The following is a 57,035-nucleotide window of genomic DNA, read 5'->3' on the forward strand; positions in this document are numbered from 1 at the left end:
GGCAGCCTGGTGACCGGTTCGCCCATCCTTGCGCTGGACATACCGCTCATCCAGAATGGAACCTTGCAGCTGCACGATTCCGTATACCGGGGGGAGCCGGTGCGTATCGCCTCGGTCCAGCGATATCGTGCAGATACCGTCACGGGAACGGGCGGCTGGATTGGCGTCATGGTGGCGGAAACACGTGAAGCCCGCCAGGAACTTGCCGGCCAGTTGACCGTCAACGGCATGCTGCCGGCCATTGCGGTCGCGCTTCTGGCAGGTGGCCTCATCCTCGTTTCCGTTCGCTCGGCCTTTTCACCGCTGCGCCTGATCGAAAGCAATCTGCGGGCGCGGCGCCCCTCCGATCTTGGCAGGATCGACACGAACGTGCCGGCCGAGGTTTCCGCTCTGGTTTCGGCCCTCAACGAGTTCATGGATCGCCTGGGCTCCGTGCTTGACGGCGTCAAGCGGGTCACTGCGGATGCGGCGCATCAATTGCGCACACCGCTTGCCGCCATCCAGGCTCAGGCCGAAGTTGGTCTTGAAGAGGCGGAGGATGCGCAAGTGCGCCGGCGTCTTTCGCGCATTCATCACAATGCTCGCGAGGCGGGCCTGCTGGCCAATATGTTGCTTTCCGATGCGACGACGATGCATCGGTTGGAAACGCAGGACCGGGAGGTTGTCGATTTTGGCGATGCCGTGACCGGCGCACTTGAGATGCTCCGCGCGGAAAGCACCTATGCGGGCCTTATACGCTCGCTTGTTCTCGAAGTGCCCCAGAGCCCGGTTCCCGTACTGGCGGAACCTGTCGTGCTGCGGGAAATGGTGCGCAACGTTATTGAAAACGCCTTCATTCATGCGGCCGGCGCGACACATGTTCACCTTTCGACCGCGCAGGGCCGGGCGGTCCTGCAGGTCATGGATCGAGGCCCTGGCATACCGGATATCGCAAAGGCCAAGGTCTTCCAGCGTTTCGCGCGTGTTGACACCGGACATCCTGGAACCGGCCTTGGCCTGGCGATCGCCAGAGACATCGCCGTGGCCTTTGGCGGCGCGATCTCCATCGCCGACCGGGATGGCGGCGGCCTTGTTGTGGAAGTGGTCCTGCCGCTTGCGGACAAGGGTGGGCGCGCATGATGGCCAGGACCTTGCTCGCCGCCAGTGTCGCGCTCTGCCTTTCCCTGACCGGCTGGATCTTCCCGGTGGCTGTGCTGGCACAAGACCGGACGGTAAGGCTTGCGGGTGTTCTCTCCGAGACACGGATCGCGCCTCTCCTGGCCGCGCTTGCCGCGCAGCTGCCCGGAGCCGACCTCACCTATATCCGGCTTTCATCCGCGCAGATCGCCGCTGAGGCGAAGCGTGCACAGGCGCCGTTCGACATTGCCGTGTTCTCCTCCCCGGATATCGCGGTCTCCGTCGCCAATGAAGGCTATGCCGCCAAGGTTGAAGCAGGCGCCAACGCTGTCGATGCCCAGTGGCGCCATGAAGTCTTTGGTTTCTGGTCTGATCCGGCAGTCATGGTCTTGCGTCGGGCGGCCTTTGCGGATCGCCTGCCGCGGACCCGCATCGAACTCGTGCGCGCGCTCGAACAGGATAGCGAACGCTTCTCCCGCCGGGTGGGCGTCGTGAATATCGGCATCGACGATGTGAGCTACCTGCTGGCTTCGCAGGATTCCATCCGCACGTCCCTATACTGGCGCCTTATGCGAGCCTTCGGCGGAGCCAATGCCAGAATCTACGACACGACGGACGATCTTCTCGAAGCGCTGCGCGAGGGCGAACTCGACGCCTTGTACAATGTGCCGCTTTCAGCCCTGCAGGCCGGCGCGGCCATCCCAGAGGGAATGGAGATCGTGGTGCCGCAGGACTATGTGCTTGCGGTGCCGTGGACGGTGCTTGTTCCGAAGACGGCAACCAATCTTCGTGGCGCCCGTCTCATTCGTCATGCGCTGCATTCGGAAGGAATCAGGCCCGCGCTTGCGAGTGCCGGCTTCAGCTATCCCGCAGATTTCAAGGTCGCCGAAAGTCTCCAGAGGATCGAGCTCGGTCCCGAGCTTCTCGTCTTCCGCGACATGATCAAACGCAGCAAGTTTCTCGATATTTGGTTTCAGATGATCGTGAACTGACCGGGTTTTGCGACGAATGGTTCAGTATCGACCGCCGATCGAATCAGAGATGCGGCGCGCAGCAGCCACGACGGCTGGGCGAAGCTGCTTTTTCAGCTCCTCTGAAAATCGGAATTGCGGAACCGAAATACCGATGACGCCGATGACTTCGGACCGGACGCCACGGATCATGGAAACAACGCCGCCGCCGCTATTGTCATACTGCTCTTGCACGCTCTCGGCATAGCCCGTTTCGCGAACGGCAGTGACGGCCGCCCGCAATTCCCGTTCGTCGGTAATGGTCTGGCTGGCGAGCTTCTTGAGTTCCGTCCGCTGCAGGTAACCGTTCAGCTCTTCGTCAGACATACCCGCGAGCAGGGCGCGGCTTGCCGCACCGGCATAAAGAGGCTTCTCGGTGCCGAGCGTCACGACACGGCGGACGGATTGCTGACCGATGACCTGCTCGATATCGACTCTGGAATCGCCGACCCGGACGCTGAGGACTACCGTCTCGTTGAACTGGCGTGACAAATCCCGCATGGTCGGGAGCGCCGCTTCCACCAGCCCGGAATTGCCGCGGGCTATCTCCGCCAGTGTCAGCAAACGATAGCCGAGACGGTAGCGGCCACTGGCTTCGTCCTTTGCGATCAGACCGTGATGCCGCAGGTTTGTGATCAGGCGCAGGCATGTGCTGACATGCAGATTGGTCCGGAGCGCGATTTCGCTGAGGCTGAGGCTGGGGCCGCCCTGCGCGAAGGCGTCAAGGATTGCGATGGCTCGATCCAGCACATTGACTTTGTAGGGTCTGTCATCGCTGTTAGCGTCGACGAGATCGGTTTCTTCATCCATTTCAGCGACTCTTTCTTGCAGACCTCGGGATCATATACGCAATGCTCCGGGTCCAGAGCAACCGTTGCTCTAAACAAGGAGCGACGTCAGCTTTCGGATGTCGTCGGATTCTTCGACCGTCATAAGTGTATCCCAAAGTTCTGCCGCCCTGGCGCGATAGCTCTCCTGATGGGCGTACCGAATGCAGTCGTCGAATTTCGCCTTCACCTGTGCCTCTGAAAGCGGCCTTGACGGATGTCCCAGCCCCGTGACGATATGCTGCTCAAACCGGCGATTGTTTGCAAGTACAATCACGCTACCACGGGTAGTGTCGCGCAGCGGGATGTCCGGATCAAGGCGATGGCGCACCTTCGTCGCGATTGCCAGCGCACCAGGTTGGTGGATTGCCGCATCGGTAAAGGATTCCAACGTGACCCGGCCGTTCAGCAGCGCAGAGGCGAGCGTGAACGGAATGCTGAACTTGGCTGCGATCGGCGTGCGCGGGGCAACCTTCATCTCCCTTGGCTCGCACAACATCACGTTCTTTTCGTTGATGGTGATCTCGATCGCCTCGATTGCCTCGGCAGCAAAGCCAGGTTGGCAGGCAATCTCTATGCCCGCCTCGATATAGGCATGCGTGCCGCGACAGCTTGGCCAGGGTTTGAAGCTCACTTCCGTGCCGAGAAAGTGGTCTCCGAGGCCATCAAGCAACGTTTCGGTCGAATATGCGCCGCGCGCCACGGCGGCGAGGAAGCCGGCCTGTCCGCCCAGAGGATCGTCATACCCTCGCACGCCTTTGGCAGCGAGCAGCGCGCCGAGCACGCCGGCCTTGGCCGCGAAGGCATCGCGCACCGACCGGACATCAGAGTCCGGGCTGAATTTCAGCTCGCCGAAGGAGCACATCTGGCTCATGGCAAGCGACCAGGCATCCAGCATCTGCCGGTCGTCAAGCTGGAGAAGCCGGCCGGCAGCCGTCGCGGCGCCGAAAACGCCGAGCCAGGGTGTCGTGTGCCAGCCATTGCGGTCGGGAGCTATCGTGAAGCTGGCCGCGATACGGCAGACGAGATCGGCCGCCACTGCAATTGCGCCCAGCAGTTCACGGCCGCTGATGGGCCGTGGAACGGTATCGGCCATTGCCAGGGCCGCCGCAAGGGCCGCCGCGTTCGGATGCGCGATGGCATGATCATGCGTATCCTCGTAGTCGATGGCGTGAGCCAGCGCGCCATTGACCCAGGCGGCCATGGGTGCTGAACAGCGTCCGCCATAACCGATCATGGCTGCAGTGCCGCTTCCTGTCTCGACGGCAATATCCCTGAAGGCACGGCAGCCGGCGCCAAGCGTGCTGGCTGCCGCACTGACGGCAATGGCATCGATCAGCGAGGAGCGGGCGGAGGTCGAGACCTCCGCCGGCATTCCGTGCGGAAAGGCGGATACGGCGTGTTTCGCCAGCACGGCGGAAAGGGATGGGAGCCCTGCCGAAACATTCATGTCGGTCATTTCTCCGATCCCGATCGCCATCACTTCTTGCCGAAGAAGAACATGTCTTCCTGCTGCAGGTTCTTGTCGACTTCACCACGCTCTTTCATTGCCGCCATCTCGACGCTCCAATAGGTGTTGGCGCCGGCTTTGAGGTCGACGATGCTCGGATCGACAGAATCGATGGAGGCCGCGATCAATTCCGGCTCGCCGCCGAGATATTTGGTAGCGATGGCGACGATGCGCTCCTTCGGAAGCGTCTTGTAGGCCTCGCTGGCATCCCGAAGGGAAGCGGCCACCTTTTCCGCAGTCTCGGCATTGGTCTTTGCCCAGTCGGCTCTGATGATCACGCCGACATTCGGGGATTTGCCGGCTTCGCCCATCTGTCTTGGAGCGAGCGCCAGCCATCCTTCGCCGCTCGCCATCGCAATGGCGGGTGTTGGCTGCGAGTGGATGAAACCATCGATCTGGTTGGTGATGAGGGCAGGGGGCATGTCGCTGCCACCGACCTTGACGAGTTCCAGCCCGAGCGCCTCGACCGATGTGCCTTGTTCCTTGAGGAAGTGGCGGAAGGTCACCAGATGCGCGGAGCCGAGAGAGCTGACGCCCAGCTTCTTGCCCTTCAGGTCCTCTACGCTGTTGTAAGGAAGCCCTTTCTTCAGAACCAGGTTGGTGGCGCCGGGGGAGCCAAGCGCGACGATGGTGAGCGGCAGCGGCTGCTTGTTCTCCTTGGCGAGCGAATTCAGCTTCGCCACGTCGCTGACAACGCCGATATAGACATCCATCCGCCCCTGCATGACCGACTGGGGGCCAATGGCGCCGTCGCCCGAGCGAACCTCCGTGACCTCCGGCTTGATGCCGTGCTTGGCATAGAGCCCCTCTTCCATCGCGATCGGATGCAGGATGAGCGAGAGGCTGGAGCGCAGCCAGCCGATCTTCACCGGTGTGGCGTCTTCAGCATGAGCCGGTATCGCGGCGCCGATTGCCCCCGAAAGCGCCAGTACCGCAAAGGCCACGCGGATCTTGTCAATTTTCAACATCGCTCGATCTTTCCCTGTTGGGTTGGGTTTATGCGTCTGCATCAGCGTGCCGCCGCGTAGGAAGCGTCGAACATGTCTTCCTTCTTGAAGTCGGGGAGCACCTCGCCGCGTGTCTTCATGGCGGCCATCTCCGTCTTCCAGTACAGGTCGGATGCCTTTTCGAAGTCCGGCATCAGGCGCGGGTTCACATAGGGAATGGCGCCCTTGACGACGTCCTCCTCGGCGCCGATCGCCTTCTCGACAATCGCGATGAGCTTGCTTTCAGGCAGTTGCGAATATCTGTCGCTGGCCTGCATGAAGGTGGCGATGACGCGGCGCACGATGTCCGGATTGTCTGCGCCCCAGTCCCGGCGCACCATAATGGCCGAGGTCGGGGATTCGCCGGCCTCGCCCATCTGCGCGGGGGCGAGTGCGATCTTTCCAGCCCCCTTGGCAACCGCGATCGCCGGCGTCGGTTGCGAATGCAGGAAGCCGTCGATCTGTTTCGTCAGAAGCGCCGGCACCATGTCGCTGCCGCCAATCCGCACGATGTTCATCTTGAGGCCTTCCGTGGTCAGGCCCTTGTCCTCCAGAAAATGCCGGAACATGACGAGGTGGACCGATCCCGGCGAACTGACGCCGATCGTCTTGCCGCGTAAGCTTTCCGGCGAGTCGAACGTGATGTCGTTGGCGAGAACCAGATGAGTGGCACCCGGCGTGCCGAGCGCGACGGCCACCAGCGGCGGCTTTGCCTTTTGCTCAACGGCGACGGCGTTCAGTCGCGCCATCTCTGTCATCGGGCCGTAATAGACGTCGAAATCGCCGCGCATCAGCGCCTCGATGCCGGTGGCGTTGCCGCCGGACGAGACGGCGGTGATCGTTGCGTTCAGGCCATTCGCGGCATACAGGTTTTCATCTTCGGCGATAGCCTGAATGATGGTGGACAGGCTGGCCTTCAGCCAACCGACCCTGACCGGCTGAGCCTCCTGCGCGGTCGACGAAATTGCCGATAAGGCCAGCAATCCGGCCGCCGTGGCGACTGCTTTCAGAATAGACATCCGTTCCTCCCATGATGTCCGTGAAGTCTCTCGCCGGCAGCTTTCGTGCTACCGGACCTCCCATTTCTCCGTGGTCCGCTTCTCGACGAGCCGGACGATGACGTATTCGGTGAGATAGCCGATGATGCTGATGAGGATCATCGCCGCCATGAGATCGATGGCGCGGAACTGGAAGCGTGCTTCCATCAGCACGTAACCAATGCCTTGTGCGGAGGCGAGCATTTCACCGGCGACGATCATCTTCCACGCGCCGCCGAGGCTGATTCGAAGACCCGTCGTGACATAAGGCACGGTTGCCGGCAGGATGATGCGGTAGAACAGCGTCAGCCCCTTGGCGCCGAAACAGCGTCCGGCGTCTATGAGCAGTGGGTTGATCTGCCGTGCGCCTGCCTCTGCGTTAAAGAACATCGGGAAGAAGGCCGTCATGAACACGACGAAGACGACGGCCGTATCACCGAGGCCGAACCAGAGGATCGCCAAGGGAATCCAGGCAATGCCGGGAATGGGGTAGAAGCCCTTGATGACCGGCAGGACATAGTCGCGCACCACCTCGATGCGCCCAACGACCAGGCCGAGCGGTATGGCGAGCACCGCCGCGAGCCCGAAGCCCATCAGCAGGCGCCGCAGGCTTTCCATCAGGTGGACATAGATGTTCGGGCCGTAAAGCCAGCGCGTGTCGTCGAGCGTCAGCATGCCGAAGATGCGGCGGACGACGCTGAAGGGTGCCGGCAGGATCAGCTGGAGATTATAGGCCGTCGCCATGATCTGCCAAAGTATCAGAAGTGCGGCGACACCAACGGTGCCGCGCGTGATGCGCTGGATCTTGAGCTTGCGGTTCTTCGTTTTTTCATAGGCCGCAAAATCCATCGGCGGCTTCGAGACCCGGTTTGTCGCAGCGCGGTTGGCCTTGGCGTCGATGGGGGTGGCTGTGGCGTCCAGTGTCATGCCGCGTGCTCCGCTTCTTCGCTGTTTTCGTAATCGTCGCCGGCGGAACGATGCATTTCTTCGGTGATGATGCCTTTCAGTTCTGCGAAATCGGCGCCGTTGCGATCCCGCGGGCGGGGCATGTCCACCTGGAAAAAGCGCCCGATGCGCCCCGGGGACGGCCGCATCAGCAGGATTCGGTCGGCAAGGTAGACGGCCTCGTCAATATCATGGGTGATGTAGATGACCGTCCGGCGGTCTTTCAGCCAGGTATCGACCAGATAATCCTGGAGGGTCATGCGATTGATGGCGTCGATGGCGGAGAAAGGCTCGTCCATCAGGAGCAGATCGGCCGATGGCAGCGCCCAGGCCCGCGCCACAGCCACGCGATGCCGCATGCCGCCAGAAAGCTGGTAGGGATAAAGATTGCCGACATGGCCAAGGCCGACGATATCGAGAACCGTCTGCGCCCGTGCGCGGGCTTCCGCCTTCGGCACTTTCTGCATCTGCAGACCGAATTCGACATTCTCGATGACTGTGCGCCATGCAAACAGCGCCGGTTCCTGGAAGACGATGCCGCGATCTGGTCCCGGTCCCTTGATCGCCTTGCCGTTCAGCAGAACCTCACCCGAGGTCGGCTTCACCAGCCCGGTGACGATCTTCAGGAAGGTGCTCTTTCCACAGCCGCTGGGGCCAATGATGCAGAGAAATTCGTTGCGGGGAATTGAAAAATTCAGGTTCGAGAGGGCATGGTTCCATCCCCCTTGCCCCTCGTAAAAATGATCGACGGACCGTGCTTCGATAACGGGAGCAGACAGGTCGGAGCCTGAATCTCGGTATGAGGGTTCATTGTTCAAGATAGGCTCCTCCACAAGCGGCGTTAGCAATGGCTATCGCGGGGATGAGCGCAGTCGGCGGAACACGGATTGGTTTTGATGAATCGAGCCTCCACCCGAAACACCGTCCCGATCGCCAGTCGCCTCCTCCGCAGGCTGGCATTTTCACTATATGAAAATTGTATTCACACAGTGGATATTCAATACGCGATCTCCTGTCGCGTGTCAATGCGAAGCGGCTTGTTTAGAACGTTAGGAGAAGCCTTCCAGAATGATCTTTCCGATGTGGCCGCTGCCTTCCATCCGGCGGTGTGCGGCGGTGGCCTCGGCAAAGGGAAAGGTGCTGTCAATCACCGGCTTGAACCGCCCATCCTGCACCCAAGGCCACGCCTTGGTCCTCACTTCCGAGATGATCCGCGCTTTTTCCGCCACAGGCCGGCTGCGCAGGGTCGAGCCGGTGATCTGCAGGCGGTTCATCATCACGCGGGCGATGTCGAGTTGCGCCATCCGGCCGCCGGAGAAAGCGATGACGACAAGACGCCCACCATAGGCGAGCGACTTGAGATTGCCGTCGAGATAGGGCCCGCCGACGATATCGAGGATGACATCAATCCGGGTTTTTTCCGCCTTCAGAACAGAGGCGAAGTCTTCGTGACGGTAGATGATCGCCCTGTCGGCACCAAGCGAGAGAGCAGCCTTCGCCTTCTCCTCGCTACCGACGGTAACGATAACCTTGCAATGGTGAAGTTTCGCCATCTGGATTGCGGTCGTGCCAATCCCGCTCGTGCCGCCGTGGACCAGCAGGGTCTCGCCCCGCTGCAACGCTGCCGTTTCGAAGACATTCGTCCAGACGGTGGCGATGGCCTCGATCAGCCCTGCCCCTTGCGCCATCGTGATTTCGGGCGGCAGCGGCAAGACCTGACCTTCGGGAACGCAGCAATACTGCGCATAACCTCCGCCGGTCAGCAGCGCGCAGACACGATCGCCCGGCTGAAAATCCGTCACTCCGTCGCCGCAGAGATCAACGATCCCCGCGACCTCGAGACCAGGCAGGTCCGATGCGCCCTCTGGCGGCGGATAGACGCCACGCCTCTGCGCCAGATCCGCGCCGTTCAGGCCCGCCGCCTCGACCCGGATGCGGATTTCGCCCGGTCCCGGCGCGGGCACCGGGCGGCGCACCGCCTTCAGCACTTCGGGGCCGCCGGGCTCCGAAATTTCAATCGCGAACATGTCGTTCATGGCATTCATTCCTGTCGATTAGTGACGGCAGCGTTCATCGATGAACGTACCGACCTTGCGCTGCATTTCCGCATCGTCCCACAAACGGGCGTCGACCATGCTGGCGGAAAGTTCAAGAACCGGCAGGCCAGCCTTTTCCAGCGCCGTCTTGCAGGCTTGCGTTCCGTAAGAGGACAAGCGGTCGCCGAGCGGCGTCAACATGACTGCGCCATGCGCGCCAAAATCCTGCGCCTGCTTCATGATCCAGCCGGCCATCCACGGCGGCAGGTGCAGCTGCTCGTTCATGGAGATGCTGCGCGCTGCCAGCGCCCGCAGCGGGTCGCCATCGAAATACTTCCGATAGGCATCGGAAAAGAAGTTGGTATACATAGACCAGACGAAGACCGCCCCATGGCTTTCCTCGAAGGCTCGGTAGAAGCTGGTATTGAACCAGAGCCCGGTGTTCAGCCACAGCAGGCGGACCTTCTCATTGCCGCAGATGCCGTAATTGCTCTGCACCCGCTGGCGGATCTCGTCGACATAGGTTTGCAGGTGATCTATCGACCATTGCGAGCCGCGATTCCAGGTTGCGGCCATGATATTGGTCAGCTGGTCGGGCAGCGGAACAGGACAGCGCGGAGCGGAGGCGATCAGTTGCGTCGCCTCTGCCGCAAGCTCACCCGCGCGGTTGATGCGATGCATCTCCGATGCGAGTTCGTCACGGTTCAACCTGCGGCCGATGGTCTTTTCCGAAAAACCGATCAGCGCCTCGATCTGCTCCACCTGGAAATCGAGCCGGTGGCTCTCATAAAGATATTCCCAGTCCCGCTGGGCATGATCCCACCAGTTCTCGACCAGCCGGGTCTGCGACGGGCTGTCGAGGTAGAAGGCCGGGCAGCCGAAGGCCTCGGCCCATTGCGCCGTAATCCTTTGCGCATAATCTCCGCGCAGACGATCTAGGATCAGCGCCGGTTTGGGCAACCCGCCGTAAGGGGCCTTTTCCGGGTCGCCGTCCAGCGTCGTCATCATCGGCAGGCTGAGGTAACGCGGCAGGTCTTCATGATAGCCGAGCCGGTCCATCAGGTCGAAATAATGTGGCGACATGCGCTTCGCGGCAATGATCGACGAGTACCAGGTATTGGTGACCAGCGGCACGTCCATCGCATGGAAGACCTCGTGCGGCGACACCGCCGAGGCAATCACATAGGGCTCGCCTTCATCCAGCGCTCGCTGCTGGAAATCCTTGAACCATTGCTTCTGCTTGTCCCGGGCTGCAGCCGTTGCGGCCAGGCGGCCGTCATCCGCCTTCACATCGTCTTTCTTGAGACTGCTGGGGGCCTCGCTCATGGTCTGATCTCCCCGATGAACTCTCTGATGGCGGCGATGCTCTTCTCATTTAGCGACCAGTAGGTCTGCCGGGTCAGGAGAAGCGAAGGGATGGCGGCAGCCTCGAGCATGCGCTTCTGCGCTGGATAATCCCAGCCGAGCGTGTCGTCGTTCTCTTCCAGATAGAATATGACGCCATCCACCTGCGTTTCGGCCGCCTTGGCCATGAATTGCGCATCAACGCGGTCCTGCGGGAAGCGTCGCGGGCCGGGTACGTGGTTCATGTAATGATCGGTCAAAGCATCGAGCCATGGACGGCTTTCGTCCACGTCATGCGCATATATGGCCTCGCCCCAGTCATGGTCGTCGGCGACGACGGTCGCGCCCATCGTCTCGATCGCCCGATAGAGATCAACATGCTCGACGGGGCTTCCCTTGATCATCAGGCGAACGCCGTCCCGACGATCGTTTTCCCCCGGGTTGGAGCGAAGAAGGTCGTCGAAGGCCTCGACCGGAAGGGCCGGTCCGCAGGCTGCGAGCTTTAGCGCCGTCTCGCCGCTCATCCGGGGCGGCAGGCTCGAACGGAGCTTATTCAGGCTGCGGAAGGAGCTCCGGGCCTCGTTATATCGGGCAATGGAGGCGATGATGGCGGTATCCTCCAGTTCCTTGCCGGACAAGTCCTCCAGCCGGGCCTTGAGGTCGAGGATCCGGGCCCTGACATAGACCCGCGTCGGCTCGAATGGCGTCTGCAGCAGATCGAAGAGATAGGTTTGCGGCAGGCGGCGGTCGGGCTCTGTCTGCTGGACATGTTCCAGGAGATAATAGAACTGCAGGAGCCCCTCGGAACTGCGTGGAATGACCAGAAGGTCGAGAAAGTCATAGCATCCCTGCATCAGCTTCTCGAAGATCGACCGGAGAAAACCCTCCCGCACCGGCTCCATGTAAGTCGGGCTGTCAACAAGCGCGATGTAGGGGTCACCCACCAATCGGACCGGCAGCATGCCGGCTGCCGCAATCAGCTCCACCGGCACAGTCGCGCCGAGCACGCCGACCACATTTCCGCCGGCGGATTTCCATTGCCGTGCGGCAGCTTCCCGATCAGCATAGACCGCGTCTATCCCGGCACTCAAAGCACGCCTCCCGCTCTGAGCGCATCGATGTCCGCCGGCGAATAGCCGAGTTCACGCAGCACGTCGTCCGTGTGCTGGCCGAGATCCGGCGGCGGAAGCTTGCTGCCCGGCGCATCCTCATCGGTGCGGAACCCTGCGCCGACGACCTTCATCTTGCGCTCCAGCACCGGCACATCCACCTCCACGAACATGTCCCGCTCGTCGAAATAGGGATGGCGCGCAATGCCCGCCAGGTCGCGGACGACGGCCGAGGGAATGCTGTTGCGGTTGAAAAGCACTTCCCATTCTTCCGCACCCTTCTGCTTCAGCACGTCGGTGATCTCGGCGCGGAGCGTCGTCGCATGCTCCCAGCGCCCGGCCGGATCGGCATAGCGCGGGTCCTCCAGCAGATGTGGAAGGCCGATGATGCGGCACAGCTGATTGAACTGCTCATTGGTGTTGGCGCCGATCGAAATAGGCCGGTCAGCGGTCTGGAACATGTCAGCCGTGGCACTCAGGCTGAAGCCCTTATTGCCGACGCGCTTGGGCGCCTTCCCGGTGCCGAAGTATTTCAACAGAACCGAGCTCATCAGCACCATGGAGGCATCCAGCATGCTCACATCGAGATATTGCCCGCCGCCGCCGCGTTCGCGCCGGAGCAGGGCGGAGATGATGGCAAAGGCGGCCAGATGGCCCGAGAAAGTGTCGATCACCGGGAAGCCGACTTTGGTGGGCGGCGAATCCTCGTCGCCCTGCAGGGACATCAGGCCGGACATTGCCTGGGCGATATGGTCATAGGCCGGATTGTCCTTCAGCGAGGTATCCTGCCCATAGCCGGAGATCGAGCAATAGATCAGTCTGTCATTGAGCTTGCGGCAATCATCCCAGGCAAGCCCGCGGCGGGCCAGAACGCCTGGCCGGAAATTCTCGACGAGGACATCGGCCTGCACCACGAGCTTTTTGAGGATCTCAAGACCTTCCGGCTTGGCGATGTCGAGCGTGATCGACCGCTTTCCCGCATTGTAGCCGATGAAATTGGCGCTGTTTCGGCCGAACGCCTTGTCGTGGCCGTAATAGCGCATGACATCGCCTTCCCCGGGCCGTTCGACCTTGATCACCTCCGCCCCCAGCAGCACGAGCTGGCGCGTGCAGAAGGGGCCAGCCATGACGTGGCTGAGATCGAGAACACGAATTCCATCCAGTGCGCGAGCCATCTTATGATCCAGTTCGTTTCAATGTTCCTGTGAGCGGAGGCTGGCCGATTGCAGCACGGCCTCCGTATGTTCTCCGAGCGCCGGGACCGGCGCGAGGCTGCGACGGTCCTCGCCCTCAAACAGGAAGGCGCTGCGGACAATCGGGATGATGCCGCGTTCGGAGAAGGCCTCGCCGATCAATCCTCGCTGTCGCACCTGATCGCTTCCGGCGCTTTCGGAGAGCGTCCGCATCATCCCTGCGGGAATGCCGGCCGCCACGAAGAGCTGTTCCCACTCCTCGGCCGGGCGTTTCGAAAGAGCTGCCTCGATCGCCTCGACGAAGTCTTCGGCATTTCGATCCCGCATCTTGCCGTCCGCGAAACGTTCGTCCTGAAGCAGTTCGGGACGCTCGATGAGGGTGCAGAGCTTTTCCAGCCATTTCTGGCTGATGCCCGCAATGAAGATGCGGCGGTCTCCGGCGCGATACCGGGCCATGGTGGGTCGTCTGCCATGAGAAGGCGGCCCACCGAGCAGTGCCGATGTGGTGTTTGCCGATTGCAGGGCGAGCGCGGAGTCGAGCATGGAGACGTCGATGCGCTTGCCCCTGCCGGTCTTCTCTCGCGCATAGAGCGCGGCAAGGATGCCCGAGAAGGCGACATAGCCGCTGAAGGGATCGAGAATGCCGATGCCGAGATCCATGCTGTCCGTCTCCGGGCCGAGATAGCAGTCGGAGAGGCCGGAGGTCGCCTGCACGGACCATTCGATGGCCGGCATGTCGCGGAGCGGTCCCGTCTGGCCATAGCCGCTGATCGAGCAGGAAATCAGACGCGGCAATGTCGAATGCAGATCCGTCCAGTCCAGGCCGAGCTTCTCTGCGGCACCCGGTTTGAAATTCTCCACGACAATGTCGGCAGTCGCGACAAGGGCCAAAAGCGCGTCACGATCGCCGTCGGATTTCAGGTCGAGCACGACGGAGCGTTTCCCGGCATTGACGGATTCGAACCTGCCATGGGGCCGGCCCCGAAAATCATCTCCGACGGGCGGTTCGATCTTGATGACGTCCGCGCCGAGAAGGGCGAGCTGGTGGGTGCAGAATGGCCCGGCCAGCGCATGCGAGAGGTCGATGACGCGTATGCCCTCAAGAATGTTCATCGTGCGCCTCCCAGAACCGTCGAGATCCCTCCAATGTCGGGAAGGGTCTCGAGGTTCATGACCATGTCGAGGACGCGGGCAGCGGCCTTGTCGCCGATCACCGGCCCCGAAAGCCGCTCGAACTTGGCGATGACCCGATCCGCCGGGATTTCCTTGCCGGGCCCGCCAGGGCGTTGGGTATGTTGAACCGTCTTCGTCGAACCGTCGCGAAGATGTGCAACCAGCCGCGAGGCATGGCGAAGGCCAAGCCCGCCTTTGTCGATCTCGGCGTCGATCTGGAATTTCACCCGCGATGCAAGGGCAACGGTCTCGGGATCAGACAGCCGCTCTTCCGCAAACTGATCGACAAAGGCATCGCCATCCATCAGCGCTACAGCGGCCGCATAACTGCCGTTCATCTGAGCCGCGACGACATCTTTCGGCTGATAGGTCCAGCCGACATTGCTGACGGCGATGCTGCCCATATTGACCTCGAGCCGCTCGAGGTTTTGCGGCGTGACGCCCAGATTGCGTAGCTCGATCGCGCCTTCGACAACAGTCTGGGCGCTGGCGCAGGTGGAGAAGATCTTGAAGCCGACGCCTTCCAGCAGCCAGACCTCGCCCAGATGCCGCATCACCGCGTCCCGGTCGCCATCGAAGCGCATGGCGGAAAGCAGGCCGCCGAAATCGGCCTCGATCGCGGTTTCGGATCCTGTAAAACCGCGCCGTGCCAACAAGCCAGCCGTAACACCAGCCCCGGCGGCATGGCCAGCATGAAAGCGCTTCGACATTCCGCCGGTTCGGGCCGAATAGAGTCCGGCCGCCTGCGTCGCGCCGAGCGCGATTGCGGCCTGGGCCTGCATCGGATCGAGATCGAGCAATTTTGCAGCGGCTGCAGCGGCGGCAACGGCTCCAAGCGTCCCGGTCGGGTGAAAGCCGCTTAGTCCGTGCCCGCGCCCGGCTGCGATGCCGAGGCGAATGCCGATCTCATAGCCGACGCCCACCGCATTCAGCAGCGCTGCGCCGGAGGCTTGCGTCAGTTCGGAAAGCGCCCAAGCGGCGGGCAGGGTAACCGCGCCAGGATGCAATTGCCCGCTCAGATGGACGTCGTCGAGTTCGAATCCATGCACCGCCGTACCGTTGACCGTGGCCGCGGCCGTAACGCCGACGCAGCCCGCCATGCCCCAGATCTGCGATCGGCCCTGCGCACTCTCCTCCGCGACAGCCGCGGCAATTCTGCCCCAGGGCCGCTGAGACCCGTAGAGGCCGCAGCCGAGCGTGTCGAGGATGCAGAGCTTCAGATGGTCGCGGGTTTTAGCCGGCAGGGCCGTTGCGGACCGGTCGGCAATCCACCTGGCGATGTCTGCGGTGAGGCAAGGGCCTGCCGGTGAAGCGACATTGACGTTCACGTGACGACCTCCTTCATCAGGACGATCTTCTCCAGAGCCTTGTGATCCGGCTCGACACCAAGGCCCGGTCTGTCGACCGGGGCGACCGAACCGTTCTCCAGCGTGTAGACCGGCTCCGGCACCAGCGGATCAGGGCCGGAAACCCCGAGACCGAACAGGAATTCACCGGCAGGCATGACCCGCTTCGGCGGCAGGCTGGTGTGGAAATGAATGCCGGCAGCGGCCTCGAGTTGGGAGAACGCAGCCAGTCCGCCGATATTGACAAGTATATCAGCCGCTTCGGCAATGGCCGCGATCTTGCGCGCCTTGGAAATGCCGCCGACCTTGTAGAGCTTGAGGCAGAAAACATCGACGGCGCGACGGCTCGCCAGTTCATGCGCGTCGTCCAGCGTCATGATGCTTTCATCGGCCATGATCGGTACGCCCCTCGCTGCATCGCGGATCCGCGCCAGGCCATCGAAATTTCCGCGGGCGATCGGCTGTTCCAGATAGCCGAGATCGTCATCCGTCAGCCGCTCCAGAACCGCGATGGATTGCGCAACGGTCCAGCCGGTATTGGGATCGATACCGATCGTCACACCGTCGCCCAAAGCCTTCCGGACCGCCTTGAAGTTTGCGATATCCTGCTGAACACCCGCAGGATGACCGGCCTTTAGGCAAAGCGTGCGGACGCCATATTCGTCTACCGCCCGGCGGCATTCGGCGATCATGCCGTCCGGCGTTTCGGACAGGCCGACCGACCATTCCAGCGGAATGCGATCATAGTTGCGGCCACCGATCAGACTGTAGACGGGAAGACCGACCGCCTTGCCCATCGCGTCATGCAGGGCGTGGTCAAGCGCCGCGCGCGCCTGGACATTGCCGGGCAGTGCGAGATCGAAGGCTGCGACAATGGATTCGATATCCCAGATGCTGCGGCCGATCATCCGCGGCGCATAGATGTCGCGGATCGCGGCCACCATTCCGAGGCCGGTATCAGGCAGGAAGTGGCTCGGCGCGATAGGGCGTATCTGGCCGTAGCCCCTTACACCCTCCGCATGGATCGTCACGAGCACGGGCTTGCCAAGAAGTGTGCCGCGGGCTCCGGTGTCGTAGCGGCCGCTGGAAGACAGCCTTTGCAACCGGGTTGGAAGGTCGGTGACTGCGACCTCGATCCTGTCGATCTTCAAATTCGATCCTCCCATTTCACCTGTCGATTAGCACCCGTTAATCGTAATGTCCACTAGGTGAAAACAAATTTCATAAAGTGAAACTTCAGCATATGAAGAGCAGGCGCACAGGCGCCTCCTGCGTGCGGCAAAGGGGCTACCTACAACTCATCGAAAGCGGGTGTTGCTATGTCTGGCGATCCCCAGCCAGGCTGGGGATCGTGAGTGAGTGACGATTGAAAGGTCAGAGACCCATCAGTCTATACATCGCGTCCGATTCCGCCTTGGCCGCACGCGGATCTATGACCCGCACGTCCGGCATCTTGCGCGTGTTCGGCACGCCCTCGATTGGCGAGAAACCGTCCGGATTGTTCAGGGACTGCGCCTCCGGCGTCAGAAGGAAGCTGATGAACAGCTTGCCGGCATTGGGATGCGGTGCCTTGGCGACAAGGCTGATCATGTTGTCGGAGGAAATCGTCGGGCTGGGGAAGCTTTCGTCGAGCGGCGCGCCGTTCTTGACCAGTCCGACAATGACCTGATGAATGCCCGGCGCATAGACCGTCTGGGCTCCTCCGGCGACCTGCTGGATGCCGGGTACCGCGCTTTGCGAATAAGTCGCCATCTTGCCGAGCTTCTGGAGGAACTCGTCGCCGTAGAGATCCCGCAGCATCTTGTAGAACTGGTTTGATGTGACGCCGCTGCGCGGGTCGGTGAGCATGATTTTGCCGGCGAGTTTCGGATTGACGAGGTCCTCCCAGCTCTTCAGGCCTTCCGGGAACAGGGTCTTGTTCCAGACGATTGAATAGGGGTTGTAGCCAACCGTCACCATGCCCTTTTGCTTGGCCTTTTCCGGCCATTCGGCAAGACCCGGAACCTCGTCCAGCGCGGCGAACTTGCCATCGGCGGCGCGATCCTCATGGAAGCCGCGATCGGTGCTGTAGTACACATCCGCAAGCGAATTGCCGGACTGGTCCTCCGCCATGAACCGCTGCGCGAGCGCCGAGGAACCCTGCCGTTGAACCTCGATCCGGACGCCATATTTCTCCTCGAAGGCCTCCGACAGGCTTTGCATGATGCCGGGATCGATATTGGTGTAGACGGTGGCCGAGCCTTCGGCCTTGGCGGCCTCCACCAGGGCTTCGGGTGCCTGCGCCCGTGCCGGGAGAACAGCGACGGTCATGGCGATCGCGATTGCGGGTATGGCTTTCATGGAATGCCTGAGAGCTGATGACATGAGTTCCTCCTCCTCCTTTGTTGCAGTCAGTGCGTGGTCGCGTCGCGGCTTCGCCTCGTGACGAACAGCATGGCGCCGACAAGGCTTGCGCTGATCGTCGAGATGACCAGGGCCAGGGCCGCGACCTGCGGGAAATTGCCGAAATTCCAGAAATCCAGAAGCACACGGCCGATCACGGGGTTGCGCGGACCGGACAGGAATGCCGATGCCGTCACTTCTCCGACTGTATGGACAAAGACCATGATCCATCCAGCGACAATGCCGGGAATGGCGAGCGGCAGCAGGATCTTCCAAAGGGTGACGATGTCGGTGGCCTTGGAGACGCGCGATGCCTCGCCAAGTTCAGCGCCAATGGAATCCGCCGCTGCTGCCGCAGAACGCGCCGCATAGGTGATCGTCATGACGATATAGGCGAGGAACAGGATCGTCGTGGTTCCGTAGATGCGCAGCGGTTCATGGCTGAAGGCGAGGATGAAGGCCACGCCGATCACCGTATGCGGAATGGTGGCGGGCAGGCCAGTCAGCCCGTCGACCAGCTTGCGCATCAATCCGCTCTTGCTGAAATGCAGCGCGATCGCTCCGGTCAACAGCATATTGCAGGTGGCGACAGCGCAGCCCAGCATCATGCTGTTGAAAAGAGCCTGCACGGTCTGCCGGTTGTCGAACAGCACCGTCTGGAAATTCTTCAAGGACAGGACGGACCAGTTGATCGACGGGGTCCAGAACGGTTGCAGCGAGACCAGTCCCAGACCGAGGATCGGCAGGATTGCCGTCATCAGGAGATAGAAGATCGCCAGCCCCAGAACCAGATGCCGCATGGCGCCGAGCCGAACCGGCGTCGCACGCATCCCCTTGCCGGAAATCGTTGCATTGCGGCCGCGTTTGACGACGAAACCCTGGGCCAGCAGCAACATCTGGACGGTCACGAGAAGACCGAGCGCCAGGATGAGGGCAGGGCCGGTCTTTGCCGGATATTCACTCAGGAGCCGGTAGATATAGACCGAGAGGACGTCGATCTTCGCGCCGCCACCAAGAACGGCGGGGACCGAAAAGAGGCTGACGCCCGAGATGAAGCCCAGCAGCACGGAGGCCGCCAGTGCTGGCCTGATGGCGGGCAATGTCACCTTCAGCGTGGTCTTGAACGGTCCGGCGCCGCTGACACGCGCGGCCTCCTCCACTGAAGGGTCCAGCCGTTGCAGCGCCGCGGAGACGATCAGATAGACATAGGGAACGGTATAGAGGCCCGTGACGACGATCAGCCCGGTCATCGAATAGATGTTGAACGGCCCCTGCTGGAGATTTATGCCGAGCGGCTCGAGAATGGCGCGCAGGAAGAAGTTGAGGAGCCCCGCCCGCGGATCGAGCAGGACCGCCCAACCGATCACGCCCGCGACCGGCGGGACGATGAGGGCGGCCAGCGGCAGCAATTGTCCGATGAAGCCGAGGCTTGCGTCTGTGCGCTCGTTCGCCCAGGCCAGCGCCGACCCGATGACGAGCGCGATGGCGGTTGCGCCGGTGACGACGATGACCGTGTTCATTATGGCTGCAGGCAGCGTTCGCGAAAGCTCGCCGGACACGAGCTCGGCCAACCCGGTCTTCAGGTTTGGCAGTTCGACGCCGATCGCTACGCCGATCGGATAGATGATCAGCACCGCGCTGATCAGCAGCAACAGGATCCAAAGGACAATGGAGAGCGGGCCCATCTGGCGGATTCGCGCGAGCAGCCGGCTCTGCCGCGACGTGGCGCTGCTTTCATGATAGGCGAGCGTCATCACGCCATCTCCCGGGGGAAAATGCGCGTCTGGGCGGGCGAGCAGGAGATGGTGACCCGTTCTCCGGGCTGCAGCGTATCGCCGCCCGAGACCGTTACGGAGATCTGGTGCTCGCCGATGGCAAAGACGTGCTGCACCGTGGCGCCGAGATAGAGGGAGCGTTCAAGCTCGCAGACGAAGTGATTGTGGCCGGCCGACGGCTGGCCGATCGTCTGCAGCTTGCAGTGTTCCGGGCGAACCATAACGTACACGTCTGAACCTTCCGGCAGGCTGGGGCCGCCGAACACGCCTTCCAGCCGGCCGATCGGCGTATCCACCGAGGCACCCGTCCCTGAGACGAGAACGAGTTTACCCGGCACCTCATTCGTGGAGCCGACGAAATCGGCAACATAGCGCGAGGTCGGGCGGTCGTAGATGGCGCGCGGCGAGCCGATCTGGGCGATCCGTCCCACGTCCATGACAGCGATCTTGTCGGCCAGCGCCAGCGCCTCCGTCTGGTCGTGGGTGACGTAGATGGCGGAAAAGCCGATCCGTGCCTGAAGATTGAGAAGTTCGACACGCAATCTTTCGCGCACCTTGGCATCGAGGTTGGACAGCGGCTCATCGAAAAGCACCAAGCCATCATTCGAGACGATGGCGCGCGCCAGGGCGACGCGCTGCTGCTGGCCGCCGCTCATCTGGCCCGGATAGGCCGCCGGATATTTTCCAAGGCCGACGAGGTCCAGGGCCGCTTCGGCTCGCCGGCGCGCCTCGTCTGCGGACACGCCAATATTGCGGAGCGGGAAGGCGACGTTTTCGGAAACCGTCAGATGAGGCCACAGCGCGTAGGACTGGAACACCATGTTGAAGCGCCGCTTTTCCGGCGGAACGAAAATACCTTTGGCAGCGGAAAAGACCAGCGTGTCATCGATGAAGATTTCGCCGGAATCAGGCTCTTCAAGGCCTGCGACGCAGCGCAGCAGTGTGGTCTTGCCGCAACCGCTCGGGCCAAGAAGGACGACGAACTCGTTCGATCCTATGTCCAGCGAGACATTGTCCAGCGCGAGGTGGTGGCCGCGCTTGGTCGTGTATGTCTTGGATATGTTGCGGACGGAAACCCGCGGAACGAGCGTCTGCTCTAGCGAAGTCTCCGGGTATCCGACCCTATGCCGAGTCGTCTCCAGCATCGACGCCTCCTCCCGATGTTGCCGATGAGCGAACCATAGGGAGGTATTTCACGAGATGCAATTAAAAATCACAGGATGAGAAGCGATGCGGTTCGTTTCTGCCGGGAGGAGGCAGCCTCGATCGCGATGGGAGCCCCATCAACGCGTGTGGCAGAGGGTATTCAAGACACGATGATTTGCCACCGGAAGGTTTCGACGCACCGTCTCAAGATAATCCGGGTCAAGCCTTGCGGTGACGGCGGTGACGAAATCCGGGCTTTGCGCGATCACGTGGCCCCAGGGATTGACCACCATCGAATGGCCGTAACAGGCTTTCCTGCCGCTGGCATGTGTGCCGGTTTGGCCGACAGCCACAAAATAGGTCTGCGTTTCGATGGCGCGCGCCCGTGCCAGGATCTCCCAGTGATCCTTGCCGGTTGAGAGGGTGAATGCGGCAGGCAGAACAATAATGTCGGCGCCGAGATCACGCAGGCGCTGGAACAGTTCGGGGAAACGAATGTCGTAGCAGATGCCACATCCAACGGTCACATTGCCGATCTTGTAGGTGACGACATCGCCTCCACGATGGATGGAGTCTGACTCGCGGTAGACAATGCCTTCAGGTGTTTCGACATCGAAAAGGTGGATCTTCCGATAGCGGGCGATTTGGCGTCCGTCCGTCCCAAACACCAGTGACGTATTGTAGAAAGCCTCGCCTTCCTTTTCGACAATCGATCCTGCATGCAGGGTCACGCCGTGCCGTGCCGCGGTTTCTGACAGGAAGGACCAGGTTTCGCCGCCAGGAAAGGTTTCGGCACTGGCATGCATGGCATTTCGATCATCGTCCAGAAAGGCGAAATATTCCGGCAAAACGACGAGCTGCGGGTTCTCATCCCGGACGACAGTCTTGATCAGCGTTCCGGCGGATTGCAGGTTGGCCGCCTTGTCATTTTGCGAATTCATCTGGATCAGTGAGATTTTCATCACGCAAATTCCTGTGTCAGTGCGCTTGTGGGAGAAGTTGCGCGGTGGCGGTCCATGCGTCGCGGAAGCCAGTTGCGAGAGCGCCATGCTCCATGGTCAGCACAAGCGTGTGGGCATTGTTATCAAGCGCGAACTGCTTTTCGGACAGGCTCCAGGCGGGGAGCAACCAGTGCTTGCCGGCGGCCTTCGCCGCATCGGCGATCGCTTTGAGATCAGCAAAATCCGCGTCGGTTCGTTTGTAGGCCCCACGACCGCGGCGCAGGGAGAGATCGCTGGGGCCGATGAAGACGCCGTCCACGGTGGCGAGCGACAGGATGTGTTCGATATCCCTCAATGCGCCTGCATGCTCTATCATCGGGTAACACCGGGTCTTCTGGTCCTGATCGATAAACCACTGATCATCCGGACTGCCATAGGCCACCGTGCGGCCTCCTGCGAAACTGCGCTCGCCATGCGGCGGGAACTTCGCGAAGGCGCACGTCTTTTCCGCATGAGTGGCGTCAAGGATATGGGGAATAACCACGGCATCCGCGCCGAAATCGAGTGCCTGCTGGATTGGCCCCCGCTCGGGCCCCAGAACCTTTGCCAGGACTTCCAGCTTCAGTCCCTTCAGAACCGGGATGAACCGCTCCAGCGCATCGAGATCGAAACTGCCGTGCTCGATGTCCAGAACGACGGCCGTGTAACCAATGGACGCAGCGATTTCCGCTGCAGCTATGTTCGGCCCGGACAGCCAGACAGCCGATCTATGTTCGAAACTTGATGTCATGTCATGCTATCCCCGATCGGGTTCCTGGGGCAGGTCCAGGCCGTCGAGTGCGACTTGCCGGCTTTCGCAGCGGCCTGTCCGCGCCTCGCTCATGGTTTCTCTTCTCGATCCTTATCGATTGCACCGAGTATTGCAGAACCGGGCGATATGATCGGGCCAAAGAGGGCGCCTGGACAGTCCGTCCGGTCTCATCTGGGATGCAAATTCAATCCGCCCGGTCTTTGACGGCGCGGGTGACGATATAGGTGAAATAGCGCTGGATGCCGATTTCCATGGCCAGAAGCCGGTCGACGAGATGCTGGTAACTGTCGATGTCGGTCGTCTCGACGGTGAGAAAATAATCCACTCCGCCGCCCACAGACCAGCAGGACACGATCTCGGCCACATCGCTGACGACGCTCTCGAAGCGCTTGAAATCCGCATGGCGATGGCTGGCCAAAGTCACTTCCATCAGCACTCGAACGGGTGGCTTCTCCGTTCTCGATATGCGGGCATGGTAACCGGTGATGACGCCCTGCGCCTCAAGCCTTTTCAGCCGCGCCCACGCAGGGGTCGCCGAAAGGCCGACGGCTTGCGCCAAGGCCTGTTTGGTCAGCCGTCCATTGCGTTTCACGGCCTCGATAATGCGCAGGTCTATGGCGTCCAGCTTCAGTTTTCTCTCCATAAGGCCGCGACCACGGACAGCTTCGGTGCGGCGCAAGTCGCGTGGCTCGAACATGTTTTCATAATGCACATCGGCACACGCTTGACTATGATTTTCACATGTGAAATGTTTTTTGCATGATTATAAAACAAGAGGGCGAACTTATGTCACTATCGAAACCGGCCTTGCGCGCACTATGGGCATCTGCGGCTCTGGCTCTTCCCGGACTGGCTCTGGCCAATACCCTGAACGTGCAGATCACCGCGGATATCAGAAGTTCCCAGCCGGGGATAAACCGAGACGCCGGCACGGATTCCGTCATCCTCAACGTCGTTGAAGGTCTGGTTGCGGCCGGCGAAAAGGGTGAAATCCACCCGATGCTGGCCAAGGAATGGACGGTGTCCGACGACGGCAAGACCTATACATTCACCCTGCGCGACGGCGTCACTTTTCACAATGGCGAGACGATGACAGCCGCCGATGTGCAATGGAGTCTTGAAAAGCTCATTCGTGACCCGGAGTTCAGCTGCAAGACCTTCTTTGATGGCAGCCGTGACGCGAAAGTGGAATCAATCGAGGCGAAGGACGCCCATACGGTTGTCGTGAGGCTGGATCGTCCGGATGCGATGTTCCTGAACTACATGGCGCAGGCGCAGTGCGGTTCCACCGGCATCGTGCATCGTTCCTCTTTCGGAGAAGATGGCAAGTGGAAGGCGCCCATTGCTACCGGCCCGTTCCAATTCGGGGAATGGAAGCGCGGAGAAGGACTGACGCTGACGAAGTTCGCCAAATATGCCATCTCAGGGGAGAAGCCTGATGGTTACGGCGGACGCAAGGAGGTTCTTGTCGATGAGGTGAAATATGTTGTGGTGCCGGACACCGCAACGGCGGTGGCTGGCCTGAAGAGCGGTGCGCTCGATGTTCTGCCCTATCTGCCGCCGGGTGAGGCGGCCAAGCTGAGCGGCGAGAAAGACTTCACTATCGTTGCGGCTCCGCATGGTGGTCTCGTGACCATGCTGTTCCAGACGGCCGATCCGCTGATGTCCAATGTGGACATGCGCCAGGCCATCATCGCCGCACTGGATACGGCGCAGATCGTCGAGTCGGTAACCTATGGGCTGGGTGTTCCCAACAATTCGCTTGTTGCGTCCGGCTCTCTGTATCACACGGCTGCGCATGACAAGGGTTACACCTATGATCCGGCGGCCGCCAAGGCCTTGTTGGACAAGGCCGGTTACAAGGGCGAGAAGATCAATATTCTCACCAATCGCCGCTCGGCCATCAATTACGATACTGCGATCATCGCACAGGCCATGCTGCAGGCCGCCGGTATGAACGCGGAAATCGAAGTCCTCGAATGGGCAAGCCAGCTCGACCGCTTCAACAGCGGCAAATACCAGATCATGGCGTTCAATTATTCCAACCGTAGCGATCCGGCGCTCGCCTATCAGACGGTCGTCGGCTCGAAAGCCAAGAAGCCAAACACCGTCTGGGACGATCCTGAGGTGAGCACGCTCGTCAACCAGGCGCTGCAGGAAACGGACCAGGCAAGACGTCAGGCGATCTTCGATGATCTGCATGCCCGTTTTCTGGCACAGGCGCCGCTGGTCATGCTGGCCAATGGTCTCGACGTCGGCGTGTCCGGCCCGAAGGTGAAGGGCTATCGCACCTGGCAGGGCTTCGCCCGCTTCTGGGGCGTTGAAAAAAGCCAGTGAGAATGACGGCCGGATATTCACAATGCTGAAATTTGCTCTGGGCCGGTTAGTATCGGCGATCCCGACCCTGTTCATCGTCTCGGTGGCGGTGTTCGGCCTCATCCGCCTGATACCCGGCGACCCCGCCAGTCTGATGCTCGGCGATCTCGCTGATGCAGACGCGCTGGCAGCCGCGCGCAGGTCTATGGGACTGGATCAACCCGTGCCGCTGCAATTTGTCATCTGGCTCGGCAATGTCCTGCAGGGAGATCTCGGCCACTCGGTGCTGAATGGCCAGCCGGTGCTTGACCTTGTGCTGCAGTGCTTTGCGACCAGCGCCTGGATGGTGCTGATTGCGGTCGGCCTGTCTGTCCTCATTGCCGTGCCGCTCGGCATGGCGGCGGCCTGGAAACAGAATGGCGGCCTCGATCTTGCGATCGTCGCCATGTCGACATTGCTGCTTTCGATCCCGACCTTCTGGCTGGGATTGATGATCCTTCTCGGTTTCGGTCTCAAGCTCGGCTGGCTACCGGTACTGGGTTATGTGTCGGTGACCAGGGACCCGGTCGCAGGACTGATCTATCTGATCATGCCGGTCGCAACCCTCGTCCTGCATGAGGTAGGCATTATCGTGCGTATGGCTCGCGCATCCACGCTTGATGTTCTGCGGCTGGATTATATCACCCATGCCCGCGCCAAAGGGTTAAGTGAGTCAGCTGTTCTCCTGCACCATGCGGCACGCAACGCGTTCGGCCCGACCTGGACACTGATAGGTCTTATTCTGGGCAACCTTCTCGGTGGCGTTGCCGTGGTGGAAACCGTCTTCACCATTCCAGGTCTCGGACGACTGATCGTCGATTCCATCTATGCCCGTGATTACGCGGTCGTGCAGGGCTGCCTGCTGTTCGTCGCCGTTACCTATCTGCTCGTCAATCTGCTGGTTGACCTGCTCTATCCCCTATTCGATCCGCGAGTGACCGCAGAATGAAACGCCATCAACGAAACCGTATCCTCGGCGGCGCGCTTCTCGCCTGTTTTTTCGCGGCAGCACTTGCTGGGCGCATCTGGACGCCCTTCGATCCGATGCGCATCAATCTGCGCGCCAAGTTGCAGGCACCGGACGCGACCCACTGGCTCGGCACCGATGAATTCGGTCGCGACGTCTTGTCCCGATTAATGACGGCTGCGGGAACCAGCGTGTCCATCAGCCTCGTGACCGTCTGCATTGCAGTCTTGGCCGGCGTATCCTTCGGCGTTCTCGCGGGCTATGCCCGTGGCTGGACAGACCGCGTCATCATGGCGTTCAACGATGCGCTTCTGGCATTTCCCAGCATGCTGCTGGCGCTTGCTTTGCTGTCGATCACCGGCGCCAATATGTACGGGATCATTGTTGCGCTCGGCATTGCCTATACCCCATCCATGGTGCGGGTCGTGCGGGGATCGGTACTTTCGCTGCGGGAACGGGAGTTCATAGAAGCGTCGCGCATCATGGGCAATTCCGCCGCCTATACAATGTTCCGCCACATCGTCCCCAACTGCCTCGGTCCGGTGATCGTGCTGGCAACCTCCATGTTCGGTTCAGTCCTGCTGACCGAGAGTGCGCTGAGCTTTCTGGGTCTGGGCGTGCCGCCACCGGCGCCGACCTGGGGCAATATGCTGGCCAGCGGCCGTCCTCACATTGCGGAAGCCGTATGGCTCGGCATCTTCCCTGGCCTGTGCATTTCCCTGTCTCTGCTCGGCATCAACCTGTTCGGCGATGCTATCCGCGATCGTTTCGACCCCCGCATGAGAGGATTGTAAGCAATGGGCGAGCCTCTTATTCAGGTCGAGAACCTCAGCCTTTCCGTGAACGGCGTCGATGATCACCGTATCGTCCGCGAGGTTTCCTTCAGCGTGGGCGCAGGTGAGATCGTCGGCATCGTCGGGGAAAGCGGTTCAGGAAAGACCATGGTGGCCCGAAGCCTCATGGGTCTCCAACCACCGGCCATCGCTCTGACCGGCGGCGATATCCGCTTTGAAGGCCGCTCGGTGCCGGCCATGAAAGACAAGGACATCCGCGCATTGCGTGGTTCCCGGCTGGGCATGGTCTTTCAGGAGCCGATGACTTCCCTCAATCCGTCGATGACCATCGGCAAACAGCTCGAGGAGCCGCTGAAGTTGCATACGCGGCTGGACGCTGCGGCACGACGCGTCCGGATCCTCGAAATTCTGCGGCGGGTTGGCATTCACGATCCCGAGGGTGCCTTGCTTGCCTATCCGCATCATTTCTCCGGCGGCATGCGCCAACGCATGATGCTGGCCTCCGCAATGCTGTTGCGACCATCCTTGCTGATTGCCGATGAGCCGACCACCGCCCTGGATGCTCTGGTGCAGCGTGAGGTGCTGGAACTGATGCTGGAAATGGTGCGCAGCGAAAACACCGCGCTGCTGATGATCAGTCACGACCTGCCGATGGTTGCGCGCTATTGCGACCGCATCATCGTCATGCGCCAGGGCGAGATTGTCGAGCAGGGGCCGGTCACGGAAATTATTTCGAACCCGCGCCACGATTACACACGCGAGCTGTTGCAATCCATGCCGGTGCGCGGGCCGCTCAGGGAGATCGATCCGCAAGCGAAGCCGGTCATCGAAGTGTGCGGCATCGAGGTGACCTACAGGTCACGCTCAGGTCTTCTCGCGCCGCCAAAGATCAAGAAGGCTTTGCATGGTGTGGACCTTGCGGTGCGGCCGGGTGAGATCGTCGCACTGGTCGGTGCGTCCGGTTCCGGCAAGACCACGCTTGGGCGATGTATCGCCGGACTGGTTCCTGCTTCTGCCGGCCGCATTCTCTTTGCCGGCGAAGAGGTGAAGCCGAACTCGCCGACATGGCGCGACTACCGCCTGAATTGCCAGATGATCTTTCAGGACCCGTTTGGATCACTGGATCCGCGCATGAAGATACGCGATATCGTGGCGGAGGCCTTGCGGCATGACGGCCAGTCGAACCGCGAAGAGAAGCTGCGCCGTACGCATGCCATTCTGGAAGAGGTGGGGCTCGACGGGCGTTATCTCGATCGGTTTCCCCATGAGCTTTCCGGCGGCCAGCGTCAGCGTGTCGCGATTGCGCGCGCCGTTGTCGGGCGGCCCAAATTTGTCATCGCCGACGAGGCGGTGTCGGCGCTGGATGTCACCGTGCGGGCCAGAGTGCTGGAACTTCTCGCCGGTCTGCAGAAACGATACGGTTTTTCATGCCTGTTCATCAGCCATGATCTGGGCGTGGTCGAGCAACTTGCCGACCGGGTGGTGGTGATGTGCGATGGCGCCATCGTCGAGCAAGGCAACCGCGACGAGATCTTCGATGCCCCTCAATCAGCGTACACACGCGCGCTGCTTTCGGCCATTCCAACGCTGACCCGCACTGAGACCGGCGTTTCGCTGAACTGGCGGTTCTCGGAGATGGAAAAACAGCAGGCGGACGCATTGCAATGAAAATGACAGGAATAACGAGGGACCTGCCACGTGCCACACCCGGTTCACGCGGCACGGATCCGGCAATTTTGCTCGCCATGCTGGATGAGATCAAATGTCATGATCTTGAATTGCATAGCCTGCTTGTGTGGCAGGACGGCGCGCTGATCACCAGCGCCTACTGGGCGCCCTATTCGGCCAACCGCCCGCATATGATGCATTCCGTGACAAAGAGTTTCACCTCCATGGCCGTCGGTCTGGCGGTGTCGGATGGTCTGCTTTCGGTCGATGATGATGTGCTGCAATTCTTTCCGGATTACGCCGGACCGGTCGACGCAAACTTACGCATGATGAAAGTGCGGCACCTGCTGACCATGACCAGTGGCCATGGGCGCGGCATATCCGGCGGCTCCTGGCGGCGGGTGCTTTCAAGCTGGGTCGAGGATTTTCTGCGGCAGCCGACACCTTATAGGCCAGGCGAAGTCTTCGTCTATGACAGTGCCGCGAGTTACATGCTGTCTGCCATCGTACAGCAGGTCACCGGGCGCATGATTGCCGACTACCTCTCAGAGCGGATATTCCGTCCGATGGGTATGTCTGGCTCTATGAGATGGGACACCGGCACGGACGGCGTCAACACGGGCGGCAACGGTCTCAGCTGCACCAGTGAGGACATGCTGAAACTTGGCATATTGCATCTGCAGGGCGGGGAGTGGCAGGGTCGCCAGCTTCTGCCGCGTCCGTGGGTGAAAGCGGCAACCGGCATGCAGATCCGGGATGTGGTGCTGGGTGTGTTTACTGGAGACCATTATCTGGGGCCGAACGAGCTCATCGATGGCCACACGGTCAGCCGGCGTGAAGGCTACGGCTATCAATGGTGGCGTGGTCCCCATGACAGCTTTTCCGCCAATGGGCTGTTCGGCCAGTATTGTATCGTCCTTCCGCAAGAGAATGCCGTGGTGGCCTTCACCGGCGGGCTGGAAGACAGTGACCGGCGCGTCCATCGGCTCATCTATGACGTGCTGCGTCCAGCACTGGGAAAAGGGGCCGGTACCCTCGAGAGCCAGGGAAAGCTGGAGGCGCGTCTGGCTGGCTTGCGGCTTGAGCGTTTGATGGATAGCCACTTTTCTTCGGAAAGAGTGCCATGTGGCACATGGATCATGGAGCCAAACGACCAAGGCGTCGAAAGCATCTCGCTTGTGGCCGGCGATCACGAGCTGAGCATCATTCTTCGCGACGCTGAGGGTGACCATGCATTGCGCGTCGGATGCGGCTTGTACATTGAAACAGTCACCACTATGCCCGGAGCCAGGCTGCACCATTCCTACCAGCCAGCCGAGGGACTGCGCGTCTTGGCCTCGGCCCGTCTCCTCAAAAATGACGCGGCGGCTACGGTGCTGGAAATGGACTGGATCTTCGTCGAGACGGCGTTTCGGGATACCGTGCGCATGCGCTTCGCCGATGGTTCGATGACCTTTGCAAGGCAGGTGAATGTGAACTCTTCCGAGCTTGAATGGCCTGACATGACCGGCCGGCTGCTGACCCAGGCTGTGAGGAACAAGCAGCATGGCTGACGTCGAACAAGTTGCGATATCCCGGATGACGCATGAGATGTTCGCGGAGCGTATGAAGCGCCCCGCGGTCATTCTGATCCCGCTTGCCTCGCAAGAAGAGCAGGGACCGCATGCGCCAATGGGTGATTTCATGCTGACCGAAAGGCTTGCGGAAATGAGCGCCCGTCGCGGCGCCGGGCTGATGGCGCCTGTGCTGCCCTTTGGTCATGCCGAATTCTTCCGTGGCATTGCTGGTGGCATACAATTGCGTGCCGCCACTTTCACCGCGGTTCTCGAGGATATCCTGACCTCCTTCCTCGATCACGGCCATGAGCGGCTGCTGATTTTCAACGGACACACGACGAATGCGCCGCTGATCGATCAGGTCTGCCGCAAACTGCGCCTTGAAAAAGGTGTGCTGATACCGGCGCTGAACATCTGGCAGAGCCTGCCGGAGAGCCTGTGGAACAGGCTTTATGCCGATGGCGCTGCGCGTGTACGCGGTCATGGCGGCGAGCCAATGACCTCGGTCTATATGCATCTCTTTCCTGACCTCGTTCGAGAGGGGGCGATGCGCGACCCCGCGCCGCGCGGCACCGTCTTCGGCTTGCCGATTGGCGGCGTCTCGGCCACGCGTTTCGAAGGGTTGCCGGTTCAGATACCGCTTGATTGCACGGAGGTCGATCCGTCCGGAATGCTTGGCGGACTCGCCTCGCTGGCAAGCGCGGAAAAGGGCGAAGTGATCGTAGATCATATCGTCAGCCATACGGCGCGGTTGATGCGCCATCTCGCAGGCTTCGACCCGAGACATGCCGTTCAACCTTTCGGCGCCGCTGACGAAGAGCCCTCGCAAGGAGACAGACATGACTGAACTACGGATCGGTGCGATGCCGGTTGCCCCTGCGAAGGACGTTATCGATGCGTTGCAGCAGATCGAGACAGCCAGTGTCGGGCATCTGCGTCACACCGGCTTCATGAGCCACGCGATACAGGCGATCACGCCGCAACAGCAGGTGCGAGCCGGTGTCGCGGTCACGCTTGCCATCCCGGCCATGTGTTCGACTTTGCTGCATTATGCGCTGGGCCAGGTGCGGCCCGGTGATATTCTGGTGATAGACCGGTTGGGCGACAGCCGGCATGCCTGCCTTGGCGGAGCTGTTGCGAGGGCGGCGCGCATGGCGGGCCTTGCCGGGGTCGTTATCGATGGCCCGTGCACCGATGTCGCGGAAATTCTCGCCGAAGGCCTTCCCGTCTGGTGCCGTGGTGTCTCCTCGGTCACCACCCGTCAGCTCGATCTCGGAGGCACGTTCAATCGCCCGATCGCCTGCGGCGGCGTGCCTGTCCTGCCGGGCGATATCGTGCTGGCAGACGCCTCGGGTGTGGTGGTGCTGCCGGCTGATGAGGCGGCGGAGATTGCTGCGATCTGCATTGCCCGCGAGGCACGCGTTGCCCGCACCATGCAGCGGCTGCTCGACGGCGAAAAGCTTGGCGATATCACCCGCGCGGTAGACAAGGTGAATGCGCGTCTCAAGCCCGGCGCAACGGAAGGACCGCAGAAATGACTCCCCTCTATGCCCAGTTGCAAGACGTGACGCTGGACGGCGTGCTTTCGGTGATTGCGCCACGCGCCCCTCTCGTCCCCATGGTGTTCGACAGTCCCCATAGTGGCCTGGAAATGCCGCAGGCTTTCCATCCTGCCGTTTCCGCGGAACGGGTAAGAGTAGCCGCGGACACCCATGTCGATGACCTGTTTCAATCGGCTTGCGATGTCGGCGCGCCACTGCTCAGGGCGCATTTTCCCCGCAGTTTCCTGGATGTGAACCGGTCCTTGCTCGATATGGACATCGCGCTTCTGGACGGCGACTGGCCCCATCCGCTGCGTGAAAGCGCGACGGCAAAGCGTGGCATGGGTTTGATGTGGCGATATGCCTGGGGCGACGAGCCAATGTATGCCGCGCCAATGCGTGTGGCTGAGGCTGAAGCCAGAATAGCCACCTACTGGCAGCCCTATCATGAACATCTGGCCGGCTTGCTGAATGCCGTCTATAGCCGTTTCGGCCGTGTTTATCATATCAATTGCCATTCCATGACGGCCGTCGGTCATGCGATCTCGTCCGATCCTGCGGGAACGGTGAGGGCGGATATCTGCCTCGGTGATCTGCATGGCGGCTCAGCCGCACGCGAATTCGTTTCGCTGATCACCGAGACACTCGAAGCCGAGGGGCTTGTCGTTGCGCTCAACAAGCCTTTCCGTGGCGCGGAACTGGTCGCGGCCTATTCGAACCCGGCGCTTCAGCGCCACAGCGTGCAGTTCGAGATCAACCGCAAGCTCTACATGGATGAGACAACGCGGGAGCGTAACGGGGGTTACGACGCCTTGAAGAACACGCTTGCCCGTATGAACCGCGTGCTGGCCGATTATGCCAGCCAGCAATCGTCGAAGAAACTTTAGCAGGAATTCCTCATGTCCATTCAGCAAAAGGGTGCGGCCCTCAACTTCTACCGCCGGGGCCGCACGCCGATCTATGCCTCGCGTATGGATCAGCGCTTTTCGTGGTGCTGCTATATTCCGGAAGGTTACGATCCGACGGGTGACACCGTGCATCCCCTCGCGGTCCTGGTTCACGGCAGCCTGCGGGACGCCGATATCCTGCGTGACGAATTCATCGATTTTGCCGAAAAACACCAATGCGTATTGCTGGCACCGCTCTTTCCGGCGGGCATTGATGACCCGGACGATCTGCACAATTACAAGCACATGATCTATCACGGCATTCGCTACGATCTCGTTCTGCTGGACATGATCGATGAAGTGGCGGCGCGTTACAGGGTCGAAAAGGACAGGGTGTTGATGCACGGCTTTTCCGGCGGCGCGCAATTCGCTCATCGCTTCCTTTATCTTCACCCGCGCCGGCTCCGCGCCGTTTCTGTCGGTGCGCCGGGTACCGTCACCCTGCCGGATGACCGGGCCAATTGGTGGGTCGGATTGCAAGGCATGGAAGAGATATTTGGCCAGCCCGTTGATATTGACGCTATGCGTCAGGTGGCTGTGCAACTGGTTATCGGTGATGCGGATGTCGAAACCTGGGACGTCGCCGTCGGACCGAACTCACCCTTCTGGATGGAGGGAATCAACGATAGCGGCGAGACCCGGGTTGAGCGCTTGCGATCATTGGAAAAGGGTTTGCAGGCGATTGGCGTTGAACCGCGTTTCGACATGGTTGCGGGCATCAGTCACGATGGCGCAGGCATTCAGCCACCCGTCAAAGCATTCTTTTCGGCTCTTCTCGAAAGCTGAGGCGCAGGACGGGGCGGCAGGCCGCGGCCGTGATCACGCTTCGGCCACGACCGATGCGGCGACCCAGCGTGCGACCGTGTTGGCGTCCTGCGCCGCGCCGATCGTTACACAGCGCGTGTTCACCGCAAACTCCTGTCGTTCGACCGTGACAGTGGCGCGGTGTGCACCAATCGTCGCGTGGAAACGCATCTGCTCCGGGCTGCTGATCTCACTCTCCATCGCCTGAAGTGTCACATTGCCTGCCACGCCATGCTGTCCTGCCCAGTCGAGCACGGCGATTTCCGCCGTCTGTGCAGGCGCTTCGTAAGAAGGGTTGCCGCGATAGGCGGGCAGATAGGGAAGGCCTTGCTCAAGGGTTTTCAGAAAATCCCCAACCTGCGAGGGCTCCAGCCGGCCGTAGCGTGCCCGCTGCGGCAAGGCCACGAGGGAGGCGGCAAAGCGGCATCCGCCGAGATGGGTGGATTGCAGGATGCGAAAGCGGTTCGGGTCCGCTGCCTGCCGCAGGGCCTTCCATGTCGCATAGCCGTAGCGGGCGCAGCAGGGATCCTGTTTGCCATCGGTGCAGCACAGGATGGTCAAGCGTGGATCATGCCTGCCTTGCAGCACACCTCCACCGGCGAGATGCAGCAATAGCTGCTCAGCTTCCTCAGGCGTGACATGGTCCCGGACACTGTCCTGATGGGTGAAGCCGATATCATCGCCATCCACGAGCGCGACGTGAGTGCCCGCAGCATTGGCGGCTAGAATGGCTCGCTCCAGCCCTTCAGGCATAAGATGCGATTGGACGCGCGGCACACGCCAGTCGCCGCGCGGCCAGTGCAGCAGAACATAGGCTTTCGCCGATGGGCCAAGTCCGGACACCGGTTCGCCGCGCTCAATACACAAGTCACGACAAAAGATGCGTGCTGCCATAGGAGATCAATCCGTCATACGGGCAGGGCGAGCCTCGCCGCTGGCCGAAGATCGGCTGAGATGCCGGAAAAGAATGGCGGAAGCCAGCTTGCGATCATCGCTCTTGATGGCCTCGAGGATTGCCAGGTGATCACGCGCCGCTTTACGGACACCTGCCTCGTTCAGTTCGGCGAATTCCGCATATTCCGTCATGCGCCGCAGGCTGTTCTGGCGGCGGATGGCTTGGTCCAGAAAGCGATTATTCGCCCAGGAGACGACGGTTTCGTGAAAGCGGGCATTTGCCTCGAACCAGGCGGATCCTTCGATCGACGCCAGGGGGGCGTTCAGCAGTGCCGTCTGTTCGCTTTCGAGCGCAAGCAACACGCCCATATCAAAACGGAACGTATCTTCCATCACGGCGCCACACTCGATGATGGCGCGAAAGGCATAGCTTTCATTGACCGCCTGCCTGTTGTCGAGACATTCGGCAAAGCGCCAGCCGTGCCCGTCTCGTCGCTCGGCCAGTCCCTCTGCAGAAAGGCGCATCAAGGTGCGTCGCACGACACCGCGCGAGGTCCCGAAATGGTCCAGCAGTTCCGTCTCGGAGGCTTCGCTGCCGATCAGGCCGTTTGCTCTCGCATGCATGATTTGCCGGTACAGGGTCTCCACGCTGGATGGTGGCACCAGTTCCTCCAACCGGTCATCGTCAGCCGGGATTCTCACCAGTACGAAACCACGCGTATCGGTTTGCGCCAGCAAGCCCTTTTCGACAAGGAATTGCAGCACCTGTCGAATGGGTGTTCGGGAGATACCGAATTCGCGTGCAAGAGCGGCATCCGAGATTTTGTCACCAATTGCCCACTTACCCGCACGGGCAATTGGCAGCAATTTACGCACCACTTCAATCTGCAAAGGGCTAAGGGCCCCGGTTTCAACGCTCGCAGGATCTGGGGGATCGCTTGGAATGGCCACGTGCTGACAAACCTAACTAGGAAAATGATTTATGGCTAACCATAATACAAAACGACCTGCGATCTGAAGCGATTTGTTGATTTAATGACGCATTCTTTGCCAGAAAATGCGCATCGCCGCTGCCGTCGCTTTTAAAAAATCGAGCGTGTCCGCACAGCCTCAATCTCAGGCGGTCGGAGCAGCAGTGGCCGCCCGATAAAGATCCTGCGGTCGCAGCCCCCAGCAACTCAGGGTCGAAAAACATCTTCTTCGATGTAACGATTCCTTCCGTCGAGCGAAGAGGTCTCAGAGGTCTCAGGCGTGTCAAAGGCTGTCTGCTGACGATGATTGGTTTCTCATGGAGGAAGAAGACATGCATTTGCCCAGACGTCACGTCATGAAGATGGCGGCGCAGGCCGGCGTGGCTGCCGCAATGGTCACCCCGGCTCTGGCGGACTCAGGAGGCAGCGGCAAGACCTCATCCGGCGTTTCTGAGGGCGATAATGCGCCCGATGCGGTGAAACCTCTTCATCTTCTCCACGGGTCGGGTCTCCACCACGTCAATGTGCGGGTTCGTGACATGGACGAGGCGATCGCGTTTTATGAGAAGTCGTTTCGCTTTCGCCTGCTGTTTCGGTGGGACGGTGTCGAAGCGGCAAAGGATGGGCGTATATACTTCCGTAACCCGCTCCAGGGCGCCCATCTCGACATGGGAGATGGGCAGATCCTCGAACTGATCCCTGCACCCGAGGATGCCATCCCGCCGGACGATCGCGCCTCGAGCTTCAACCATATTGGTGTGCGGGTCTCCGATCTGGATGAAGCCTACAAGCGGGCTCTGGCGGCAGGGGCGAAGCCCTTTCCGATCGAGGACGGCTCAGGTGGCGTATGGGACGGGCCGACGGAGATCAGGCTGAAGGCCAGGCCGCCTTTCGACCGATCCTTCGTCGTGCGGGCTGCTCACGTGCTGGGCATAAATGACGAAATCATCGAACTGTTCGAGGCGTGACAAGGGTATGCAGCAGGCGGTCCCGAGCGCCGGCCGCAACCGTGTCGACCATCATCGCCTCCGGCAAGCCTCCGCCGCTGCCTTCGGCGCAGGCAATCAGGAGGGGAACGTTATCGTGGCGTAGGAGCCTCCGCCAAGATTGTTTCCCACCTCAAACCGCGCATTATGTCCATCTGCAATGGCTTTCACGACCGTCAAGCCAAGGCCTGAACCGCTCAGGCCGCGTCCGTTCAGCCTTTCACTTCTCCAGAACATGTCGAAAGAGGCATTCTGCACATAGTCCGGCAGTCCCGGGCCTCTGTCCTGAATCGTCACGAAGGACCGGCCGCCCTCATCCAGACCGGTTTGAACCTCGATCGGTCCGTAGCCCCCCGCATATTTGCGGGCGTTCTCGAAAAGAGCCAGGATTGCCTGGCGGAAGCGGTCCGGATCGATCCTCGCCGGCGCAGGTTGAAGATGTGTCCGGAATTCGACGGCGTCGCCGGCCGAGGTCTGGAACAGTCGCACCAGTTCAGAAACGGGAAGGGAAAGATCGGTCGTCGTGGTCGCCGTAACGAAATCGCTCGTGCCTGCTAGTGACAGCGTGTTCAACTGGTCCACAAGACGGGACATACCCTGTATCTGCACCAGCAGGGCCCGCAACTGGTCTTCGCTCGCAGGGATCACCCCATCCGTCATGCCCTGGAGATTGCCCTGCAGCACGGTGAGGGGCGTGCGCAATTCATGAGCGACCGCTCTCGTATTGAATTTCAGCCGCGTTTCGAGTGCGAGCAGTTCGCTCGCCAGGCTGTTGATCGTCGTCGCAAGCGCTTCCACCTCTTTGGTCGCGCCGGGCTCCACAGTGACCTGGAAATCGCCGCCGCGAATTTTCTCCGCGGCCGCCGTCAGCCGCGTGAGGGGCGCCACGATCTTGTGTGCCAGGACGACGCCAATCGCGCTGGTAAGGCCGACAAGGGCCAGGCCGAAACCCAGAACACCTTCAACGGGCGAGACATCTGTCGCATCTTCCAGCCGGGGATAGAAGGGGGCCAGCGCCGCAAGGGCCTGCGGCTCAGGCACCTCGCCTCTGTTCAGGCTCTGCAATGCAGATCTCGCCTCTTGCGGCAGCCTGTCCAGGGCCTTGATTTCGGCCTCGTCGATATACCAGTCCACCGCGACATAAAGCACTGCTATCGTCACAAGCTGAATGACGGACGCCAAGGCTGCCGTCAGGGTCGAAAGGGCAGGTCTAGCCACCGGGCGACCTCGCAAATCGGTAGCCGATTCCCCGCACCGTCGTAATATATCCGCCTTGGCTGCACTCGGCGAGCTTGCGCCGCAGATTGGCAATATGGGTATCGATGGTTCGGTCAAGCGCATCGCTTTCAGGCAGGCAGGCATCCAACAGAGAGGCTCGCTCGAAAGTCTTGAAGGGTGACCTCAACAAACAGACCAGAAGGCGGAATTCTGTTGCGGTCAGCGGCAGCTGAACCCGACCTTTTTCCGTCAATGCCGTTGCGATGTGCGAATCCAGTTGGACCTCAATCTCGTCATGGCGAATGACGTCGCTGGCGACGATACCCTTGGTTCGCTTCAGCACGGCTCCCACCCGCGCCACGACCTCCTGGGGGTTGAACGGTTTGGTGACATAGTCATCGGCGCCGAGCTTCAGCCCGAGCAACTTGTCCGTGCTGTCATCCATCGCGGAGACGAAGATCACCGGCACGTTGGACGTGCCCCGGATCTTTGTGAGGAAGTCGAAGCCGTCGATATCCGGAAGGCCGATGTCGAGCAAGATCAGGTCGGGCGCCAATCTCTGTGTGTGGGCAAGCGCCGCCTGGCCCGTGGACGCTTTGGTCGTCCTGTAGCCGGCTCTGATGAGATATCTTTCGAGCAGGGAGGCGATCTCCTCATCATCCTCGACGATCAGCACGAGAGATGAAATCACGGTCAAACTCATCGATATTGACATGCCCTTCCCCGGATCTCGGTCAAATCTTGACAATCGGGCGAGACAACGTGGCCCCATCAAGGAGCCACAGATGAGCGTAACTGACCTCAATCAAGACCAAAATGCAATTTCAAAAACCGAGGGGAGAAAAGCCGATGATCTGCTGCCGCAGGCGCTGATCCTTGTAGGGCTGATATCCCTTGTCTTTGCGGCGGTGCCGGAGCTCGACCTGATCGTAACGCGCCTGTTTTATGATCCCGCTACGGGCTTTTCCTTCGAGAAGAGCCGCTTCCTTATCCTGTTTCGTGATACCAACAGGGTTCTCCCCTGGGCCGTCATAGGAATAGTCTTGGTGTTTTTGATCCCCACGCGATTGCGCGATCTCCTGAGATATCCCTTGCCGCCGCACAAGCTGCTGTTCGTTCTGACCTACTTCGCATTGGGGCCGGGATTGAGCGTCCACCTGATCAAGATGCTGGTTGGGAGGGCGCGTCCGCGGACAGTTGACGAATTCGGCGGCACCGCGCTGTTCACCCCGCCATGGCAGATCACCGACGAGTGCATGAGGAATTGCTCCTTCATCTCAGGCGAGGCGGCAAGCGCCTTCGCCCTTCTCACCCTTGTTCTGCTGGTGAGGCGCGACCATGCGAGAGTTTATCTTGCAACGGTCGGCATTGTCGCGGCGGCCTTTTCGTTCAACAGGGTGGTGTTCGGCGCGCACTTTCTCTCCGATGTGGTCATGGCCTGGAGCCTGATGTTCGTCCTGGCGGTGCTGCTCTGGAGACCATTCTCGCGCCATGCTTGTCAGATCGACGCCTTCTTCGGCAGCCGCTCTCTTTCGGTCCGAGCCAGATCAAGCGGTGCGGAAGTCGGAGGAAAGACAGGTGTCGAACGCGCCTGCGCTACAAGATCTTACCCCTCATAAGTCTTAGAGGCTTAAAGTAATTCATAATCTTCTTCGTCCTATGTTGGCAGCGGGCTCGGCTGGACGTGTGTTCCGGCGGTCGGGGAAAAGGGCAAGGTGGGATTATGTCAAAGTTGATGCGCTCTCTTTCGTTCGGAGTGCTGCTGTTCACGCTGGCGGCGGTGCCGCTCATTGCCGTTGGCGTGCTTGGTGTCACGGCAACGATTGACAGCTATCGTGACTATGAAAAGCTTTCGCGTGCGGCGCTGCTTGAGCGCCTGGGCAATGCCGGCGGTGCGCTGATGATGGCTTTGCCGGTAGAGAGCGCCGCGACGCCTGAGGCGCGCGCGCAATTGCGAAGCAAGACGGATGATGCCTACAAGGCCATCTCAAAATCCTATGAAGCCTTGCTTGCCGCTGGTGTGAACGACAAGGTCCTGGCAGACGTCAAGAAGGTTGTCGACGATCGCTATGCCGGCCTCGGCGAATTCCGCAAAATGGTCGATGCCGGTCCGATCGACTCCATGCTGCCGCTGAAATATATGCAGCCTCTGTCGGCTGCGGCCATCGGGATCACCTCGCGTGCCGGCAACCTGATGGAGGATCGCGAACTCATGCACGCGCTCCAGGGGTATCATGCCTTCCTGCAGTTCAACGAAGGCTATCTGATCTTCAACCGCATCGGCCAGCAGTATACGAAGAATGGCAGCCTCAATGGCGACGAGTTCTTCCGCTTCGCATCCGGTCTGACACAGGTCAGGATCTACGGCCGTACGGTGCGCGAATTCGTCGATCCCGGCATCCTGTCGAGGTTCGACACCTTCATGCAGTCGCCGACCGGCGTTCTCGTGCAGAAGACCATTGACGACATGACCAAGAATGTCGCCTACACGCCTGCGCCGGCCGATCTCGGCAACTGGGTGAAGGCCATGGCGGATCGTCGCGATTTCGTGGCCGCCTTGCTGCTGGAAAACGCAAACAGCGTGAAGCAGCTGGCAACCGCAAAGCTCGATGCGGCCTATTCCTCGCTGCTTCTGTTCCTGGCTGCCCTTGGTGCCTTCCTGATCGTCGCCGTCGGCCTGGTCATCAGCATCAACCGCATCCTGTCCGGCGCCATCCGCACCATCGGGCAGCGCATGACCGCACTCGCCGCCGGCGATGCCGAAAGCGCCATCCCCTTTGCCGGTCGCAAGGACGAGATCGGCGAGATGGCGCGCTCGGTCGAGATCTTCCGCGAATCGGCAATTCGCAACCAGCAGCTCGAACAGGAGGCCGAGGAAAATCGCCGCCGGTCGGAAGTAGAGCGGGCCGAGATGCAACGTCAGTCCGAGGCCGATGCCGAGGCTCGCCTCAACCGGGCAACCGGCGCGCTTGCTGCAAGCCTGCGTCGTCTGGCGGCCGGGGATATGCTGTGCGAGGTCACCGAGGCTCTGGCTCCGCAGTTCGAAGGCTTGCGCCACGACTTCAACACGTCGGTTCGTCAGCTGCGCGAAGCGCTGCTCGGCGTCGGCAACTCGGTGTCGACCGTCAATGGCGGCTCGAAAGAGATCTCGGATGCTTCCGACAACCTGTCGAAGCGTACCGAGCAGCAGGCCGCTTCCCTGGAAGAAACCGCAGCGGCTCTGGAAGAGATCACCTCGAACGTCATCGCGACGTCGAAGCGCACGGCAGAGGCCCGTGACGTGGTTCGCGATGCACGGTCGCATGCCGGCCAGTCCGGTGAGGTCGTCCGCAGCGCGGTTGCCGCGATGGAGCGGATCGAGAAGTCCTCGCAGCAGATCGGCCAGATCATCGGCGTGATCGACGAGATTGCCTTCCAGACCAACCTCCTCGCGCTGAACGCAGGCGTGGAAGCGGCACGGGCCGGCGAGGCTGGCAAGGGCTTTGCCGTCGTTGCACAGGAAGTGCGCGAACTGGCGCAGCGCTCGGCCAATGCCGCCAAGGAAATCAAGGCGCTGATCTCCAACTCGGCTGTCGCTGTTGGTGAAGGCGTCAAGCTCGTGAGCGATACGGGCAAGGGGCTGAGCACGATCGAGAGCCTCGTTCAGACGGTGAATGCGCATATGGACGCAATCGCCACGGCCGCGCAGGAGCAGTCCGCGGGTCTGGCGCAGGTCAACACCGCCGTCAATCACATGGACCAGGCAACGCAGCAGAATGCAGCTATGGTTGAGGAAATGAGTGCCGCCGGCGCCGGACTTGCGCAGGAAAGCAGCCGCCTCACGGAGCTGCTGGCGCAGTTCCAGCTCGGGGCCGCCACAAGCGAGCTTCGCCAGACAGCCGCTTCCATGCGCTCTGCCGCCGCAAGACCCGCTGGAATGCCGGCCGGATCATCTGCGCCGGCCTTGAAAGCGGCGCCTTCCAGACCCGCTGCGGGCCGCGCGCCCATGGCGCGAGGAAATGCTGCTGTCGCCCATGCCGCGGATGAGTGGGATGAGTTCTGAGACAGCTCAGGCCATCAAGTCAGGAAAGGCGGCTCTCGGGCCGCCTTTTCTGTTCTGGGTCCGGCTTGCCGGCGAAGACCGTGGCATGCAGGCGTCTGACTGGAGCGCGACGAGGATCTGCGGCGCCTTGGGCATCGACCTGCGGTCGGGAGACCTGCAAATTTGCTCACGATGCCTCCGGAAAGGGGCACCGCCAAGGGTCAGTCGGCAGTCCCGCCGCTGAAAAGGCCCCGGTCCCAGACGGGCTCGCCTCCGAATTCTCCGACTAGAAAGTCAATGAATTCGCGCGCGCGTGCGGTCTGGTTGCGCATTGACGGATGCAGCGCATACATGGCGATCGGAGGCCGCATGTGCTTCGCCAGCACGATCGAAAGCGCGCCACGCCGTACGGCGTCGTGCACAATGAAGGTCGGAAGCATGGCGATGCCGAGGCCCGCAATGGCCGCCTCCCGCACCGCATCGCCGTTTCCGAAGGCGAGCCGGCTGGCCACGTTGGGGACGAGGTCATCGGCAAACCGCCAGTAAGAGGCTTCCTCACGATTCGAATAGACCACGCCGGGAAAGTTCGAAAGATCCATGGGCGTTCGGGGCGTGCCCAGGCGTTGCAACAGGGCCGGGCTGGCAACGCAGGCATGGCGAATGGTGACAAGCCGCCGCGCCACGAGCGAGGAATCCGGCAGATCCGCAATCCGGATCGCCAGGTCGAAACCGTCACGAATAAGGTCCACCATACGATCGTCTGTGTCGATCGACAGCGAGACGGCCGGATGCAGTTCCAGAAACCGGCCAACCGCCGGCGCAAGGCAGTGGGCCGTGAAAGAGACTGGCGCGGCGATGCGGATTTGCCCTTTCAGTGCGCGGCTTGCATTGGATGCTTCTTCCTCCGCTTCTTCAAGGCTCAGCAGGATCGCGACCGCTCTGCCATGGAAATCGCGTCCGGCGTCTGTCAGTTGGACTCTGCGCGTCGTTCGGTCGAAGAGCCGTACACCAAGCCTGTCCTCCAACTCCCGGATTCTGCGGCTCACCGCAGATTTGGCCACACCGAGCCGATTGGCGCCCGCGGCGAAACCGCCAGCCGAGACAACAGCAACAAGGATCCGCAAGTCTTCAAATCGATCGGCCATTCGACTCATATGACGTCGAACGGATCGCCGAGCAACGGGAAAGTTCACATCCCGAGAACAGATAGTGCTCGACTGCGTGGCTTCCGGAGAACAATGGCGGCCGTATATGTCAGCTACTCTTGCAACAGAGGCAACCGCAGTGGGTGCAAGACGATGCGAACCTGGTCAAGGAGTAAGGTGGTTCCGGCAGGACCGACATCACCCGAAGCCTGGATGGGCCCATCTCTTCGCACCTCAACCCCGAGGATAACCGAGAATGACAAGCGAGCCGATCCGCAACCGCCTGAACGACCAACTCATCACGCCGGAGAATTCCGCTCTCCTCATCATCGACTACCAGCCGATCCAGGTCTCGTCGATCCGCTCGATGCCGCGCGACGAGCTCGTCTTCAACATTGTGAGCACGACCAAAGCGGCTCTGAACTACAACGTCCCGATCATCCATTCGACCGTCAATGTCGAATCCGGACGCAACAAGCCACCCATCCAGCAGCTCCAGGACATTATCGGCCATTTGCCGACCATTGATCGAACCACCGTCAATGCCTGGGAAGACGTCGAGTTCAAGCAGGCGGTCAAGGCGCTCGGGCGCCGCAAGCTCATCATCACCGCCTTGTGGACGGAAGTATGCCTGGCCTTCCCGGCGCTCGACGCTCTTCAGGAAGGGTTTGATGTCTACGTCCCGGTAGACGTCGTCGGCGGGACGTCGGTCAAGGCGCACGAGGCTGCGCTGCGCCGGATGGAACAGGCAGGCGCCAAGCTGACCAGCCGCGTCCAGTTGTACTGCGAATTCCAGCGCGACTGGGCGCGCGAGGCGACCCTTCCCGGTTTCATGGATGTCTTCGAAAGCGCAGACGGCTTCAACCCTGAGAAAGCCGCAGCTGCCGGGACCGCCTGAGGCCTGGTCGAGCATCTGAGACGAGACGGTCGCGGTGGCGAGAGATCGCCACCGCCTGCCGATCGGAGGCGAGGCGTGTCGAAAGCGCAGCCAGTCGGGGCGATCTCTGATATGGAGGCGGTTCGGCGTGCGCTGCGACGTCTAGGAAGGCATTCGACGGATAGCCAGCAGACTGTCAGCGCAAGGTCGAGTGGTAAGCGTCAGGACGTGCATCACCCGAAGAACCCGATTGGAGGAAAGCCATGTTCACTCACGTCATGATCGGCAGCAATGACCTGGAGCGATCCAGACAGTTTTATGATGCCACATTTTCCGCCCTTGGCGGCAAGCCCGGCGAAATGGATGCGAGGGGCCGCCTGATCTACGTGCATGACGGGGGCCGGCTGATGATCACGAAACCGATCGACGGCAAACCGGCGACGGCAGCCAATGGAGGAACGATCGGTATAGGTGCCGCCAGCAGCGATCATGTTCTTGCATGGCATTCTGCCGGCATTGCGCATGGTGGCACTGCCATCGAAACCCCGCCCTCGGAGCGCCCGAACGGCGCCTTCGTTGCATATCTTCGCGATCCGGATGGAAACAAGCTGACCGCACGGACTCAACCCACGGCGTAATCGGGGATCTGGCAAGGTCGGATCTGCGTCAGGCGGGGCGCGCATCAAAGCCGAGCCTTACCCAAACACTTCGAGAACGTGGAGCAAGTCGGTATATTCGCGCAGCTTGGCGATCTTGCCGTCCCGGATGGTGAAGAGCAGCGCATAGTCGTTCTGATAGGTTTTTCCGGATCTGGTCGTTGCATGCGAACGGGATTCGACCGCGACCATGTCGCCTTCGCCGATGATGCTGACGATCTGCATATCCAGGCCATCGGAATAGGCTGACAGCATGGCGCGGATCATCCGTGCAGCCTCCTCTTTTGTCTTCGTGCCCGATGAGGGAAAGAGGTGCGGCTTGCCATTGACCCACCAGGTCGCATCGTCTGTCATCGCATCGATGAGACCATCGGCATTCGAGGTCTTGAACTGGTCGCAAAACGCGCGCACGAGGCGCTTGTTGTCTTCAACGCTCATTTGGGTCCACAATCTTGGTTTGGGTTTCACTTCGGGCAAGAGAAAGCCCCGCCGGCAAAGGGAATCGCGGCAGGGGCCGGAGCTTCGGGAGAGGCGGGTTGATGCCGGCCTCGGGGCCATCGGCCTGGTCAGAGCCCGAACGGTCGGTTGCCGCCGCGCCAGCCCGAGGTTTTCAGGAAATCCTTCCAGGTAAGCGTGTCCGGATTCAAGCGCCGGCTCCAATCCAGATCGTGTTCCCCGCCAAAATAGCCGTATTCGACAGCATATTCGACCATGCCGATCAGCTCCTGCACGAGGAGATCATTAGCGCCGAACGCCGGAAAATAGTGCAGGAGTTCGTCGCGCGTGTAGGCGCTGCGATATTCGGCCTTGAGGCCTGTGACGGTCTGAAACGTGTCAACCATTTCCCGTGGCGAAATGATATCGCCGACGATCGGCAGGGTCTTTCCCTTGAAAGTATCGGGATCGGAGAAGACAGAGAGCACGGCAGGTCCCGTTGCGGTCGTCGGGTCGACGAATGGTGCGCGGAAGTCTTCGGGAAGATAGATCGGCATGAGAAGCGTATCCCCCTTCACCTGGGGAACGTAATATTCGAGCAGGTTCGTGTAGAAGAATGCCAGCGACACGAATGAATGCGTCACGGGTAGGGTGCGGATATAGTCAGCGACCAGAGCCTTGTCGGTGAAATGCGGGCTGAATTTCCGGCCCCCGGTGATCTTGTCGACATTCTCCAAGGTCGAAAAGATGATGTGGCCGACGCCGGCCTCCACAGCAGCGTCGGCGAGCTGTTTGCCGAGCGCAAATTCGGCATTGTCCTGCGGTTCAAGCTGAGGGGTCATCAGATAGGCGCCATCGGCACCCTGGAATGCTGCCACAAGATCCTTTTGATGACCGAGCCCAGGCGGCACCGCAACAATCTCTGCACCCAGGTCCGCCAACCCGCGGGCTTCCGTTGAATTGCGGTTTCTGGTCAAAGCGCGGACCCGATACTGTTTGCTGTTCAGCAAGGTCGTCGCGACGCTGCGTCCCTGCTTGCTGGTTGCGCCGACGATCGAAATGAGCGGTTTGTGGTCGTGAGACATCGAAGCTTGGGTCCTCGTCTAGGTTCAGGCATCGGAAGGGCGCATCCGGGCGTCGATGCGTCCGTCTTCCCATGCAAGCTACATAAGACTAAGCTGCGTCTGCAGTAAGTACGTACAAAGAGAGCATGTAGTATCATGAATGATAGTACCCCCGTTAAGCGGATACGCCGTACAGCGACGAAGACCGGATGCGCGGTCGAGGCGACCATTTCGGTCATTGGCGGTGTCTGGAAACCTGTCATTCTCTTCCAGTTGCTTGGCGGCAAGATGCGATTCAACGCGATCTGTCGTCTCATTCCTGCAGCGACACCGCGAATGATCACGCTTCAACTGAGGGAACTGGAGACCGACGGCATTATCCGCCGGATCATTTACCCGGAAGTGCCGCCCAAGGTGGAGTACGAGTTGACGGAGCTCGGCTTCTCACTGGAGCCTTTGCTGGTCAGCATGTGCGACTGGGGGGAAAGGCTGCAGGCCATGCATGGCATCGCCTGCGACACGGGAAATTGCAGGCCACGGTCTCGGGCGGTTTCGGCGGGCCAGCCGGATGCTTTCGCCCCGGCTACCGTCGGTGAGTGACACTGGATAATAAAAGTCCGCGATGGCGCGGGTCCTCCGGCGCCATCGCCGCCGTATGGCTGCGCCGATCACCAGCGTCGCACGTCCTGCCCGCCAAACAACTGGCTGATCGGCAGCTGGAAGATGAAATAGGGATTGATCAGCGGCATCGCCGTCGCCGCCTCCAATCGGGCCAGATGCGCAGGCGTGAGCGCCACATCGAACGCGGCGAGGTTCTGCTGCAACTGCTCCACCCGGCTGGCGCCGATCAGCACCGAGGACACGCCGGGCCTCTCCACAACCCATTTCAGCGCGACCTCAGCCGGCGAGCGGCCGATTTCCGATGCAATTGCCTTGACCACATCGACGATATCGAAATTCCGCTCGGTAAACAGCATGCCGCCGAACGGATTGTCGCCGTTCAACCGGCCGCCGCTCCCTTCCGCGCTCACCTCGGCCCCGCGGTCCGGCATGGCCGCGGCACGCGCCGCGTCCGCAAGCTTGTCGCGGCCGTATTTGCCGGTCAGCATGCCGGCCGCGAGTGGGCTCCAGGGCACGAGGCCGAGACCGAGCTCCTGGCCCGCTGGAATGAGATCAAGTTCAACGCCGCGCTCGATCAGCGAATAGGCATATTGCAGACCGATCGGCTTTGGCAGGCCATGCGCCTTAGCAAGCATTGCGATCTTCGTGACATACCAGGCGGGCGTGTTGGAGAAGCCGTAATGCAGGATCTTTCCGGAGCGGACGCCTTGCGTCAGTGTCTCAAGAACCTCTTCCGCCGGCGTCGTGCGATCCCAGACATGGATCCAGTACATGTCGATATAATCCGTCTGCAGCCGCTTCAGCGAGCTTTCGATGGCCAGACGGATGTTCTTCGCACCATTGCCGCCCCAGAGTGGCGTGCCCTGGCCGCGGGGAAAGCCGGATTTCGTGGCGATGACGAGGCGGTCGCGCTGCCTGCTATCGGTTAGGAATCGACCCAGCATGGACTCGCTCTCCCCGCCGGAATAGATGTCGGCCGTGTCGATGAAATTTCCGCCGGCCTCCACATAGGCATCGAAAAGGGCGCGGGAGGTTGTCTCGCTGGCGCCCCAGCGCCCTGCGCCGAAGGTCATGGTGCCGAGCGAAAAGGGGCTGACGATCAGTCCGGATTTGCCAAGTGTGCGGTAGCTCGTGAGGTTCATCTGCGGTCTCCTTCTGTCTTGTCACGGGATGTACGCGCATCAAGGCATGAGGATTAGCCCTTGCCGGTGGCATGAACCTGTGAGCAAGTTGCAGTAATGGAACGCGGTGAACTCAATGATCTCCTGGCCTTCGAGGCGGTGGCCCGTGAGCGCAGCTTCACGCGCGCGGCGGCTATGCTCGGAATGTCACCCTCTGCGCTCAGCCATGCGATGCGCGGCCTGGAGGATAGGCTTGGCGTGCGTCTGCTTGCTCGCACCACGCGCAGCGTCGCCCCAACCGAGGCGGGCGAGCGCCTGTTGCAATCGCTTCGGCCGGCGCTGTCAGGGATCGAAGAAGGGCTGGAAGCGCTGCGGGACTGGCGGGACAATCCCTCGGGCACTGTGCGCATCACCACCTTTGCCTATGCCGCCCGCATGGTTCTCTTGCCAAAGCTTCCCGCCTTCCTCCTCGCCCATCCGGATATTCGCGTGGAGGTCAATATTGACGACGGGCTGACGGACATTATTGCCTCGGGCTTCGATGCGGGCATCCGGCTGGGGGAGGCGGTGGCAAAGGATATGATTGCCGTGAGGCTCGGGCCGGACCTGCGCACCGTCGTGGTTGGAACGCCCGATTATTTCAGGCGGTATCCGCCGCCCGAAACCCCTTATGACCTCAGCCGCCATGCCTGCATCGGCTATCGGCTGACGACCTCGGGCGGGCTCTTGCCCTGGGAGTTCGAGAAAGGTGGCAAGGACATCAGGATCTACACCGACGGACCGCTTGTCGCCAATGACGGCGACCTGCCTGCCGCCGCCGTTCGTGCCGGCGCGGGGCTCGGCTATATCATGGAACACGACGTGGCCGATGAAATCGCGTCCGGCGCGCTTGTCCAGGTTCTCGCCGACTGGTGCCCGGCCTTTCCGGGTTTCCACCTCTATCACCCCAGCCGACGGCAATCGCCGCCGGCACTGCGCGCACTGATCGCGGCGTTGAGAGCACCGTGAAAGCCCGCAACGGCAGACGATCATGATGTTTCGCCATCGTCAGTAGAACCACCGTGCGGGCACGGTGACGAGCGACGGGAACAGAACGAGCAGGAACATCAACACGAATTGCGCGATCATGAAGGGCATGACCCCGGCCACGACCTGATCCATCCGCAACTTCCCGACACCGGCTACGGTATTCAAGACAACGCCGACCGGCGGCGTGATCAATCCGATCGCGCAGTTGATCATGAAGAGAACGCCGAAATAGACGGGATCGATGCCCGCCGTTTTGACAAGCGGCATGAGCACCGGCACCAGGATCAGGATAGTGGGCGAAAGATCGAGTGCCGTGCCGACCAGCATTACCAGGACCATGATCGCGATCATCAGCATGACAGGATTGTCGATCAGTGGCTCGAGCAGGCTGATGACCTGCTGGGGAATGTTCGCAACGGTAATGAGCCAGGCGCTGACGGCGGCGGCCGCAACCAGGAACATCACGACTGCGCTCGTCCTCGCCGCATCCGAACAGGCTTTGTAAAGCTGCGCCGGCGATAGCTCGCGATAGAGGACCATGGAAACGAAAAGCGCATAAACCGCCGCAACAACACCGGCTTCCGTCGGCGTGAAGACGCCCATTTTCAGGCCCGCAATGATGATGACGGGCAGACCGAGCGCAAACAGCGCCTCTCGCATCGCGGTCAGGACTTCCATCTGCGACCTGCGCGGCAGAGGCTGAACGTCCTCCCGGCGGGACACCAACCACCATGTTAGGCACAGCGCCACTCCCAGCATGATGCCCGGCGCAATGCCGGCCATGAAGAGGCGGGAAATGGAAACATTGGCCGTCACGCCGAAAATGATGAAGCCGATGCTCGGCGGAATAACGGGCGCGACAATCGACGAGGCCGCAACCAGGCCGGCGGAGCGTGCCGGATTGTGACCGGCGGCGTTCATCATCGGCAGCAGGAGCGCGGCAAGCATGGCCGCATCGGCAACGGCCGAGCCTGAGACCGCCGCCAGCATGAGGGCGGCAAGGATGGTGACATAGCCAAGCCCGCCATGAATATGGCCGACCAGCGTCATGGCGAAGTTGATCAGACGGCGGGACAGGCCGCCCGTATTCATGATTTCTCCAGCCAAGAGGAAGAACGGGACCGCAAGCAGTGGGTAGCTGTCTGCTCCATGGATGACGTTCTCGGCGATTATCTGTGCGTCGAACATGCCCAGATGCCACATGAGGATCGCGCCCGAGACGAGGAGGGCGAATGCGATGGGAACGCCCACCGCCATGGCGGCGAGCAGGGAGGCGAGGAAGATCGTTATCGTCACAGCTTTTCCTCCGCCACCATCGGCGAGCCGGGAAGGTCACCCCGCAGCAGACGGATCATTTGCTCGAGCAGCACTGCCGCGGCGGAGACGCCGAACACCACGCCTGATCCGTAGAACCACGCCACCGAAAGATCGCTCGATGGCGCCGTGACGTCCCAGTTCAGCATGGTCTGCGTCAACGATCCGGAAAACAGGAGCCAGCAAATCCACAGCATCAATGCCTGCGCGATCAGAAGGCAGATCAATTTGCCCCTCCGCCCAAGGCGGGAGATCAGGAAGTCAGTCCCCAGATGCTGGCGCTCGCGAAGTGCTGCAATGCTGGCAAAGAAGGTCAACCAGACGAACAGCCAACGGGAGAGCTCCTCGGCAACCGTGATCCCTGAATTGAAGGCATAGCGGAGGACGACATTTCCAAAGACGAGCGCCACCATTATCGCCAGGAGGATGACGGCGATGACCTTCAATGCGCGGCAGTAGTGATAGATGAGCGCTTCCATGCTCCAAACCCCAACCCGAATGACATTAAGCTGGCCTAGACGTCCTGCGGTGTCACGGCATGGACGAGCCTGAAGATGTCGGATCTCTGCTCCGACTGCGCCCCGTTCGAGATCAGGACGGCGGGACTGAGCGACGTCGCCCGGACATCTTCCAGCGCAGCACGACTATGGCCCGAGAGCAGCACGACCCAATCTGCAACGGCGTCACCGCCGCGGATCCGCTGTTCCGCCGTTTCCGAGGATTGCGGCGTATCGGTTCTCACGAGATGTGCGCCGACGATGCCCACCTGTTCAAGCGAGGCGATCAGCGAGGTCTTCAAGAAGGTCTCCAGCGCATTGTCCTGACCGGGCATCGGGGAGAGCCTGATCGTTGCCATATAGGTGGCGATGCCGCAGCCGCTGCTGGCAACGATCCTGCTTTGACTTCGGATCATGCCGCTATGCCGCGGCATCATCTTCGTTGACCAGGAAGTGGGATTGTTCAGCCGAGCCAGATAGGCATCGGATGTGAGCGTATCGTAGCTTTCCAGTTCGTACATGACGAAGAAATCGCCATTGCCCTCCCGCTGCCACCGTGAACCACGGTGGAAGCCTGGAATGCCGAGACGCTCCGGGAGATGCTCCTTTGAATGCCATTCGTGGAATTCGGTTCGATATTCGTCGGCCACGGTCCACCACATGACGACAGCGGCATTACCCAGGATCGGCATGCTCTCAACCGCCCTTTCGCATTTTCTCAAGTTCGGCCTGAGCCTTGCCCATCACGGATGCGCCGGCTTCCGACGCGAACTTGTCGACTACGGGCTTGGACGCGGCCCGCAGTTCCTCGACCTGGGCCGGGGTCAGTTCATTGACCTCCATGGCCTTGCCGAGATTCTGGATGGCGGTTGCTTCCTGCTCCTGCACCAGCTTGCGGCCAAGTTCCTTTGCGTCGGCGGCCGCGTCCGAAATGATCTTCTGCTCATCGGGCGAAAGCGATTTCCACGCTTTGCCGCTCATGAGGAATGGCATGCCGGTATAGATATGTCGGGTAATCGAGAGGTATTTCTGCACTTCGGCGAACTTGGCGGATGTGATGACCGCCAAGGGATTATCCTGGCCATCGATGGCACCCGACTCTAGTGCGCCATAGACCTCGCCGAATGTCATCGGCACGGGGTTTGCGCCCAGTTGCTTGAACAGATCGATGTAAACCGGTGCCGCGATCACGCGCAGCTTCAGCCCTGAAAAGTCCTTGACCGACGTGATGGGCCGCTTGCTGTTCGTCATATTGCGAAAGCCGAGATCCCAGACGCCCAAGCCGTGGATGTTCGAAGCCTCCAGCTTGCTCATCAGCTCCGTTCCGACCGGGCCGTCGCTCAGGGCATAGGCCTCTGCCGAGTTGTTGAACATGAAGGGAAGGTCGAAGACCATGAATTCCTTGTTGATCCCGGCAAGCAGACCAGTCGCCATGATGGTGAAATCAAGGGTGCCGCCGCGTACCGCGGAGAGGTTCTGCTGGTCGCTTCCGAGCACCGCGCCCGGATAGAACGAGACTTTGAGCTTGCCGCCGCTTTTCTCCGCGACGTCGTCTGCGAATTTCTTGCCCGCGACGCCGAGCGGATGGTCCGCGGCAAGGCTCATCGCAAACTTCAACTCGCGCACCTCCTGACCATTGGCGGAAAACGCCAACAGCGAGAGAGCCACACTCATCATCAAGCCGCAGGCGCGGCGGGTCATCGTCGTCATGATATTCCTCCCGTGAGAGAGCCTCCCGCCCTCTTCGACCAGTGCAGGATACTGAAAACTCGAGCCTAGTCCACAAAAATATGACGCTGTTCAATTTTTGAATGACTTTCAATTTTTGCAATACTGGCGTAATGGTATATGGCCAGACGAGCCAGGGAGGATGATGGAAATGAGCGGCGCGATCGATAAGACCCTTGGAATTTTGGAATATCTGGCCAGGCGCCCGGAAGGAGCGGAGCTTGGAGAGATCGGGACCGACCTCAACCAGTCGCGCAGCGGATGCCACCGGACGCTGAACGAACTCATCTCGTATGGATATGTGCGCCAGACGGCAAAAGGCGCCTATCGGCTGACGACGAAACTGCCGGCCATGGGGGTCAACTGGCTCAGCAAGTCGGGACTTGTCGATATCGCTCAACCCACGCTGCAGCGGCTCGCCGAGAAGTCAGGAGAGATGGTGCGGCTGGGTATTGTCGATGGCGACAGACTCACCCTGATCACGAAAGCCCAGGGTCCGAATTCCGGCGTGGTCTACGATCCGGATCTCGGCATAGATCTAAAACTCTCCTGCAGCGCCGCCGGCCACGCATTGCTGACTACCCTGACAGATGAGGAGGCCACAATGGCCGTCAGTCGCCAGGGATTCGGTCAACCGAAGGATTTCGGTCCCAATGCCCCGACGACGATCCCGACGCTGCTTGCAATGCTGCAGGAGCATCGTCGCCGCGGCTTCAGCCTCATCAAGGAAGTCTACGCACCGGGAATGAATTCGATGGCCGCCCCGGTCCAGCGGCGTGGCGAAGGCGTGACTGCTGCCGTTGTGATCGCCGGACCCGCGATCCGCTTCACCGAGAAACGCATGCTCGCGTGTGGCGTGGATCTGCTGGCGGCCGTCGCCGAACTTGCATTGCTTGGTAACGCATCGCCGCTTCTGGAAGCTCAGGGTCGGGGCACATGGGGAAACAAGGGATAGGGACGGACCGATTCTGCGACCGAACCGCGGCTCGCACGTCACCGCCGCGGCAGGTCGCCGGACCCTCCGGCGGCACTTTCCGGCACTTTCCGGCAGTCTTGATGATCGTGCCCGCGAAGCGGGGCGGCCGCTGATCAGCTGTCGAGGTAGGCTGCGTAAAGATCGGCAATGCGCTGCGTAACCGGACCCGGCTGCCCGTTGCCGACCATGCGGCCGTCGATCTTCGTCACAGGCGTGATACCTCCCAGCGTTCCGGTGACGAATGCTTCAGACGCCGCATAGACCTCCGCCAGTGTGAAGTCCTTCTCGCGCACCACATAGCCCGCATCTGCGTATAGCTTGATGACCTTCTTGCGGGTAATGCCGTTGAAATTAAACCGGCCTGTCGAAGTCCACACTTCCTCGTTCCGAATGATGAAAAAATTGGTCGAGTTGCAGCTGGCGACAAAGCCGTGAGGATCCAGCATCAGGGCCTCGTCGGCACCGCAATTGATCGCCTGGATCAATGCATGGATGAAATTGAGCCGGCTGTGGGAGTTGAGGCGAAGATCGAAGACATCCGGCGTGCTGCAGCGCACGGTCGATGTCATCAGCGTCAGTCCCCTGGATTTGGATTCGGGCTTCGGCACCTTGAACTCCGCCACGATGACGATCGTCGCCTGTCCAAGGGCAAAGCGCGGATCCTGGTTCGGCGTCTTCTTCTTGCCGCGCGTCACCATCAGGCGGGCATGAGCGCCGTCCGTCATGTCGTTCTTGCGGAACGTCTGCCACAAGGCCTCGGTGAGGTCCGTGCGGCTCATGCCGATATCGAGCTGGATCGAGTTTGCGCCTTCGTAGAGCCGGTCCAGATGCTCCTCCAGCGCAATGATCTTGCCCTTTACCAGCCGAACCCCTTCCCAGACGCCATCGCCGAGGACAAAGCCGGCGTCGAAGACGGAGACTTTCGCCTCGTCGCGCTTGAAGAATTCACCGTTCAGGTAGATGAGGACCTCGTCATTGCGGTGGTCGGCGACATAGCCCTGGGAGCTCGTATTGCTGGCGGCAACTGTGTTCATCTTGATTGTCCTTGGAATGTGAGTTGGCCGAATTCAGAAGCCGAATTCGGTAAAGCGTTCGAGAAAGGCGCGCGTACGTTCCTGCTGCGGGTTCTTCAGAACCTCGTCGGGCGTACCGACCTCGTGAAACACGCCGTCCGCCAGAAAGATTACTTTCGTGGCGAAGTGGTAGGCAAAGCCGAGCTCATGCGTCACGAGAAGCATCGTCCGGCCCTCGTCAGCCAGCTTGCGAATGACCCGCAATACCTCGCCGACCAGTTCCGGATCGAGCGAGGAGGTCGGCTCGTCGAACAGCAGGATCTCCGGCTCCATCGCGAGCGCGCGCGCAATGGCGACGCGCTGTTGCTGGCCGCCGGAAAGTCTGCCGGGATAGGCGTCGAGCTTTCTTTCAAGACCCACCTTTTCCAGCTCGCGCTCGGCTCTTTCGCGAGCAAGCGCGCGCTTCATGCCTTTCACCGTCAGCAATCCTTCCATGACATTCTCCAGAACCGTCATGTGCGGAAAGAGGTTGAACTGCTGGAACACCATTCCGACACGTTCGCGCACCGCGCATAATTCGGCTTCCGGATAGCGGCGGGCGCCGGTGCGACCGGCCGGCTTGCCGATCTCCTTGCCATCGAGCGCTACCGTGCCGGCGCTCGGCATTTCCATGAAGTTCAGGCAGCGCAGGAAGGTGCTCTTGCCGGAGCCGCTGCCGCCGATGATGGCGATGCGCTCTCCGGCTGCGACCGAGAAATCGATCCCCTTGAGCACATGCAGGTCGCCGAAGTGCTTGTGTAGATCGGTGACCCGAAGAATGGGTTCATGCATTGCGTTAATCTCCTTAGGGTCAAAACTCAATCAGGATTTGGAGCGTGGTATGAGAGAAAATCGTTCAGTTCGAGGAGCGAAGCCGCCGGTGGATCCAATATCCATCAAGACTTCGCGACGTGGAAATGGGCGATTTTCGCCATATCCCTACGGGACGCGGCGGATTTTGCCTGCGAAGGCGTCGAACAGTCTTTGTGGAGTTTTGCTCCACGGCAGCCTCTTCTCCTATTCGCAACACAAAATCCACTCGCGCCACGCCCGAAACCTGATTGAGTTTTGACCCTAAGCCTTCTCTGCCATGCGCCGCTCGAGGCGGGCGGAGAGCCAGGTGCCGGGATAGATGAGGACGAAGTAGATGAAGGCGACCGTCGTGAGGATTTCGAGCGGGCGGTAATAGGTGGAACTCAGCAATCTTGCCTGGTACATCAGCTCATGCACCGACAGCACCGAAGCGAGAGACGACATCTTCGCGACCTCGATGGCGCGGTTCGTGAAGGCCGGCAGCATTCGCTTCAGGACCTGCGGCAGGATGATGCGCCGCAGGATCATCGATCGGCGCATGCCGAGCGCGCGTGCTCCTTCCCATTGACCCTGGGCGATGGACTGGATGCCGCCGCGGAAAATTTCCGCGGAATAGGCGGAGGTGTTGAGGGTCAGGCCGAGCAGAGCGGCAGTGAACGGCGAAAGCTGGACGCCGATGATGATCGGGAATGCGTAAAAGAACCAGATCAACTGGATCAGGACGGGCGTGTCTCTGAAAAGTTCGATGTAGAGAAGGCTCGGCACTCTCAAGGCTGGCGATTTTGAGATACGGGCCAGCGCGAGGATGAGGCCCGCGAAAAGCCCGATGAGGATGCTGGGAATCCAGAGCTGCACCGTCACCAGCAATCCCCGCAGCAGGACCGGCAGGCTGCGGAGCAGAAGGTCGAAATCGATCTCATAGGTCATGGCGGTCCTCCTCAGCGATAGGCCGTCAGGCGCGCTTCGGCGAACCGGGCAAGAGTGCTGGCTGTGACGAGAAGGACGACGTACATGAGAGCAATGGTCGTGTAGACTTCGAGCGGCCGGAATGTGGCGCTGTTGACCAGCATGGCCTGGTAGAGGAGGTCGGCATAGGCCAGCGTCGAGGCGAGCGCGGTCGTCTTGGTGAGTTCGAAGGAACGCTCGACGAAAGGCGCGAACATGCGGGCCATCGCCTGGGGAAGAATGACCCGCCGCATCAGCTGCGCATGCCGCATGCCGAGCGCTCGCGCGCCTTCCCACTGTCCCTTTTCGATGGAGACGATACCGCCGCGAAACACTTCCGCATAGAAGGCGCCGGACTGGGTGGACAATGCCAGGACCGCCGCGACAAAGGGATCGAGGCTAATATTGGCCACGACCGGCAGCGCATAATAGAACCAGAAGAAATGGATGATGGGCGGCGTATTGCGGTAGAACTCGATGAAGGCCGTGGCGGGTGCGGACAGAAGCTTGCGTGGCGACAGCTTCAGAAATGCCAGCAGCAGACCGACAATCACGCCAAATACGATGGATATGCCGGCAATCTTGACCGTGTTGATGAGCCCGGTCAGCAAGAGGTCCCAGCGAGACCATACCCCGGAAAAGTCCCAGTCATAGCTCATGAAGCGAGTGACCCTTTGAGGTGAGGAGCGCCGAGATCACCGGGCGGATGCTCCCGGTGATCCGTGCAGTGGCGATCGGTCGACAGAAGCCTCCCGCCGCCCGCTCGCTTGATGTTATTGCCAGGCTTCCTTCACGAGACCTGGAATGCCGGTCGGATCGATGCTCTTCGATTTCAGGTAGCCATTGAAAATCTGATCCGGCACGCCGGCTTTGTAGAGCTCGGCAAATTGCTCGCTGACCCAGGTGCGGAAGGCCGGATCGCTCTGCTTGCGCAGGCCCGCACTTGTCGGCACGGGATTGACCGGTGTCGGCAGGATGACCTTGCCGAGCTTCAGTCGGGAATATTGCACGACGAGAGCCGGATGGAACTGCACCACGACATCCACCCGCTTTGCGGCAAAGGCGGCTATTGCTTCATCATTGTTGGAAAAACGGTTGATCTCGGCATTCTTGGCCATTGCCGTGATGTTCTTGTCCAGCGAGGTGCCAAGCGTGACGCCGATGCGTGTGCCTTGCTTGTCCAGCTCTTCCCAGGTTTTGACTGGCGAGTCTGCAGCGACCAGGGCGCCCATCGCATAGTAGAAGAGCGGCGCTTCCGGAAAGTCGATGGCTTTGCGGCGCTCTTCCGTCGGGTCGAGTACGAACATCAGATCGATCTGGTCTGCCTGAAGGGCGGCAACCGCATTGGCCCAG

Annotated in this window: 55 protein-coding genes (2 of these 55 cut by a window edge); 19 read left to right on the plus strand and 36 right to left on the minus strand. The window is 60.9% G+C overall.

The annotated features are described in order from the left end of the window. Positions 1–1,119, plus strand: the 3' portion of a protein-coding gene (locus QTJ18_RS01675; RefSeq protein ID WP_252752354.1) for a sensor histidine kinase. Its footprint begins 273 nt before the window's first position; the window shows 1,119 of its 1,392 coding nt (coding positions 274–1,392); its start codon lies off the left edge, out of view; the stop codon is at positions 1,117–1,119. Beyond that, complete coding sequence (locus tag QTJ18_RS01680; protein ID WP_252752353.1) at positions 1,116–2,108, plus strand: ABC transporter substrate-binding protein; 993 nt, start codon at positions 1,116–1,118, stop codon at positions 2,106–2,108. The genes QTJ18_RS01675 and QTJ18_RS01680 overlap by 4 nt, the downstream gene beginning before the upstream one ends. A gap of 21 nt (positions 2,109–2,129) precedes the next feature. Here QTJ18_RS01680 and QTJ18_RS01685 read toward each other — a convergent pair whose 3' ends face one another. The 19 genes from QTJ18_RS01685 to QTJ18_RS01775 form a co-directional block, all read right to left on the minus strand. After that, a complete protein-coding gene (locus QTJ18_RS01685) occupies positions 2,130–2,936 on the minus strand; it encodes an IclR family transcriptional regulator (protein WP_252752352.1) in 807 nt (268 codons plus the stop codon). A gap of 69 nt (positions 2,937–3,005) precedes the next feature. After that, positions 3,006–4,412, minus strand: coding sequence for an MmgE/PrpD family protein (locus QTJ18_RS01690; protein WP_301557753.1), 1,407 nt, complete (start codon positions 4,410–4,412; stop codon positions 3,006–3,008). A 20-nt stretch (positions 4,413–4,432) separates the two neighbouring features. Then, positions 4,433–5,431 carry an ABC transporter substrate-binding protein gene (locus tag QTJ18_RS01695; protein WP_252752351.1) on the minus strand — a complete coding sequence of 333 codons (999 nt, stop codon included), beginning with the start codon at positions 5,429–5,431 and terminating at the stop codon, positions 4,433–4,435. 41 nt (positions 5,432–5,472) lie between these two features. Next, on the minus strand, positions 5,473–6,468 hold the full coding sequence (locus QTJ18_RS01700; RefSeq protein ID WP_252752350.1) for an ABC transporter substrate-binding protein: 996 nt from the start codon (positions 6,466–6,468) through the stop codon (positions 5,473–5,475). A 48-nt stretch (positions 6,469–6,516) separates the two neighbouring features. After that, positions 6,517–7,413 carry an ABC transporter permease gene (locus QTJ18_RS01705; protein WP_252752349.1) on the minus strand — a complete coding sequence of 299 codons (897 nt, stop codon included), beginning with the start codon at positions 7,411–7,413 and terminating at the stop codon, positions 6,517–6,519. After that, entirely contained in the window at positions 7,410–8,249 is an 840-nt protein-coding gene (locus tag QTJ18_RS01710; RefSeq protein WP_252752348.1) for an ABC transporter ATP-binding protein, read from the minus strand. The genes QTJ18_RS01705 and QTJ18_RS01710 overlap by 4 nt, the downstream gene beginning before the upstream one ends. Before the next feature lie 231 nt (positions 8,250–8,480). Next, positions 8,481–9,467: an NAD(P)H-quinone oxidoreductase gene (locus QTJ18_RS01715; protein ID WP_301557754.1), complete on the minus strand. Its 987-nt coding sequence runs from the start codon at positions 9,465–9,467 to the stop codon at positions 8,481–8,483. A gap of 18 nt (positions 9,468–9,485) precedes the next feature. Next, the gene (locus tag QTJ18_RS01720) at positions 9,486–10,793 is read right to left on the minus strand and encodes a 2-hydroxyacyl-CoA dehydratase family protein (RefSeq protein WP_252752346.1); all 1,308 of its coding nucleotides are present in this window, start codon (positions 10,791–10,793) and stop codon (positions 9,486–9,488) included. Then, positions 10,790–11,902, minus strand: coding sequence for a 2-hydroxyacyl-CoA dehydratase subunit D (locus tag QTJ18_RS01725; RefSeq protein ID WP_252752345.1), 1,113 nt, complete (start codon positions 11,900–11,902; stop codon positions 10,790–10,792). Before QTJ18_RS01725 ends, QTJ18_RS01720 begins: the two co-directional genes overlap by 4 nt. Then, entirely contained in the window at positions 11,899–13,095 is a 1,197-nt protein-coding gene (locus QTJ18_RS01730; RefSeq protein WP_252752344.1) for a CaiB/BaiF CoA transferase family protein, read from the minus strand. Before QTJ18_RS01730 ends, QTJ18_RS01725 begins: the two co-directional genes overlap by 4 nt. Positions 13,096–13,113: 18 nt before the next feature. Continuing rightward, the gene (locus tag QTJ18_RS01735) at positions 13,114–14,226 is read right to left on the minus strand and encodes a CaiB/BaiF CoA transferase family protein (RefSeq protein ID WP_252752343.1); all 1,113 of its coding nucleotides are present in this window, start codon (positions 14,224–14,226) and stop codon (positions 13,114–13,116) included. Beyond that, positions 14,223–15,614 (minus strand): MmgE/PrpD family protein, encoded by a 1,392-nt coding sequence (locus tag QTJ18_RS01740; RefSeq protein ID WP_252752342.1) that lies wholly within the window; start codon positions 15,612–15,614, stop codon positions 14,223–14,225. Before QTJ18_RS01740 ends, QTJ18_RS01735 begins: the two co-directional genes overlap by 4 nt. Beyond that, positions 15,611–16,783 carry a mandelate racemase/muconate lactonizing enzyme family protein gene (locus tag QTJ18_RS01745; protein ID WP_252752341.1) on the minus strand — a complete coding sequence of 391 codons (1,173 nt, stop codon included), beginning with the start codon at positions 16,781–16,783 and terminating at the stop codon, positions 15,611–15,613. Before QTJ18_RS01745 ends, QTJ18_RS01740 begins: the two co-directional genes overlap by 4 nt. A 223-nt stretch (positions 16,784–17,006) precedes the next feature. Further along, the gene (locus QTJ18_RS01750) at positions 17,007–17,996 is read right to left on the minus strand and encodes an ABC transporter substrate-binding protein (RefSeq protein WP_252752340.1); all 990 of its coding nucleotides are present in this window, start codon (positions 17,994–17,996) and stop codon (positions 17,007–17,009) included. 26 nt (positions 17,997–18,022) lie between these two features. Beyond that, the gene (locus tag QTJ18_RS01755) at positions 18,023–19,768 is read right to left on the minus strand and encodes an ABC transporter permease (RefSeq protein ID WP_252752339.1); all 1,746 of its coding nucleotides are present in this window, start codon (positions 19,766–19,768) and stop codon (positions 18,023–18,025) included. Continuing rightward, on the minus strand, positions 19,768–20,934 hold the full coding sequence (locus QTJ18_RS01760) for an ABC transporter ATP-binding protein (protein ID WP_252752338.1): 1,167 nt from the start codon (positions 20,932–20,934) through the stop codon (positions 19,768–19,770). The genes QTJ18_RS01755 and QTJ18_RS01760 overlap by 1 nt, the downstream gene beginning before the upstream one ends. 138 nt (positions 20,935–21,072) lie before the next feature. Next, the gene (locus tag QTJ18_RS01765) at positions 21,073–21,897 is read right to left on the minus strand and encodes a carbon-nitrogen hydrolase family protein (protein WP_252752337.1); all 825 of its coding nucleotides are present in this window, start codon (positions 21,895–21,897) and stop codon (positions 21,073–21,075) included. Positions 21,898–21,913: 16 nt separating this feature from the next. Further along, positions 21,914–22,666: an aldolase/citrate lyase family protein gene (locus QTJ18_RS01770; protein WP_252752336.1), complete on the minus strand. Its 753-nt coding sequence runs from the start codon at positions 22,664–22,666 to the stop codon at positions 21,914–21,916. Positions 22,667–22,871: 205 nt separating this feature from the next. Further along, a complete protein-coding gene (locus QTJ18_RS01775; RefSeq protein ID WP_252752433.1) occupies positions 22,872–23,330 on the minus strand; it encodes an Lrp/AsnC family transcriptional regulator in 459 nt (152 codons plus the stop codon). 143 nt (positions 23,331–23,473) lie between these two features. Here QTJ18_RS01775 and QTJ18_RS01780 point away from each other — a divergent pair, with 143 nt between their 5' ends. The 9 genes from QTJ18_RS01780 to QTJ18_RS01820 are packed head-to-tail and all read left to right on the plus strand — an operon-like array spanning position 23,474 to position 33,301. After that, positions 23,474–25,024, plus strand: coding sequence for an ABC transporter substrate-binding protein (locus tag QTJ18_RS01780; protein WP_252752335.1), 1,551 nt, complete (start codon positions 23,474–23,476; stop codon positions 25,022–25,024). Between the two features lie 22 nt (positions 25,025–25,046). Beyond that, positions 25,047–25,991: an ABC transporter permease gene (locus tag QTJ18_RS01785; RefSeq protein ID WP_252752334.1), complete on the plus strand. Its 945-nt coding sequence runs from the start codon at positions 25,047–25,049 to the stop codon at positions 25,989–25,991. Continuing rightward, on the plus strand, positions 25,988–26,803 hold the full coding sequence (locus QTJ18_RS01790; protein ID WP_252752333.1) for an ABC transporter permease: 816 nt from the start codon (positions 25,988–25,990) through the stop codon (positions 26,801–26,803). Before QTJ18_RS01785 ends, QTJ18_RS01790 begins: the two co-directional genes overlap by 4 nt. 3 nt (positions 26,804–26,806) lie before the next feature. Continuing rightward, positions 26,807–28,471: an ABC transporter ATP-binding protein gene (locus QTJ18_RS01795; RefSeq protein WP_252752332.1), complete on the plus strand. Its 1,665-nt coding sequence runs from the start codon at positions 26,807–26,809 to the stop codon at positions 28,469–28,471. Continuing rightward, positions 28,468–30,024: a serine hydrolase domain-containing protein gene (locus QTJ18_RS01800; RefSeq protein WP_252752331.1), complete on the plus strand. Its 1,557-nt coding sequence runs from the start codon at positions 28,468–28,470 to the stop codon at positions 30,022–30,024. The genes QTJ18_RS01795 and QTJ18_RS01800 overlap by 4 nt, the downstream gene beginning before the upstream one ends. Then, the gene (locus QTJ18_RS01805; protein ID WP_252752330.1) at positions 30,017–30,874 is read left to right on the plus strand and encodes a creatininase family protein; all 858 of its coding nucleotides are present in this window, start codon (positions 30,017–30,019) and stop codon (positions 30,872–30,874) included. The genes QTJ18_RS01800 and QTJ18_RS01805 overlap by 8 nt, the downstream gene beginning before the upstream one ends. Beyond that, complete coding sequence (locus QTJ18_RS01810; RefSeq protein WP_252752329.1) at positions 30,867–31,565, plus strand: RraA family protein; 699 nt, start codon at positions 30,867–30,869, stop codon at positions 31,563–31,565. Before QTJ18_RS01805 ends, QTJ18_RS01810 begins: the two co-directional genes overlap by 8 nt. Then, positions 31,562–32,455 (plus strand): N-formylglutamate amidohydrolase, encoded by an 894-nt coding sequence (locus tag QTJ18_RS01815; protein ID WP_252752328.1) that lies wholly within the window; start codon positions 31,562–31,564, stop codon positions 32,453–32,455. The genes QTJ18_RS01810 and QTJ18_RS01815 overlap by 4 nt, the downstream gene beginning before the upstream one ends. A gap of 12 nt (positions 32,456–32,467) precedes the next feature. Further along, positions 32,468–33,301, plus strand: a complete 834-nt coding sequence (locus QTJ18_RS01820; RefSeq protein WP_301557755.1) for an alpha/beta hydrolase family protein — start codon at positions 32,468–32,470, stop codon at positions 33,299–33,301. A gap of 33 nt (positions 33,302–33,334) precedes the next feature. On the opposite strand, the gene QTJ18_RS01825 is transcribed toward QTJ18_RS01820, so the two are convergent. Both QTJ18_RS01825 and QTJ18_RS01830 read right to left on the minus strand, forming a co-directional pair. Further along, on the minus strand, positions 33,335–34,213 hold the full coding sequence (locus QTJ18_RS01825) for a sucrase ferredoxin (RefSeq protein ID WP_252752326.1): 879 nt from the start codon (positions 34,211–34,213) through the stop codon (positions 33,335–33,337). Between the two features lie 6 nt (positions 34,214–34,219). Then, positions 34,220–35,164, minus strand: a complete 945-nt coding sequence (locus QTJ18_RS01830; protein ID WP_252752325.1) for a GntR family transcriptional regulator — start codon at positions 35,162–35,164, stop codon at positions 34,220–34,222. 352 nt (positions 35,165–35,516) lie between these two features. On the opposite strand from QTJ18_RS01830, the gene QTJ18_RS01835 reads away from it, so the two are divergent. Next, positions 35,517–36,152 carry a VOC family protein gene (locus QTJ18_RS01835; RefSeq protein WP_252752324.1) on the plus strand — a complete coding sequence of 212 codons (636 nt, stop codon included), beginning with the start codon at positions 35,517–35,519 and terminating at the stop codon, positions 36,150–36,152. Positions 36,153–36,248: 96 nt separating this feature from the next. Here the strand turns inward: QTJ18_RS01835 and QTJ18_RS01840 are convergent, their stop codons facing one another. Together QTJ18_RS01840 and QTJ18_RS01845 are read right to left on the minus strand one after the other, a co-directional pair. After that, positions 36,249–37,388 carry a sensor histidine kinase gene (locus tag QTJ18_RS01840; RefSeq protein ID WP_252752323.1) on the minus strand — a complete coding sequence of 380 codons (1,140 nt, stop codon included), beginning with the start codon at positions 37,386–37,388 and terminating at the stop codon, positions 36,249–36,251. Next, positions 37,381–38,079, minus strand: coding sequence for a response regulator transcription factor (locus tag QTJ18_RS01845; RefSeq protein WP_252752322.1), 699 nt, complete (start codon positions 38,077–38,079; stop codon positions 37,381–37,383). The genes QTJ18_RS01840 and QTJ18_RS01845 overlap by 8 nt, the downstream gene beginning before the upstream one ends. Positions 38,080–38,173: 94 nt before the next feature. Between QTJ18_RS01845 and QTJ18_RS01850 the strand changes: the two genes are divergently transcribed. Next, entirely contained in the window at positions 38,174–39,007 is an 834-nt protein-coding gene (locus QTJ18_RS01850) for a phosphatase PAP2 family protein (RefSeq protein ID WP_252752321.1), read from the plus strand. Positions 39,008–39,111: 104 nt separating this feature from the next. Further along, complete coding sequence (locus QTJ18_RS01855) at positions 39,112–41,430, plus strand: methyl-accepting chemotaxis protein (RefSeq protein WP_252752320.1); 2,319 nt, start codon at positions 39,112–39,114, stop codon at positions 41,428–41,430. 200 nt (positions 41,431–41,630) lie between these two features. Here QTJ18_RS01855 and QTJ18_RS01860 read toward each other — a convergent pair whose 3' ends face one another. Continuing rightward, positions 41,631–42,602, minus strand: a complete 972-nt coding sequence (locus QTJ18_RS01860) for a LysR family transcriptional regulator (RefSeq protein ID WP_301557756.1) — start codon at positions 42,600–42,602, stop codon at positions 41,631–41,633. A 208-nt stretch (positions 42,603–42,810) separates the two neighbouring features. Here QTJ18_RS01860 and QTJ18_RS01865 point away from each other — a divergent pair, with 208 nt between their 5' ends. After that, complete coding sequence (locus QTJ18_RS01865) at positions 42,811–43,452, plus strand: hydrolase (RefSeq protein ID WP_252752318.1); 642 nt, start codon at positions 42,811–42,813, stop codon at positions 43,450–43,452. Between the two features lie 242 nt (positions 43,453–43,694). After that, positions 43,695–44,069, plus strand: a complete 375-nt coding sequence (locus tag QTJ18_RS01870; RefSeq protein WP_252752317.1) for a VOC family protein — start codon at positions 43,695–43,697, stop codon at positions 44,067–44,069. Positions 44,070–44,126: 57 nt separating this feature from the next. Here QTJ18_RS01870 and QTJ18_RS01875 read toward each other — a convergent pair whose 3' ends face one another. Together QTJ18_RS01875 and QTJ18_RS01880 are read right to left on the minus strand one after the other, a co-directional pair. Next, on the minus strand, positions 44,127–44,525 hold the full coding sequence (locus QTJ18_RS01875) for a nuclear transport factor 2 family protein (protein ID WP_252752316.1): 399 nt from the start codon (positions 44,523–44,525) through the stop codon (positions 44,127–44,129). Between the two features lie 128 nt (positions 44,526–44,653). After that, positions 44,654–45,607, minus strand: coding sequence for an NmrA/HSCARG family protein (locus QTJ18_RS01880; protein WP_252752315.1), 954 nt, complete (start codon positions 45,605–45,607; stop codon positions 44,654–44,656). Between the two features lie 135 nt (positions 45,608–45,742). On the opposite strand from QTJ18_RS01880, the gene QTJ18_RS01885 reads away from it, so the two are divergent. Further along, a complete protein-coding gene (locus QTJ18_RS01885) occupies positions 45,743–46,186 on the plus strand; it encodes a winged helix-turn-helix transcriptional regulator (protein ID WP_252752314.1) in 444 nt (147 codons plus the stop codon). 68 nt (positions 46,187–46,254) lie between these two features. Here QTJ18_RS01885 and QTJ18_RS01890 read toward each other — a convergent pair whose 3' ends face one another. Continuing rightward, the gene (locus QTJ18_RS01890) at positions 46,255–47,349 is read right to left on the minus strand and encodes an aldo/keto reductase (protein ID WP_252752313.1); all 1,095 of its coding nucleotides are present in this window, start codon (positions 47,347–47,349) and stop codon (positions 46,255–46,257) included. A 96-nt stretch (positions 47,350–47,445) separates the two neighbouring features. Between QTJ18_RS01890 and QTJ18_RS01895 the strand changes: the two genes are divergently transcribed. Further along, the gene (locus tag QTJ18_RS01895) at positions 47,446–48,336 is read left to right on the plus strand and encodes a LysR family transcriptional regulator (protein WP_252752312.1); all 891 of its coding nucleotides are present in this window, start codon (positions 47,446–47,448) and stop codon (positions 48,334–48,336) included. Between the two features lie 39 nt (positions 48,337–48,375). On the opposite strand, the gene QTJ18_RS01900 is transcribed toward QTJ18_RS01895, so the two are convergent. The 4 genes from QTJ18_RS01900 to QTJ18_RS01915 are packed head-to-tail and all read right to left on the minus strand — an operon-like array spanning position 48,376 to position 51,878. Then, positions 48,376–49,653, minus strand: coding sequence for a TRAP transporter large permease (locus QTJ18_RS01900; RefSeq protein WP_252752311.1), 1,278 nt, complete (start codon positions 49,651–49,653; stop codon positions 48,376–48,378). Then, entirely contained in the window at positions 49,650–50,150 is a 501-nt protein-coding gene (locus QTJ18_RS01905) for a TRAP transporter small permease (RefSeq protein WP_252752310.1), read from the minus strand. Before QTJ18_RS01905 ends, QTJ18_RS01900 begins: the two co-directional genes overlap by 4 nt. 35 nt (positions 50,151–50,185) lie before the next feature. Further along, positions 50,186–50,860, minus strand: coding sequence for a hypothetical protein (locus QTJ18_RS01910; protein WP_252752309.1), 675 nt, complete (start codon positions 50,858–50,860; stop codon positions 50,186–50,188). 4 nt (positions 50,861–50,864) lie between these two features. After that, positions 50,865–51,878 (minus strand): TRAP transporter substrate-binding protein, encoded by a 1,014-nt coding sequence (locus tag QTJ18_RS01915; protein ID WP_252752308.1) that lies wholly within the window; start codon positions 51,876–51,878, stop codon positions 50,865–50,867. 97 nt (positions 51,879–51,975) lie between these two features. On the opposite strand from QTJ18_RS01915, the gene QTJ18_RS01920 reads away from it, so the two are divergent. After that, positions 51,976–52,851, plus strand: a complete 876-nt coding sequence (locus tag QTJ18_RS01920) for an IclR family transcriptional regulator (RefSeq protein WP_252752307.1) — start codon at positions 51,976–51,978, stop codon at positions 52,849–52,851. Positions 52,852–52,985: 134 nt separating this feature from the next. On the opposite strand, the gene QTJ18_RS01925 is transcribed toward QTJ18_RS01920, so the two are convergent. The 5 genes from QTJ18_RS01925 to QTJ18_RS01945 form a co-directional block, all read right to left on the minus strand. Further along, complete coding sequence (locus QTJ18_RS01925) at positions 52,986–53,906, minus strand: aminotransferase class IV (protein ID WP_252752306.1); 921 nt, start codon at positions 53,904–53,906, stop codon at positions 52,986–52,988. A 33-nt stretch (positions 53,907–53,939) separates the two neighbouring features. Next, entirely contained in the window at positions 53,940–54,716 is a 777-nt protein-coding gene (locus QTJ18_RS01930) for an amino acid ABC transporter ATP-binding protein (protein ID WP_252752305.1), read from the minus strand. A gap of 282 nt (positions 54,717–54,998) precedes the next feature. Further along, complete coding sequence (locus QTJ18_RS01935) at positions 54,999–55,664, minus strand: amino acid ABC transporter permease (RefSeq protein WP_252752304.1); 666 nt, start codon at positions 55,662–55,664, stop codon at positions 54,999–55,001. A gap of 11 nt (positions 55,665–55,675) precedes the next feature. Then, complete coding sequence (locus QTJ18_RS01940; protein WP_252752303.1) at positions 55,676–56,341, minus strand: amino acid ABC transporter permease; 666 nt, start codon at positions 56,339–56,341, stop codon at positions 55,676–55,678. Between the two features lie 114 nt (positions 56,342–56,455). Then, positions 56,456–57,035, minus strand: partial view of a transporter substrate-binding domain-containing protein gene (locus tag QTJ18_RS01945; protein ID WP_252752302.1) — the 3' portion only. It continues 254 nt past the right edge of the window; the window shows 580 of its 834 coding nt (coding positions 255–834); the start codon falls outside the window, past its right edge — the gene reads right to left on this strand; its stop codon occupies positions 56,456–56,458.

Origin of the sequence: Rhizobium sp. SSA_523, assembly GCF_030435705.1 — a bacterium.
GTDB lineage: Bacteria > Pseudomonadota > Alphaproteobacteria > Rhizobiales > Rhizobiaceae > Neorhizobium.

Bases quoted from the DNA above. Each gene is read 5' to 3' on its own strand.
- QTJ18_RS01680 (WP_252752353.1), top strand. From the start codon at position 1,116: ATGATGGCCAGGACCTTGCTCGCCGCCAGTGTCGCGCTCTGCCTTTCC.
- QTJ18_RS01890 (WP_252752313.1), bottom strand. From the start codon at position 47,349: ATGAACCTCACGAGCTACCGCACACTTGGCAAATCCGGACTGATCGTC.
- QTJ18_RS01705 (WP_252752349.1), bottom strand. From the start codon at position 7,413: ATGACACTGGACGCCACAGCCACCCCCATCGACGCCAAGGCCAACCGC.
- QTJ18_RS01785 (WP_252752334.1), top strand. From the start codon at position 25,047: ATGCTGAAATTTGCTCTGGGCCGGTTAGTATCGGCGATCCCGACCCTG.
- QTJ18_RS01735 (WP_252752343.1), bottom strand. From the start codon at position 14,226: ATGAACATTCTTGAGGGCATACGCGTCATCGACCTCTCGCATGCGCTG.
- QTJ18_RS01780 (WP_252752335.1), top strand. From the start codon at position 23,474: ATGTCACTATCGAAACCGGCCTTGCGCGCACTATGGGCATCTGCGGCT.
- QTJ18_RS01800 (WP_252752331.1), top strand. From the start codon at position 28,468: ATGAAAATGACAGGAATAACGAGGGACCTGCCACGTGCCACACCCGGT.
- QTJ18_RS01905 (WP_252752310.1), bottom strand. From the start codon at position 50,150: ATGGAAGCGCTCATCTATCACTACTGCCGCGCATTGAAGGTCATCGCC.
- QTJ18_RS01750 (WP_252752340.1), bottom strand. From the start codon at position 17,996: ATGTCATCAGCTCTCAGGCATTCCATGAAAGCCATACCCGCAATCGCG.
- QTJ18_RS01940 (WP_252752303.1), bottom strand. From the start codon at position 56,341: ATGAGCTATGACTGGGACTTTTCCGGGGTATGGTCTCGCTGGGACCTC.
- QTJ18_RS01925 (WP_252752306.1), bottom strand. From the start codon at position 53,906: ATGAACACAGTTGCCGCCAGCAATACGAGCTCCCAGGGCTATGTCGCC.
- QTJ18_RS01815 (WP_252752328.1), top strand. From the start codon at position 31,562: ATGACTCCCCTCTATGCCCAGTTGCAAGACGTGACGCTGGACGGCGTG.
- QTJ18_RS01850 (WP_252752321.1), top strand. From the start codon at position 38,174: ATGAGCGTAACTGACCTCAATCAAGACCAAAATGCAATTTCAAAAACC.
- QTJ18_RS01765 (WP_252752337.1), bottom strand. From the start codon at position 21,897: ATGAAAATCTCACTGATCCAGATGAATTCGCAAAATGACAAGGCGGCC.
- QTJ18_RS01935 (WP_252752304.1), bottom strand. From the start codon at position 55,664: ATGACCTATGAGATCGATTTCGACCTTCTGCTCCGCAGCCTGCCGGTC.
- QTJ18_RS01835 (WP_252752324.1), top strand. From the start codon at position 35,517: ATGCATTTGCCCAGACGTCACGTCATGAAGATGGCGGCGCAGGCCGGC.
- QTJ18_RS01865 (WP_252752318.1), top strand. From the start codon at position 42,811: ATGACAAGCGAGCCGATCCGCAACCGCCTGAACGACCAACTCATCACG.
- QTJ18_RS01910 (WP_252752309.1), bottom strand. From the start codon at position 50,860: ATGCCGATCCTGGGTAATGCCGCTGTCGTCATGTGGTGGACCGTGGCC.
- QTJ18_RS01870 (WP_252752317.1), top strand. From the start codon at position 43,695: ATGTTCACTCACGTCATGATCGGCAGCAATGACCTGGAGCGATCCAGA.
- QTJ18_RS01685 (WP_252752352.1), bottom strand. From the start codon at position 2,936: ATGGATGAAGAAACCGATCTCGTCGACGCTAACAGCGATGACAGACCC.
- QTJ18_RS01795 (WP_252752332.1), top strand. From the start codon at position 26,807: ATGGGCGAGCCTCTTATTCAGGTCGAGAACCTCAGCCTTTCCGTGAAC.
- QTJ18_RS01695 (WP_252752351.1), bottom strand. From the start codon at position 5,431: ATGTTGAAAATTGACAAGATCCGCGTGGCCTTTGCGGTACTGGCGCTT.
- QTJ18_RS01720 (WP_252752346.1), bottom strand. From the start codon at position 10,793: ATGAGCGAGGCCCCCAGCAGTCTCAAGAAAGACGATGTGAAGGCGGAT.
- QTJ18_RS01825 (WP_252752326.1), bottom strand. From the start codon at position 34,213: ATGGCAGCACGCATCTTTTGTCGTGACTTGTGTATTGAGCGCGGCGAA.
- QTJ18_RS01790 (WP_252752333.1), top strand. From the start codon at position 25,988: ATGAAACGCCATCAACGAAACCGTATCCTCGGCGGCGCGCTTCTCGCC.
- QTJ18_RS01810 (WP_252752329.1), top strand. From the start codon at position 30,867: ATGACTGAACTACGGATCGGTGCGATGCCGGTTGCCCCTGCGAAGGAC.
- QTJ18_RS01805 (WP_252752330.1), top strand. From the start codon at position 30,017: ATGGCTGACGTCGAACAAGTTGCGATATCCCGGATGACGCATGAGATG.
- QTJ18_RS01755 (WP_252752339.1), bottom strand. From the start codon at position 19,768: ATGACGCTCGCCTATCATGAAAGCAGCGCCACGTCGCGGCAGAGCCGG.
- QTJ18_RS01775 (WP_252752433.1), bottom strand. From the start codon at position 23,330: ATGGAGAGAAAACTGAAGCTGGACGCCATAGACCTGCGCATTATCGAG.
- QTJ18_RS01875 (WP_252752316.1), bottom strand. From the start codon at position 44,525: ATGAGCGTTGAAGACAACAAGCGCCTCGTGCGCGCGTTTTGCGACCAG.
- QTJ18_RS01770 (WP_252752336.1), bottom strand. From the start codon at position 22,666: ATGACATCAAGTTTCGAACATAGATCGGCTGTCTGGCTGTCCGGGCCG.
- QTJ18_RS01930 (WP_252752305.1), bottom strand. From the start codon at position 54,716: ATGCATGAACCCATTCTTCGGGTCACCGATCTACACAAGCACTTCGGC.
- QTJ18_RS01880 (WP_252752315.1), bottom strand. From the start codon at position 45,607: ATGTCTCACGACCACAAACCGCTCATTTCGATCGTCGGCGCAACCAGC.
- QTJ18_RS01700 (WP_252752350.1), bottom strand. From the start codon at position 6,468: ATGTCTATTCTGAAAGCAGTCGCCACGGCGGCCGGATTGCTGGCCTTA.
- QTJ18_RS01690 (WP_301557753.1), bottom strand. From the start codon at position 4,412: ATGACCGACATGAATGTTTCGGCAGGGCTCCCATCCCTTTCCGCCGTG.
- QTJ18_RS01730 (WP_252752344.1), bottom strand. From the start codon at position 13,095: ATGGCTCGCGCACTGGATGGAATTCGTGTTCTCGATCTCAGCCACGTC.
- QTJ18_RS01855 (WP_252752320.1), top strand. From the start codon at position 39,112: ATGTCAAAGTTGATGCGCTCTCTTTCGTTCGGAGTGCTGCTGTTCACG.
- QTJ18_RS01915 (WP_252752308.1), bottom strand. From the start codon at position 51,878: ATGACGACGATGACCCGCCGCGCCTGCGGCTTGATGATGAGTGTGGCT.
- QTJ18_RS01885 (WP_252752314.1), top strand. From the start codon at position 45,743: ATGAATGATAGTACCCCCGTTAAGCGGATACGCCGTACAGCGACGAAG.
- QTJ18_RS01715 (WP_301557754.1), bottom strand. From the start codon at position 9,467: ATGAACGACATGTTCGCGATTGAAATTTCGGAGCCCGGCGGCCCCGAA.
- QTJ18_RS01895 (WP_252752312.1), top strand. From the start codon at position 47,446: ATGGAACGCGGTGAACTCAATGATCTCCTGGCCTTCGAGGCGGTGGCC.
- QTJ18_RS01760 (WP_252752338.1), bottom strand. From the start codon at position 20,934: ATGCTGGAGACGACTCGGCATAGGGTCGGATACCCGGAGACTTCGCTA.
- QTJ18_RS01820 (WP_301557755.1), top strand. From the start codon at position 32,468: ATGTCCATTCAGCAAAAGGGTGCGGCCCTCAACTTCTACCGCCGGGGC.